Origin of the sequence: Aureimonas sp. N4, from assembly GCF_001463925.1 — a bacterium.
Classification (GTDB): domain Bacteria; phylum Pseudomonadota; class Alphaproteobacteria; order Rhizobiales; family Rhizobiaceae; genus Aureimonas; species Aureimonas ureilytica_A.
Map to the genome: position 1 here is coordinate 1 of NZ_BBWS01000030.1, position 57671 is coordinate 57671.

Annotated in this window: 45 protein-coding genes (1 of these 45 running past the window's edge); 23 read left to right on the forward strand and 22 right to left on the reverse strand. The window is 66.8% G+C overall.

Going from position 1 to position 57671, the window contains the following annotated elements; genetic code table 11:
• A partial coding sequence (locus AUL28_RS09250; RefSeq protein WP_156419944.1) for an aminotransferase family protein occupies positions 1 to 884 on the forward strand: 884 nt, incomplete at its 5' end.
• A 95-nt stretch (positions 885 to 979) separates the two neighbouring features.
• Positions 980 to 1864, forward strand: coding sequence for a 1-acyl-sn-glycerol-3-phosphate acyltransferase (locus AUL28_RS09255; RefSeq protein WP_244493467.1), 885 nt, complete (start codon positions 980 to 982; stop codon positions 1862 to 1864).
• 2 nt (positions 1865 to 1866) lie between these two features.
• On the opposite strand, the gene AUL28_RS09260 is transcribed toward AUL28_RS09255, so the two are convergent.
• The 3 genes from AUL28_RS09260 to uxuA form a co-directional block, all read right to left on the reverse strand.
• Entirely contained in the window at positions 1867 to 3297 is a 1431-nt protein-coding gene (locus AUL28_RS09260; RefSeq protein ID WP_058633360.1) for an aldehyde dehydrogenase family protein, read from the reverse strand.
• 40 nt (positions 3298 to 3337) lie between these two features.
• The gene (locus AUL28_RS09265; protein ID WP_058600102.1) at positions 3338 to 3874 is read right to left on the reverse strand and encodes a peroxiredoxin; all 537 of its coding nucleotides are present in this window, start codon (positions 3872 to 3874) and stop codon (positions 3338 to 3340) included.
• Positions 3875 to 4033: 159 nt separating this feature from the next.
• Entirely contained in the window at positions 4034 to 5224 is a 1191-nt protein-coding gene (uxuA, locus tag AUL28_RS09270) for a mannonate dehydratase (protein ID WP_062232034.1), read from the reverse strand.
• Between the two features lie 132 nt (positions 5225 to 5356).
• Here uxuA and AUL28_RS23525 point away from each other — a divergent pair, with 132 nt between their 5' ends.
• Positions 5357 to 6079, forward strand: coding sequence for a FadR/GntR family transcriptional regulator (locus AUL28_RS23525; RefSeq protein WP_062217785.1), 723 nt, complete (start codon positions 5357 to 5359; stop codon positions 6077 to 6079).
• Here the strand turns inward: AUL28_RS23525 and AUL28_RS09280 are convergent.
• Positions 6076 to 7257, reverse strand: a complete 1182-nt coding sequence (locus AUL28_RS09280; RefSeq protein WP_062231877.1) for an acyltransferase family protein — start codon at positions 7255 to 7257, stop codon at positions 6076 to 6078. The genes AUL28_RS23525 and AUL28_RS09280 overlap by 4 nt on opposite strands.
• Positions 7258 to 7515: 258 nt before the next feature.
• Between AUL28_RS09280 and AUL28_RS09285 the strand changes: the two genes are divergently transcribed.
• Together AUL28_RS09285 and AUL28_RS09290 are read left to right on the forward strand one after the other, a co-directional pair.
• Positions 7516 to 9570 (forward strand): hybrid sensor histidine kinase/response regulator, encoded by a 2055-nt coding sequence (locus tag AUL28_RS09285; RefSeq protein WP_062231878.1) that lies wholly within the window; start codon positions 7516 to 7518, stop codon positions 9568 to 9570.
• A 123-nt stretch (positions 9571 to 9693) separates the two neighbouring features.
• Complete coding sequence (locus AUL28_RS09290) at positions 9694 to 10563, forward strand: N-acetylmuramic acid 6-phosphate etherase (protein ID WP_062231880.1); 870 nt, start codon at positions 9694 to 9696, stop codon at positions 10561 to 10563.
• 130 nt (positions 10564 to 10693) lie between these two features.
• Here the strand turns inward: AUL28_RS09290 and AUL28_RS09295 are convergent, their stop codons facing one another.
• Positions 10694 to 11977: a GNAT family N-acetyltransferase gene (locus AUL28_RS09295; RefSeq protein ID WP_062231882.1), complete on the reverse strand. Its 1284-nt coding sequence runs from the start codon at positions 11975 to 11977 to the stop codon at positions 10694 to 10696.
• Between the two features lie 158 nt (positions 11978 to 12135).
• The gene (locus tag AUL28_RS09300) at positions 12136 to 12684 is read right to left on the reverse strand and encodes a DUF924 family protein (RefSeq protein ID WP_062232036.1); all 549 of its coding nucleotides are present in this window, start codon (positions 12682 to 12684) and stop codon (positions 12136 to 12138) included.
• Between the two features lie 91 nt (positions 12685 to 12775).
• Between AUL28_RS09300 and AUL28_RS09305 the strand changes: the two genes are divergently transcribed.
• Entirely contained in the window at positions 12776 to 13003 is a 228-nt protein-coding gene (locus tag AUL28_RS09305) for a sulfurtransferase TusA family protein (RefSeq protein WP_244493468.1), read from the forward strand.
• Here AUL28_RS09305 and AUL28_RS09310 read toward each other — a convergent pair.
• A complete protein-coding gene (locus AUL28_RS09310; protein ID WP_062231886.1) occupies positions 13000 to 14145 on the reverse strand; it encodes a CobW family GTP-binding protein in 1146 nt (381 codons plus the stop codon). The two genes, AUL28_RS09305 and AUL28_RS09310, sit on opposite strands and share 4 nt — an antisense overlap.
• Complete coding sequence (locus tag AUL28_RS09315) at positions 14142 to 15347, reverse strand: D-alanyl-D-alanine carboxypeptidase family protein (protein ID WP_062231888.1); 1206 nt, start codon at positions 15345 to 15347, stop codon at positions 14142 to 14144. The genes AUL28_RS09310 and AUL28_RS09315 overlap by 4 nt, the downstream gene beginning before the upstream one ends.
• 140 nt (positions 15348 to 15487) lie before the next feature.
• On the opposite strand from AUL28_RS09315, the gene AUL28_RS09320 reads away from it, so the two are divergent.
• Positions 15488 to 16654, forward strand: a complete 1167-nt coding sequence (locus AUL28_RS09320; RefSeq protein ID WP_062231890.1) for a M20 aminoacylase family protein — start codon at positions 15488 to 15490, stop codon at positions 16652 to 16654.
• Between the two features lie 82 nt (positions 16655 to 16736).
• On the opposite strand, the gene AUL28_RS09325 is transcribed toward AUL28_RS09320, so the two are convergent.
• Entirely contained in the window at positions 16737 to 17120 is a 384-nt protein-coding gene (locus AUL28_RS09325) for a helix-turn-helix domain-containing protein (RefSeq protein WP_192843428.1), read from the reverse strand.
• A 247-nt stretch (positions 17121 to 17367) separates the two neighbouring features.
• Positions 17368 to 18609: a putative DNA modification/repair radical SAM protein gene (locus AUL28_RS09330; protein ID WP_082640365.1), complete on the reverse strand. Its 1242-nt coding sequence runs from the start codon at positions 18607 to 18609 to the stop codon at positions 17368 to 17370.
• Between the two features lie 216 nt (positions 18610 to 18825).
• Here AUL28_RS09330 and AUL28_RS09335 point away from each other — a divergent pair, with 216 nt between their 5' ends.
• Both AUL28_RS09335 and AUL28_RS09340 read left to right on the forward strand, forming a co-directional pair.
• The gene (locus tag AUL28_RS09335; RefSeq protein WP_062217812.1) at positions 18826 to 19251 is read left to right on the forward strand and encodes a BA14K family protein; all 426 of its coding nucleotides are present in this window, start codon (positions 18826 to 18828) and stop codon (positions 19249 to 19251) included.
• Between the two features lie 201 nt (positions 19252 to 19452).
• Positions 19453 to 19968, forward strand: coding sequence for a BA14K family protein (locus AUL28_RS09340; RefSeq protein WP_062217815.1), 516 nt, complete (start codon positions 19453 to 19455; stop codon positions 19966 to 19968).
• Between the two features lie 71 nt (positions 19969 to 20039).
• Here AUL28_RS09340 and AUL28_RS09345 read toward each other — a convergent pair whose 3' ends face one another.
• From AUL28_RS09345 to AUL28_RS09355, 3 genes are all read right to left on the reverse strand, one after another.
• Complete coding sequence (locus tag AUL28_RS09345) at positions 20040 to 20840, reverse strand: FAD binding domain-containing protein (RefSeq protein ID WP_062217818.1); 801 nt, start codon at positions 20838 to 20840, stop codon at positions 20040 to 20042.
• 14 nt (positions 20841 to 20854) lie between these two features.
• Positions 20855 to 23209 (reverse strand): xanthine dehydrogenase family protein molybdopterin-binding subunit, encoded by a 2355-nt coding sequence (locus tag AUL28_RS09350; protein WP_058633368.1) that lies wholly within the window; start codon positions 23207 to 23209, stop codon positions 20855 to 20857.
• Between the two features lie 119 nt (positions 23210 to 23328).
• Complete coding sequence (locus tag AUL28_RS09355) at positions 23329 to 23829, reverse strand: (2Fe-2S)-binding protein (RefSeq protein ID WP_062231891.1); 501 nt, start codon at positions 23827 to 23829, stop codon at positions 23329 to 23331.
• Positions 23830 to 24294: 465 nt separating this feature from the next.
• On the opposite strand from AUL28_RS09355, the gene AUL28_RS09360 reads away from it, so the two are divergent.
• The 12 genes from AUL28_RS09360 (at position 24295) to AUL28_RS09415 (ending at position 45970) form a co-directional block, all read left to right on the forward strand.
• The gene (locus AUL28_RS09360; RefSeq protein WP_244493469.1) at positions 24295 to 26259 is read left to right on the forward strand and encodes an autotransporter assembly complex protein TamA; all 1965 of its coding nucleotides are present in this window, start codon (positions 24295 to 24297) and stop codon (positions 26257 to 26259) included.
• Between the two features lie 5 nt (positions 26260 to 26264).
• Positions 26265 to 31673 carry a translocation/assembly module TamB domain-containing protein gene (locus AUL28_RS09365; RefSeq protein ID WP_192843429.1) on the forward strand — a complete coding sequence of 1803 codons (5409 nt, stop codon included), beginning with the start codon at positions 26265 to 26267 and terminating at the stop codon, positions 31671 to 31673.
• A gap of 99 nt (positions 31674 to 31772) precedes the next feature.
• Positions 31773 to 32000: a hypothetical protein gene (locus AUL28_RS09370; protein WP_058633345.1), complete on the forward strand. Its 228-nt coding sequence runs from the start codon at positions 31773 to 31775 to the stop codon at positions 31998 to 32000.
• Positions 32001 to 32283: 283 nt separating this feature from the next.
• Positions 32284 to 33933, forward strand: a complete 1650-nt coding sequence (gene pgi / locus AUL28_RS09375) for a glucose-6-phosphate isomerase (RefSeq protein WP_082640373.1) — start codon at positions 32284 to 32286, stop codon at positions 33931 to 33933.
• Positions 33934 to 33937: 4 nt separating this feature from the next.
• Positions 33938 to 36421, forward strand: a complete 2484-nt coding sequence (locus AUL28_RS09380) for a glycogen/starch/alpha-glucan phosphorylase (protein ID WP_062231897.1) — start codon at positions 33938 to 33940, stop codon at positions 36419 to 36421.
• Between the two features lie 186 nt (positions 36422 to 36607).
• Positions 36608 to 37876, forward strand: coding sequence for a glucose-1-phosphate adenylyltransferase (gene glgC, locus AUL28_RS09385; RefSeq protein ID WP_058601543.1), 1269 nt, complete (start codon positions 36608 to 36610; stop codon positions 37874 to 37876).
• Complete coding sequence (gene glgA / locus AUL28_RS09390; RefSeq protein ID WP_062231898.1) at positions 37873 to 39321, forward strand: glycogen synthase GlgA; 1449 nt, start codon at positions 37873 to 37875, stop codon at positions 39319 to 39321. The genes glgC and glgA overlap by 4 nt, the downstream gene beginning before the upstream one ends.
• Positions 39318 to 40946 carry an alpha-D-glucose phosphate-specific phosphoglucomutase gene (locus tag AUL28_RS09395; RefSeq protein WP_062231901.1) on the forward strand — a complete coding sequence of 543 codons (1629 nt, stop codon included), beginning with the start codon at positions 39318 to 39320 and terminating at the stop codon, positions 40944 to 40946. The genes glgA and AUL28_RS09395 overlap by 4 nt, the downstream gene beginning before the upstream one ends.
• 41 nt (positions 40947 to 40987) lie before the next feature.
• Positions 40988 to 41542 (forward strand): DUF2585 domain-containing protein, encoded by a 555-nt coding sequence (locus tag AUL28_RS09400; protein ID WP_374701412.1) that lies wholly within the window; start codon positions 40988 to 40990, stop codon positions 41540 to 41542.
• A gap of 30 nt (positions 41543 to 41572) precedes the next feature.
• Positions 41573 to 43594 carry a glycogen debranching protein GlgX gene (glgX, locus tag AUL28_RS09405; RefSeq protein WP_062231903.1) on the forward strand — a complete coding sequence of 674 codons (2022 nt, stop codon included), beginning with the start codon at positions 41573 to 41575 and terminating at the stop codon, positions 43592 to 43594.
• A gap of 126 nt (positions 43595 to 43720) precedes the next feature.
• A complete protein-coding gene (mutL, locus tag AUL28_RS09410) occupies positions 43721 to 45673 on the forward strand; it encodes a DNA mismatch repair endonuclease MutL (protein ID WP_062231905.1) in 1953 nt (650 codons plus the stop codon).
• Between the two features lie 75 nt (positions 45674 to 45748).
• The gene (locus AUL28_RS09415; RefSeq protein WP_058601538.1) at positions 45749 to 45970 is read left to right on the forward strand and encodes a DUF2093 domain-containing protein; all 222 of its coding nucleotides are present in this window, start codon (positions 45749 to 45751) and stop codon (positions 45968 to 45970) included.
• A gap of 58 nt (positions 45971 to 46028) precedes the next feature.
• On the opposite strand, the gene lpxK is transcribed toward AUL28_RS09415, so the two are convergent.
• From lpxK to AUL28_RS09445, 6 genes are read right to left on the reverse strand one after another with little or no spacing between them, the layout of a single operon-like run.
• Complete coding sequence (gene lpxK / locus AUL28_RS09420; RefSeq protein WP_374701413.1) at positions 46029 to 47048, reverse strand: tetraacyldisaccharide 4'-kinase; 1020 nt, start codon at positions 47046 to 47048, stop codon at positions 46029 to 46031.
• Between the two features lie 7 nt (positions 47049 to 47055).
• Positions 47056 to 48369, reverse strand: a complete 1314-nt coding sequence (gene waaA / locus AUL28_RS09425) for a lipid IV(A) 3-deoxy-D-manno-octulosonic acid transferase (RefSeq protein WP_062231909.1) — start codon at positions 48367 to 48369, stop codon at positions 47056 to 47058.
• A complete protein-coding gene (locus tag AUL28_RS09430) occupies positions 48366 to 49172 on the reverse strand; it encodes a lysophospholipid acyltransferase family protein (protein WP_058601535.1) in 807 nt (268 codons plus the stop codon). Before AUL28_RS09430 ends, waaA begins: the two co-directional genes overlap by 4 nt.
• The gene (locus AUL28_RS09435; protein ID WP_058601534.1) at positions 49169 to 49405 is read right to left on the reverse strand and encodes a DUF4170 domain-containing protein; all 237 of its coding nucleotides are present in this window, start codon (positions 49403 to 49405) and stop codon (positions 49169 to 49171) included. The genes AUL28_RS09430 and AUL28_RS09435 overlap by 4 nt, the downstream gene beginning before the upstream one ends.
• Positions 49406 to 49450: 45 nt before the next feature.
• On the reverse strand, positions 49451 to 50233 hold the full coding sequence (locus AUL28_RS09440) for a 3'(2'),5'-bisphosphate nucleotidase CysQ (RefSeq protein WP_062231912.1): 783 nt from the start codon (positions 50231 to 50233) through the stop codon (positions 49451 to 49453).
• A gap of 2 nt (positions 50234 to 50235) precedes the next feature.
• Complete coding sequence (locus tag AUL28_RS09445; protein WP_062231913.1) at positions 50236 to 51573, reverse strand: TldD/PmbA family protein; 1338 nt, start codon at positions 51571 to 51573, stop codon at positions 50236 to 50238.
• A gap of 92 nt (positions 51574 to 51665) precedes the next feature.
• Between AUL28_RS09445 and AUL28_RS09450 the strand changes: the two genes are divergently transcribed.
• Positions 51666 to 53519 (forward strand): monovalent cation:proton antiporter-2 (CPA2) family protein, encoded by a 1854-nt coding sequence (locus AUL28_RS09450; RefSeq protein WP_062231915.1) that lies wholly within the window; start codon positions 51666 to 51668, stop codon positions 53517 to 53519.
• 30 nt (positions 53520 to 53549) lie between these two features.
• Here the strand turns inward: AUL28_RS09450 and AUL28_RS09455 are convergent, their stop codons facing one another.
• Entirely contained in the window at positions 53550 to 54650 is a 1101-nt protein-coding gene (locus AUL28_RS09455; protein ID WP_062231916.1) for an acyltransferase family protein, read from the reverse strand.
• Between the two features lie 199 nt (positions 54651 to 54849).
• Between AUL28_RS09455 and AUL28_RS09460 the strand changes: the two genes are divergently transcribed.
• The gene (locus AUL28_RS09460) at positions 54850 to 55920 is read left to right on the forward strand and encodes a DNA topoisomerase IB (RefSeq protein ID WP_062231918.1); all 1071 of its coding nucleotides are present in this window, start codon (positions 54850 to 54852) and stop codon (positions 55918 to 55920) included.
• Here the strand turns inward: AUL28_RS09460 and AUL28_RS09465 are convergent.
• Positions 55917 to 56795: a patatin-like phospholipase family protein gene (locus AUL28_RS09465; RefSeq protein WP_062231920.1), complete on the reverse strand. Its 879-nt coding sequence runs from the start codon at positions 56793 to 56795 to the stop codon at positions 55917 to 55919. The genes AUL28_RS09460 and AUL28_RS09465 overlap by 4 nt on opposite strands.
• Before the next feature lie 234 nt (positions 56796 to 57029).
• A protein-coding gene (locus tag AUL28_RS09475; RefSeq protein ID WP_062231924.1) for a M16 family metallopeptidase crosses the window boundary here: on the reverse strand, positions 57030 to 57671 show its final stretch. The gene runs 690 nt beyond the window's last position; 642 of the gene's 1332 nt are visible here — the last part of the coding sequence; its start codon lies off the right edge, out of view; its stop codon occupies positions 57030 to 57032.

The window sequence follows — 57671 nt, forward strand, 5'->3', positions numbered from 1 at the left end:
CAGGCCAGCTGCAGCGCGCCGCCATGTACGGACCGTACCCGGACGGCTTCGTCATGGTTCCGCACTGCCTGGAATACCGCAAGCAGTGGGATGTCGAGAACTATGGCGAGCGGGCGGCCGACGCCATCGAGGAGGTCATCCTGCGCGAAGGGCCGGACACGATCGGCCTTCTGTGCCTCGAACCCGTGACCGCCGGGGGCGGCGTCATCGTGCCGCCCGAGGGCTACTGGCCGCGCGTGCAGGAGATCTGCCGCAAGTACGACATCCTTCTCCATATCGACGAGGTGGTCTGTGGCCTCGGGCGCACGGGCACCTGGTTCGGCTACCAGAATTTTGGCGTCCAGCCCGATTTCGTGACCATGGCCAAGGGCGTCGCGTCCGGCTACGCGGCAATTTCCTGCACGGTGACGACCGAGGCCGTGTTCGAGAAGTTCAAGGACGACGCCGATCCGATGGCCCATTTCCGGGACATCTCGACCTTCGGGGGCTGCACGGCGGGTCCGACGGCGGCGCTGGAAAACATGCGCATCATCGAGGACGAGGGGCTGCTGGACAACTGCCTTGCCATGGGCGCGCGGCTGCGGGGCAATCTCGAAGCCTTGAAGGAGAAGCACGCTGTCATCGGCGACGTGCGCGGGCTCGGCCTGTTCCAGGGCGCGGAGCTGGTGAAGGATCGCGCGACCAAGGAGCCGGTGGACGAGAAGAGCGTGGCGCGCGTCATCGCGGAAGCGGGCGCGCGAGGCGTGATGATCGGCGCGTCGAACCGCTCGATCCCGGGCCTCAACAACACGCTCTGCCTCGCCCCGGCGCTGGTGGTCAGCGCCGCCGAGATCGATGCCATCACCGCCGCCATCGACGGCGCGCTCACAGCCGTGTTCGGCTGACGCTTCGAAAGGGCCGGCGAGCGGGAGCTCTTCCCCTCGCCGGCTCTGTCATCGGGCCGTCAGGCGGCAGGGCTAAATCGGGATTTCTCTTCCGGATGTCTCGTGGCCCGCCGATGCTGTTTCCCGAACTGAGCTATGCCCGCCCGCATGATCGCCTCGCTCGGCGTCTGGTGATCCGCTCCATGGAACAGGCGGCCGGGCGGCGGAAGCTGGCGCGGCTCTACGCGCTCTGGCGCGAGAGCGCCCGGCGCGAACCCGCCTCGCGCTTTCAGGCCATGCTGGCCCTCATGCGCATCCGCCTCGACATATCCGGGACCTGGCCGCCGGCCATCGCGCCCGGCGAGCCGCTCGTGATCCTCGCCAACCATCCCTTCGGCATCGGGGACGGCGCGGCGCTTCTGGCGCTGGCCGAACGGCTCGGCCGCCCGTTCCGCATCCTCGTCAGCAACGATCTCATGCGCATCGAGGAACTGGCCGAGTTCGGCCTTCCCATCTCCTTCGAGGAGACGCGCGAGGCGCAGGCGCTGAACCTCCAGACCCGGCGCGAGGCCATGCGCCTGCTCGGGCAAGGCGTCACGATCATCATCTTCCCGGCCGGCGGCGTCGCCACCGCGCCCAAGACCTTTGGTCGCGCCGAAGATCTGCCGTGGAAGCCCTTCGCCGCCCGGCTGGTGCGTATGGGCCGGGCCACCGTCCTGCCGGTTCATGTGGAAGGGCAGAACGGCCCCCTTTTCCACTTCGTCAGCCCGTTCTCGCAGACGCTGCGCTATGGCCTCCTGATCGGCGCGTTCCGCCGCCTTTATGGACGCGGCATCACCATGCGCGTCGGCGCGCCGATCCGCTTCGAGGCTGCGCCAGAGGGGCGCGAACTGACCGAGGTGCTGCGCCGCTCCGTCTTCCAGCTCGCGCCGACCGAGCCGAGCCGCCCGGCGGGTTTTCGCCGGGCGCTTGCCCTCGCGCTCAAGTGGCGCGCGGCCTGACCTCAAGCCGCGCCGTAGCCGACCACGCCCTTGATCTCCAGAAACTCCTCCAGCCCGAAATCGGCATATTCGCGCCCGTTGCCGGACTGTTTGTAGCCGCCGAAGGGCGCGCCGGGGTCCCAGGCGGGATAGTTCAGATAGACGCTGCCGGCCCGCATCCGCGAGGCGACGCGGCGCGCCCGCGCCGGATCGCCCGACTGGATATAGGCGGCGAGCCCATAGACCGTGTCGTTGGCGAGGCGGATCGCATCCTCCTCGCTCTCATAGGAGAGGATCGACAGGACCGGGCCGAAGATTTCCTCCCGCGCGATCGTCATGTCGGGCGTGACATGCGCAAAGACCGTGGGCTGGACGAAATAGCCCCGGTTCATGCCATCCGGCCGCCCGAGCCCGCCCGCGACGAGGCTGGCTCCCTCCGCGATGCCGGTCTCGATCAGGCGCTGGATCTTGTCATATTGCATCTGGCTGACGACCGGGCCGAGATGCACCCCGTCCGCATCCGCCGGGCCGGTCTTGAAGGCGGAGGCTGCGCGCGCGGCGATCTCGGCCGCTTCGTCATGCCGATCGGCGGGCACGAACATGCGCGTCGGCGCATTGCAGCTCTGGCCGGAGTTTCCGAAACAGCCCTGCACGCCCTTGGTCACCGCCGCTTCCAGATCGACATCCGGCAGAAGGATATTCGCGGACTTGCCGCCGAGTTCCTGATGCACGCGCTTGATCGTGTCGGCCGCGCCTTTGGCAACGAGAATGCCGGCGCGGGTCGAGCCGGTGAAGGACACCATGTCGATGCCCGGATGGCGCGAGATCGCCTCACCGACGCCAGGTCCGTCGCCATTGACGAGGTTGAACACACCCGCCGGCACACCGGCCTCGTCCATCATCTCGGCGAAGAGAATGGCACTCAGCGGCGCGATCTCGGAGGGTTTCAGGACCATGGTGCAACCTGTGGCGAGCGCCGGGGCGACCTTGGCCATGATCTGGTTCATCGGCCAGTTCCAGGGTGTGATCATGCCGACCACGCCGATCGGCTCCTTGAACACCATGGTCGTGCCGCGCGGTTCCTCGAAGCGGAACGTCTCCAGCGTCTCGATCGCCTTTTTGAGATGGCGCAGGCCGATGCCGGCCTGCCATTCCCGCGCGAAAGGGAGCGGCGCGCCCATCTCGCGGCTGATCACCGCGCCGAGTTCGTCCAGCCGCCGCTCGTAGATCGTCTGAAGCCGGCGCAGAAGCGCCAGCCTCTCCTCCCGGCTGGTGAGCGAGAAGCTTTCGAAGGCGCGCCGCGCGGCTGCTACCGCCTTGTCCACGTCCTCGGCCGAGCCGATCGCGATCTCGCCGCAAGGCTCCTCCGTCGAGGGATCGATGACGGCGAGGCGCTTCAGCTCAGCCGGGTCCACCCAGGCGCCGTCGATATAGAATTGCAAGGCGTGACTCACGGGCATTCTCCTGCCGATGCGATAGGGTCTGAAACAGAGGTCAGGCGGATGGACGCTGGCGCAGGAAGGCCAGCATGGTGCCGGCGTCCGAGACCTTGACGCCGACGCCCTCGGGCTCGTCGCGCACCCCCGGCTCGAGGAACATCTTCACGATCGCACCATCTTCCACGAGCATGGAATAGCGCCAACTGCGAAGGCCCATGCCGGTCTGTGTGCGCTGAACGAGAAGGCCCATGCGGCGCGTGAAATCGCCATTGCCATCGGGCAGCATGAAGACCTTCTCCACGCCGCTGGCCTTGGCCCACTGAAAGAGCACGAAAGCGTCGTTCACCGACAGGCAGACGACCTGATCGACGCCGAGCGCGCGAAACTCGTCATAATGCGCTTCGAAGCCCGGCAGATGGGTCTCCGAGCAAGCGGGCGTGAAGGCGCCGGGCACGGCAAACAGCACGATGCGCTTGCCCGAAAAGACATCGGCGCTCGTCAGCGACTTCCACTCGAACGGGTTCGGTCCGCCCAGCGCGTCGTTGCGCACGCGCGTGCGGAAGGTCACATCGGGAACACGGTCGGGCTGCATCGCCTCTCCCCTCGACTCGGAAGCGGTCAGTGCCCCCGAAGCGGATTCTGGGCCGGCGGACCGGGCGAGGCAAGGCTTGGCCGTGTTTCCCATCCCACGAAAAAGGCCCGCCGCGCGGCGGCGGCGAGCCTCGTTCCGTCAGCGTGTCCGGCGCAAGGATCAGGCGCGAAGGCGCCGCTCCGTCGCCACGCCCTGCATCACACCGCGAATCTCCGCAAGACCGCGCAGACGGCCGATAAGGGAATAGCCGGGGTTGATGCGTTCCTTGTCGAGATCGTCGGCCATGAGATGACCATGGTCGGGTCGCAACGGAATCTGCCAGTCGGCCCGCCCCTCGGCCACACGCCGCGCCTGCTCGTCCAGAAGCGCGATGATGACGGCCGGCATGTCGCTGGAGCCGCCGAGATGGTCGGCCTCATGGAAGGAGCCGTCCGGCTCGCGCGTGACATTGCGCAGATGCGCGAAATGGATGCGCGACCCGAACTCGCGCACCATGGCCGGCAGGTCGTTTTCCTCGCGCGTGCCATAGGAGCCGACGCAGAAGGTCAGCCCGTTCGCCTCATGGTCGGCGGCCGCGAGGATGTGGCGGGCATCGTTCGTGGTGGAGACGATGCGCGGCAGGCCGAAGAGCGAGAAGGCCGGGTCGTCCGGATGGATGCAGAGGCGCAGCCCGAATTCGGCCGCCACCGGCGTGATCTCGCGCAGGAAATGCGCAAGATGCTCGTGCAGATCGTCGGCCGTCAGGCCGTCATAGTCGGCCAGCGCCTTGAGGAGCAGCGCGCGGTCATACTGACGCTCGCTCGCGGGCAGGCCGGCGATCAGATTGCGCTCGATGCGCGCCGCGCGTTCCTCGGTCATGTCGGCCATGCGCGCCTCAGCCTCGCGCACGCGCTCGGGGGCGTAGTCGCCTTCCGCGCCCGGCCGCTTCAGGATGAAGACGTCATAGGCCGCGAAATCCACCGCGTCGAAGCGCAGCGCTAGCGCGCCGTTCGGCATGGGGTGTTTCAGCTCGGTGCGTGTCCAGTCGAGAACGGGCATGAAATTGTAGCAGACGGTAGAGACGCCGGCCCGCGCCACGGCCCGCAGCGAATCCTTGTACCAGCCGATATAGCGGTCGCGCTCGGGCGCGCCGATCTTGATCGAATTGTGGACGGGGATGCTTTCCACCACCGACCATTCCAGCCCGGCCGCCTCGATCGTGGCCTTATGCTTCAAGAGCGCGTCTTCGGGCCAGGGCGAGCCGTCATAGATGCCGTGCAGCGCCGAGACGATGCCCATCGCGCCGGCCTGCGCGATATGGGCGAGCGGCACGGGGTCCGACGGACCGTACCAGCGAAAACATTCCTTCATCATCGGCAACATGATCGAGCCCTCTCTTGACGCGCTATTTGTTGGACCAGATCATGCGCCCTGACAAGAGGTTGTCGTTTCGAAGCGAAGTGGACGTCCCTTTTTGCCATTGTGGACCAACAAGAGAACACCATGATCGATTCCAAATCCGAGACCAGCCCTTCGGAGGGTGAGCCGCGCCTCTCGGCGGTGGATCGGCTGGTGGAGGATTTGCGCGAGATGTTCGCGCGGCGCGGCCTGCGGGTCGGCGATGCGCTGCCGACCGAACGGGAACTCGGCGAGATGTTCGGGGCGTCGCGCAATACGGTGCGCGAAGCCCTGGTGGTGCTGCGCGCCTATGGTCTGGTGGAAACGCGGCCCAAGGTCGGCGCGGTTCTGGCCGGCGGCCATGGCGAGGCGCTGCGCCGGCTCTTCTCCTTCCATGACGGGATTTCGCCGGGCGAGTTCCGCGACGTGCAGGGCTTTCGCCGGCTGATCGAAATCGGGATCGGTGAGGAGATTCTGAAGCGCGCCGAGCCTGCGGATTTCGACGCGCTGGATCGCGTCAACGACCGGATTCTGAAGGCAGAGACCAGCACGGCGCGGGCGCAGGCGGACTATGCCTTTCACGAGGCGCTGATCGCGCTGGGGGCCAACCGTACGACGCTTGCCACCTTCCGCTTCCTGCGCCCTGTGATCGAAGACCTGATGCGGGTCGGCAAGGACGCGCGCCCGGTTCAGGCCAACACGCACGAGACCCATCGGGAGATCGTGGCGGCGCTGCGGGCCGGCGACCGCCTCGCCTATGCCTATCTCATGAGCCGCCATCTGGACTACGGGCTGCGCTTCGTGCCGGGGCCGCAAGAGACCGATTAGGCTCGGGCAGACCTCGCCTCGCGCGCGGGGCCGCCCGGCGCCAGAAGCCGTGCGACGCGCGAGCGGGCTGGCACTTCGATGAAGCGCCAGACCAGCGTTCCCAGAACGATGGACGTGAGGATCGAGGAGGCGAGAACGCCCCACTGGAACGGCGCGCTGGCGTGCGCGGCCGCCTCGCTCCAAAACAGGCGAGCCCCATACCAGACGAGCGGATAACCCAGCAGCATGACCAAGGCATGGGTCATATAAAGACTATAGGAAATCGAGCCGAGAAAGCGCGCCGGCGCGGAGCTGAGAGGGCCTTGCAGCACAGGGGCGTTGAGAACGGCGAGCGTCAGAAGCGGGATCAGTAAGACCACCACAGGCGCAAGATCAGGAACGTTCAGAAGGGCGAGAACGAGGCCAGCCAGCATCAAGGCCAACGCGGGATGGGCGAACCGTTCCCCAAAGGTTTGATGGAGGGGATAGAGCGCCATGCCCGCTAGAAACAGCGGCAGAACGCGCGCCAGGACCACCAGACCATTGGTCGGATAGCGATCCGGCGGCAGGTCGGCCCAATAGAGCGCGAACACGCCGCCGACGCAGAGCGCCACGAGGATCGTGAGCCACATCGCTTTCCTGCGCAGGACTGGCCCGACCAGAAACGGAAACAGCACATAGGCGTGCCATTCCGCCGAGATCGACCAGGAGGGGAAGTTCCAGCTTCGGTGATCGATCCAGGGCGAATGCAGCATCAGAAGCGAGGCGAGACCCGACTGCCAGGAAAACCGTCCCGCCTCGTCCATGACCTCGGGCGTGCCATAGAGCCGCGGGACGAAGACGATCGCCAGCACCAGCATGGCGGCGAGGTGGACGGGATAAAGCCGGGCGATGCGGGCGACGAAGAAGGCCCGGTACTCCGCCCACGTCACCTTCCGGGCGAAGGTAGAGCCATAGACATAGGCCATGACGAAGCCACTCATCACGAAGAACACGTCGACGGCGAACCAGCCCTCCCCCACGATCGGCAAGGCGCGGGTCAAAGGGCCGGATATGACCCCGAGCGGTTCCCGGAGATGATAGACGACGACGAACAGCGCCAGGATGCCTCGCAGACCGTCCAGTTCCTCCAGCCGGCGGCGCGGCGGATGGGCAAGCGCTGGAGGGCGGATGGGCAAGGCCGAACTCATCTCTGCCATGGCTTTCCTTCTCGCGCGCGGTGCAAGCGCTCAGACGTCGGGACGCAGCGCGCTAGCCCCCTCCGAGACTGGACGGGGCGTTGTTTCACCCACTCAACAGACAGAAGCGGGTGCAAGGGTCAAGCCGGGGGCGACGTGCACGACCCCGCCGCCTCTGCGCCACAAACTTGCTTTGATGCCCAACGCTCCTATTAAACATGTCAGACGGTCGCGCCACACGGAAAGGCTCGACAGGACACTCGACAGGACAATGGCACGATGAGCGTCCTTGATGGCGACGCGCGCGACAGGCGCCGCCTCGACACCAATCCCGGCGAAACCGAAGATGCCGAGCGCGTTCAGCTCGCGCTCGCGGCGGGTGCCATCATCGGCACATGGTTCTGGGATCTGCCGAGCGATCGCTTCACGATCGACGAGCAGTTCGCACAGGCCTTCGGCATAGACCCTTCGCGCGGACGTCAGGGCCTCAGCCTCCAGCAGGTCATCGAGACCGTTCATCCCGAGGACAAGCCGGGCCTGATCGTCGCGATCGAGGATGTGATCGCGCGCGGTGGGGCCTTTGCGCATCAATATCGCGTGCGCCGCATGGACGGCCGCTACTACTGGATCGAGGCGAACGGCCGGGTGGACCGGGCGCCCGACGGAACGCCGCTGCGCTTTCCCGGCGTGCTCCTCGACATCGAAGGACGCCGCGCGCTGGAGGCCGAGCGCGATCGCGCCACCGCGCTGCTGCGCAGCTTCATCGAAGCGGTGCCCGGCGTCGTCTATGCCAAGGATCGGGACGGCCGCATCCTGATGGCCAATCGCGGCACGACCGAACTGATCGGCAAAGCGCCGGACGCCTATCTCGGCCGCAACGAGTTCGAATATTTCGACGATCAGGCGATGGCCGCGCGCCTGCGCGCCACCGACCAGGGCGTGATGGAGCGGGGCGAGCGCGAGGAAACCGAAGAAGAGATCCGCCGGCCGGACGGGACGCCCAGTGTCTGGCTCTCCACCAAGGCCCCCCTGCGCGACGAGATGGGCGCGGTTGTCGGCCTCGTCAGCACGGCCCTCGACATCACCGAGCGCAAGGCGGTGGAACGCCAGAACCAGGCGCTGAACGAGCTTCTCGAAACCCGCATGGCCGATGCCATCGCCGAGCGCGAACGGGCCGAGGATGCTTTGCGCCAGTCCCACAAGATGGAGGCAGTCGGTCAGCTCACAGGCGGGCTCGCCCACGATTTCAACAATCTCCTGGCCGGCATCACGGGCTCGCTGGAAATGCTTCAGACGCGTGTGGCGCAAGGGCGACTGAACGATCTGGAGCGCTACATCACGGGCGCGCAAGGGGCGGCCAAGCGCGCCGCCGCGTTGACGCATCGCCTGCTCGCATTCTCCCGGCGCCAGACGCTCGACCCCAAGCCGACCGACGTTAACCGTCTGGTCAGCGACATGGAAGAGTTGATCCGCCGCACGGTAGGTCCCCATATCCGCGTGGCCACCGAGGCGCAGGCCGATCTCTGGCCGACCTTCGTGGATTCCAACCAGCTCGAAAATGCCCTCCTGAACCTGTGCATCAACGCGCGGGATGCCATGCCCGATGGCGGGCAGATCACGATCGAGACCGACAATTGCCATATGGACGAGCGGGCCGCGCGCGAGCGCGATCTGGAGCCCGGCGAATATGTCTCGCTTTGCGTGTCCGACACCGGCACGGGCATGACGGCCGACGTGATCGAGCGGGCCTTCGATCCGTTCTTCACCACCAAACCGATCGGCGTCGGCACGGGGCTCGGCCTCTCGATGATCTACGGGTTCGCGCGTCAATCCGGCGGGCAGGTGCGGATCGATTCGGTGCCGGGCCAAGGGACGCGCGTCTGCATCCATCTGCCACGTCACGATGCCGACGCCGCGCAGCCTGAAGCCAATGTCCAACTCGAGACCACCGGCCGGGCGGAAGCCGGCACGACGGTTCTCGTGATTGACGACGAGCCCATCGTGCGGATGCTGGTGGTCGATGTTCTGGAGGATCTCGGCTACACCACGATCGAAGCGGGCGACGGGCCGCAGGGCATGAAGGTGATCGCGTCCGACGCGCGCATCGACCTTCTGATCACCGATGTCGGCCTGCCCAACGGCATGAACGGTCGGCAGGTGGCGGACGCCGCCAGAGCGCTGCGCCCCCAGCTCAAGGTTCTCTTCGTCACCGGCTATGCCGAAAGCGCGGTTCTGAGCCACGGCCACCTCGAGCCGGGGATGCAGGTCGTCACCAAGCCGTTCGACATCGCCGTTCTGACGAACCGGATCGAACGCATGATCGCGGACGGCTGACGGAGCGGGTCTCCCCGCGCCCGCTCCACAAGCGCGATGCTTTGCGACGGGTCGGGCGCGGGGAACTCTTTCCCCTCGTTCGGCGATTTACCGGCAGGATATCTGGACCAGCCGGATGAGGTCATGACGCTGCCTGCCACGCCCCCGCTTTCCGATCCCTCGCTTCCCGAAACGGAGCGTGCGGACCCCCGCTTTCGCGATCTCGAAACGCGCCCGACATCGGCGCTCTTGGACGTCTTGCTGGGTGGCCACGCGAAAGCTCTCGCTTCGGTCGAGGCCGCGCTACCCGACATCGAGCGGGCTGCCGATGCCGTCGCCGCGCGGCTTGGCCGAGACCGCGAGTCCCGCCTCGTCTATTGCGGCGCAGGCACGTCCGGCCGTCTGGCCCTGCAGGACGGCGTGGAGCTTGGCCCGACCTTCGATTGGCCGCCGGAGCGCGCGGTGTTTCTTCTGGCGGGCGGCGTCACCAGCCTTGCGCTGGCGCGAGAAGGCGCGGAGGACGACGAAGCGTCCGCTGCCGCGATGATCGCGGAGGCCGGGCTTTGTGGGCGCGACGTGGTGATCGGCGTCGCCGCCAGCGGGCGCACGCCCTTTACCTTGGCCTGTATCGCCAAGGCGCGCGAGCGCGGTGCTCTGACCATCGCCTTCGCCAACGAGCCGAGCGGCCCGCTCCTGCGGGCGGCCGAGATCGGTATTCTTCTGCGCACCGGGCCGGAGGTGCTGGCCGGCTCCACCCGCATGGCGGCCGGCACCGCGCAGAAGATCGCGCTCAATCTCCTGTCGACGGCGGTGATGATCCGCCTCGGCAAGGTGTTTCGCGGCCGAATGGTGGAGATGCGCCCGACCAACGACAAGCTGCGCGCGCGGGCCGAGCGCATGGTGGCCGATGTCGCAGGCTGCGGCCTCGATCGCGCGCGCGAAGCGCTGGACGCCACGGGCGGGCGCATTCGCGAGGCGATCCTGCGGGCCGAGGCCGACAATTTGCAGGAATAGACCTCTCAAACCGCCGAGGTCGCGAGGGGCGGCACGGTTCGCCCGACCCGCCCCTAGCGACTCAATCATCCGATCGGTTGGAAGGGAGAGGCCAAGCGGCGGCTGTCAGGGCCTGCCCCATCGGCAGGCGTCAATCCGGCATGAGGCGACGCATCAGCGCCTGCATTCGGGAGCGCCGCTTCCACTGCCCTTCGAGCGCGCGGCGTCGGCGGTCGATATCCTCCACGATCAGAGGCACATCGCCATTGGCGGCGCGGTCCAGAGCGACGACCATGGTTCCGAGCTCCATGCGACCAGTCCACAGCGCGTTCAGGATGGCGTGGTCGGGCACGGCGCAACTGTCCACGAAGCGGATCGCGGGGTCGTCGATCATTGCCTCGGTCGCGAGCGCAGCCACGAGCGCGCCGGGGCGCAGGGAAGCCAATCGCTCGTCATAGGCGGTCTTCCAGGCAACGCCCGCCCCGTTCGACAGGAGAACCACGAAGCTCGCCACGACTTCGCCGGCCTGCCGCAGCGCGTAGATGCGCGCATCGCCCTGCGCCGACAGACTGCTCATCGCCTCGCGCGCGAAGGCCGCGCGGTGCCGATCCTGCAACAGGGCGCTGCCGGCGCGGCCCTTCCAGCCGGCCGCTTCCAGGTAAAGGAAGTCTTCGAAGGCATTGCGGAGATCGCCGTCGCTTCGCGCGACTTCGAACTGCACGCTCCCCGCCTGTTCCAGAAGGCGCAGGCGGCGACGGTGATCGCGAAACCGCTTGCCGCCGAGCGCGAGGCGCAGGGCGCCGGCGGCATCGCCCGTCGACGCGTCGAGACAGGCGCGGTGGGTTCGATCCGCCCAGCCGACCGAAAGCCCGCGTTCACGGGCCGCGTGCATCAGAACCGCCGTCAGCGGCCCGTCGAGCGGCAAGTCCGGCAGGACGAGAATGGGCGGCAGCCCCCGCACGCTCGTCTGCAGCGCGTCGAACAGGCTGGCGGCGGTCGCGGCCGGATCGTCGGTATCCAGCGGCAGGGTGCCGAGCCGGCCGAAAGGGTGCGTCCAGGCGCGCACAGCCTTGCGGCGGGCAAGAGGTGCCGTCACCTCCACCGAGAAAGGCATGAAGAAGCGCAGACGGCTGCGCCCTTCCGCCTCGTCCCGCGCCACCAGAAGGCGGACCGACTTGTCCTCCAGCCGGGGCATGGCCGGGATCAGGAAGCGCGGATCGAAAAACACATTGGGCTCGATCGCGCGGCGGCTCAGATGCTGCAGCTCGTCCAGCAGAGAAAAGGCGGCATGGGGTTCGTAGATGGAAATCCAACGAGAGCCATCAAGACGAACGGGATCGCCCTCCGCCGGCCTCGTGCGCGAGAACCAGTTCGGCCGTTTCAGGCTCCGTGTCGCAAGTTCCGCTCCGGAGGCGAAGGACGATGATGTTTCCAAGTCGCGTCAACCCAACCTGGGCAGGAAGCGTTCGCCCTAGCGCACGTCGCCCCTGCCGAAAGGGAATGTTGCGTCCCAGCCTAAGCCGCCAATATTAAAGTGACCTTTATCAAATCCCGTTTGCAACAAAACGCAATAGATAGCGAGCCAAACAAAATCTAATCGGAGAAGCCGCCGCCTTCCAGAAACGCCTGTTCTTCCGATGTCGTCGCACGACCCAGAATGGTATTACGATGCGGGAAACGTCCAAAGCGCGCAACGATGTCCCGATGCTCCTCGGCATAGGGCACGTTCTCTTCCCCGATTTCCCCCATCCAGCGCACGCAGGCCTCCTGATCCTCCAGATTCTCCGAATGCATGAGCGGCAAGGCGAAGAACTGATTCACATCCTCGCCCACATGATAGTGATCGCCCCGCGCGAGCGCGGCCTTGGCCAGTTGCAGGGCCTTGGCATCCGTCTCGAAGGCGCGCGGCGTGCCGCGAAACATGTTGCGCGGGAATTGATCCAAGATCAGAACGAGGGCGAGCGCGCCGTTCGGCTCATCGGCCCAGCTGTCCAGCTCACCCGCGGCGGCGCGCTCATAGACATCGCCGAAGCGCTGGGCGATCGTCGCGTCCAGCTCGTCGTCGCGCGCGAACCAGCGCTCGGGGCCGAGGTCGCGCCAGAAATCGACGATGGTCTGCGGGTCGATCGAATAATCGCTCATCAAGATCGCTTCGGAGGTTGAGGGGAAGATGCCGTCGTCACGCTTAGATAGGAACGCTGCCTCGCCGAACAACGAGGGAATGGCCGAGGAGATGCTCGATCTTCGCGGCCTCAAATGCCCCCTGCCCGTCTTGCGCAGCCGCAAGGCGCTGGCCGCGCTACGGCCCGGCGCGACGCTCATCGTCTTGGCCGACGATCCGCTGGCCCCGCTCGATCTGGCGCATCTTTGCCGGAGCGAAGACCATGAAGGCGCGTCGCCAGAGCCCCTTGCCGGCGGCGGCTGGCGCTTTCATATCCGCAAGAGTGCCGCGCCCGCCTAGCGGTAGGAGCCCGGCCCGAGAGACAGCGGGTTGTCCAGAAGCGCGGCGCGGTCCGGCGCGTCGACGCGCGGCGCACCCGAGAAGGCCGCGAAGAGATCGCGCACCAGCCGCTCGTCCAGCCCATCCCCGATCAGGACGAGGCGCGAGCGCGGCGGCTCGCCGTCCGGCCAGGCCGGCAGACGCACGGGCGGATGAAGATAGGTCCGCACGCCATGCAGCACGAGCGGGCGCGCTTCGTCCTCGCGTAGGCGAACCACCGCCTTCATGCGCAGGAGCTTGTCGCCCTGGCGCATGAAGAGAAGGTCGAGAAAGGCTTCGAGATCGGAGGAGGCGATCGGCGCGTCATGCGTCAGCGAGAAGGAGGCGACACCGCCATGGGCATGGGGCCGGGCGTGGCTCGGATGGTCGCAAGGACCGCCATGCGCGTGGCCACATTCGTGATCATGATGATGGTCGCCGTGATGATGATCGTGCTCGCCCTCGCCCATCCAGCGGGCCAGATCGGCCTTGCGCGTCTCGGGGTCGATCAAGCCACACCCGAAGGCTTCCCCCACGCTCGAAAGAGCCGCGTCGCGGATCGGCGCGCGCGGGTTCAGCGCCCGAAGCTCCGCCTCAAGGCCCGCCCAGTCGGGCACCAGATCGGTCTTAGTGACGAGAAGGCGGTCGGCGCAGGCGACTTGGCGGCGCGCTTCCACGCGCTCGGCCAGAGAGGCCCGCCCGGTCACGGCGTCCACCATCGTCACCACGCCGTCCAGCGCGAAATGCTGGAGCAGAACGGGGTGGGCCATGAGCATGGCGAGGATCGGCGTCGGGTCGGCGAGCCCCGTCGTCTCGATGACGATGCGGCGGAAGGGGGCAAGGCGTCCCGTCTGAACCCTGTCCACCAGCTCGGCCAGCGTGTCCACCAGATCGCCGCGCACGGTGCAGCAGATGCAGCCATCGGCCAGCTCGATCACGCCGTCGCGCGCTGTCTCGACCAGAAGATGGTCGATACCGACTTCGCCGAACTCGTTGACGATCACGGCCGTATCGCGCGCTTCCGGCGCGCGCAGCAGGCGGTTCAGGAAGCTGGTCTTGCCCGCGCCCAGAAACCCCGTCAGCACCGTGACGGGAACGGGGGCCGAGGGTGAGAAGGCGCTCATCGGGTGCGCTCCGCCGTCACGCGATCTCCGAGGATGTCGGCGCCCGGCCGTGCCTCCGCCCGGCGCGCATCGAGCGCGCGCGTTTCGTCGGTTCCCGCCGCTTCGCTCGCCTGTGTCGGGCGCGGCGTCGGAATTGGGATGCCATAGGCCGCGATCATCGAGATGCCGGCGTCGAAGCCACGCCCCGCCGCTGCGCCGCCGAGCGCGACCGGCACGGTGGCCGGCGGCCGTGTCATTTCGGTCATATAGGGCGAGCCGAAGGTCTCGGTCCGCGTTTCCTCGCTTTCGCGCTCGTTGGCGCGCTGCGTGCGACCGGCGGCCGAGCAGACGGCGGCGCTGATGTCGGCCGGCGGCCCGTCGGAATGCGGCAGATCCTCCACCGTCTCGCGGATGGAGCGCGGATTGGTGTTGAAGCCGTTCTCGATCACCTCGGCGGCGAGCCGCTCGCGCACGATCGGGCCTTCCGCGCCCACGACGACGGCGACGATGGTGCGGTTGTCGCGCGTGGCGGAGGCGACGAGATTGAAGCCGGACGCGCAGATGTAGCCGGTCTTCATGCCGTCCGCGCCCTTGTAACGTCCCAGAAGCCCGTTGCCGTTCTTGATCAGAGCCTGGCCGGACGAGATGGCTTCGGTCGAGAAATAGTCCGTGAAGGCGGGAAACTGCCGGCGGATCGCAACGCCCAGAATGCCTAGATCCTTGGCGCTGGAATATTGACCGTCGCCCGGCAGGCCGTTGGGGTTGATGAAATGCGTGTCCTGCATCCCAAGGTCGGCGGCGGCGCGGTTCATCGCGCCCACGAACACTTCGGCCGAGCCGCCACCCAAGGATTGGGCGATCGCATAGGCCACGTCATTGGCCGACTTCACCAGCATCATGCGCAGCGCGGTGTCGAGGCGCATGACGGAGCCCGGCGGGAAACCCATCTTCGACGGAGCCTGGCGCGCGGCGTCGCGCGTCATCACAATGGGCGTGTCGAGCTGGACGGTGCCCTCTTCCAGCGCCTTCAGCGCGACATAGGCCGTCATCAGCTTGGTGGTGGAGGCCGGATACCAACGCTGCGTGGCATTGCTCTGCGACAGAACCTTGCCCGTCGCCACGTCGATGGCGATTGAATTGGCGGCCTCAACTGCCCCGGCAAGCGGCGCGGCCGCCATCAGGGCGGCCAGAACGAAACTCCGCAGCTGAGCCTTGGCCCGCATCCTCGTCCTCTCTTTCCGCTGAACCTGCGAAACGGAGCCTTCGAACCCCTTCGCACCTGCACCCGACTCATGGCAGGATAGGTCGAACGTTTTAAGAAGGTTCATTTGTCGCCATTCTATGGCATCCCCCGGAACTTCCCATGCCCGTTTCGCAGAGCCTCCGCCACGCCGCCTCCGATCTCGCCATCTGGCGGCAGACGCTCCACGCCATGCCCGAACTTCTCTACGAGGTCCATGACACGGCCGCCTTCGTGGCGCAGAAACTGCGCGAATTCGGCTGCGACGAGGTGGTGACGGGCATCGGGCGCACCGGCGTCGTCGGCATCGCGCATGGCAGCGCGCCGGGCCGCACCATTGCGCTGCGCGCCGACATGGACGCGCTGCCCATCGTGGAGGAAAGCGGCGTTCCCTACGCCTCGGTGCGCGCGGGCGCCATGCATGCCTGCGGCCATGACGGGCATATGACCATGCTGCTCGGCGCGGCGCGCGAACTATGCGCCGCGCGGCGCTTCGCCGGCACGGTCGTCTTCGTGTTTCAGCCGGCCGAGGAAGGCGGCGCGGGCGCGCGCGCCATGATCGAGGACGGGCTTCTGGAGCGCTTCGCGATCGACGAGGTCTACGGGATGCACAATCTGCCGGGCCTGCCGGTCGGGCAGTTCGCCATGCGTCCCGGCCCGATCATGGCGGCGACCGACGAATTCTGCGTCAAGCTCCACGGGCGGGGCGGCCACGCCGCCATTCCGCACCAGACCCTCGATCCGATCCTCGCCGGCTCGGCTCTGGTCCAGGCCCTGCAGCAGATCGTCTCGCGCAACACCGACCCCCTCGATTCGCTGGTCGTGTCGGTAACGCAGTTCCACGCGGGCTTCGCGCACAACGTCATTCCCGAAAGCGCCAGCGTCTCGGGCACGGTGCGCTCGCTGATGACGGCCACGCGCGATTTCGCCTGGGCCCGCATTCGCGAGATCGCGGACGGCATCGCCATGGCCCATGGCCTCACGGCGGAAAACATCTACTCGCCGAACTATCCGGTGACCGTGAACGACTTCGCCAAGGCGGCGTTCTGCGGCGACGTGGCCGCCGAACTGGTGGGAGAAGCAGCGGTCAATCGGGCTGTCGCGCCGCTGATGGGGGGCGAGGACTTTTCCTTCATGCTGGAACAGCGGCCGGGCGCTTTCGTCTTCATCGGCAATGGGCCAAGCGCCGGGCTGCATCATCCCCGCTACGATTTCGCAGACGCGGCCCTGCCCTTCGGCGCGGCCTATTGGGTGGCGCTCACGCAGAAGGCGCTACCGCTCCCGGCCTGACGCCGTGCCGACGAGAGATGCGCCCACGAAAAAGCCGGCTCTAGAGCCGGCTTTTTGATGAATGAAGGGAGCGTTCAGGCGATCAGCGACCGCCTTCGGGGTCCAGCGCCTCGATCAGCGCGCGCAGACGATGGCGCACTTCGATATCCGGGATACGGCCGAGCGCGATGGAGGATTGCAGCGTCTCACGGCTGGCCACGGGGCGCGAGACCTCGGTCTCGTCCAAGCCTTCGAAGAAGAACATCGGGCTGGTCTCGAAGGCCTTGGCGATGCGGTAGAGCGTGCTCGCGCTGATGCGGTTGGCGCCGGTCTCATATTTCTGGATCTGTTGATAGGTGACGCCGATGCGTCGGCCCAGCTCTTCCAGCGAGACGCGACGCGACGTCCGAATCAACCGGAGGCGCGCTCCCACTTGCACATCGATCGGATCGCGTTCGGCCTTCAACTCGGTAACTCCAGATTGCATATCGACCATCATTTTACTCCAACCTCGAACGCCTTGCACGATATGCGGGCAGCCTGCTGGTCAGAGGACAGAGACGGCATTCCACTCCCCTATGCCGTATTTGCCTTCCCACGTCGAATCTACCCAACCCATTCGTCCCGTAAGCTTGACGAATTTGTGATCAAAACCGAGGATTTTGCAACCCTTGCGCGCCAAAACGACTGCCGTAGCGTAAAGATACTTAATCGCTTCGTGATAACCGGAAGCTTCAAAAAAGCGAGAGTTGTCGTGGCAAGGGCGATGTGGTCATACGGCTACGGAGTTTGTCGTCATCGAGGCGTCCGCCAGGATGCCAGTCGAGCGCCGACACGAAGGGGCGGAACTTCGCGACCGAGCGTGACAACCGCGCGAGGTCATCCAGCCGAAGTTGCCGGTGGCGGCGCGAGGAGATGATCGCATCGACCGAGCGTGTTCCAAGACCGGGCACGCGCAGCAGCATCTCCCGCTCGGCCCGGTTGACATCCACCGGGAAACGGTCGCGGTTCTTGAGCGCCCAAGCCAACTTGGGGTCGATCTGGAGATCGAGCATACCGCCCTCGCCGCCCGAGACGATCTCGTCCCGCTCGAACCCATAGAAGCGCATCAGCCAGTCGGCCTGATAAAGGCGATGCTCCCGCATCAAAGGTGGCTTGCTCAAAGGCAAGCGGCTGGACGAATCGGGGATCGGTGAGAAAGCGGAGTAATAGACACGGCGCAGCCGATAGTTCCCGTAGAGATTTTCCGAGCGCGTCAGGATCGCCTCGTCATCCGCCCCATCGGCGCCGACGATCATCTGCGTCGATTGGCCGCCCGGCGCGAAACGAGGCGGTTTGATCCGGTCGCCCTTCTCGCCCTTGGCCTCGTCGATCTTCAGCCGGAGTTGGCCCATGGAGCGACGGATGTCGCGCGGCTTCTTTTCGGGCGCGAAGCTCTCTAGGGCCACATCGGTTGGCAGTTCGATATTGATCGACAGGCGGTCGGCGAAGAGGCCGGCCTCTTCGATCAGCTTGGGAGACGCGTCCGGGATGGTCTTCAGATGGATATAGCCTGCGAAATTCTCCTCCATGCGCAGCTTGCGTGCGATGCGCACCATCTCCTCCATCGTGTGGTCGGAGTTGCGGATGATGCCGGAGGAGAGAAACAGGCCCTCGATATAGTTGCGCCGATAGAAGGACATGGTGAGGCTGACCACCTCCTCCACCGTGAAGCGCGCGCGCGCGACATTGGAGGACGAGCGGTTCACGCAGTAGACGCAGTCGTAGATGCAAAAATTCGTCATGAGGATTTTCAGGAGCGAGATGCATCGCCCATCCGGAGCGTAGGCGTGACAGATGCCCGAGCCCTCGGTCGAGCCGATCCCGCCGGATTTCAGCGAGTCGCGCCGGGTCGAACCGCTGGACGCGCAGGATGCATCGTATTTCGCCGCGTCACTGAGGATCGCGAGCTTGTCCATCACACTCATCTTGGCCATTGAAACGATATAGCGTTCCTGCTCTGTTCCAGCCAGCCGATCTTCCGACTTTCCACCGCGGCGCGCTGTGACGCGGGGTCGCAGACCGTTCAGACGAGGTTCATAACCGTAAGTCTAACTTTCATTTCACCGCCCGCTGGAACGGTTGTTTCGCATCAGGCGTTCGCCCGATCTGACCCGCCGTTCGGCTGGCATGTTTCATGGGAGATTTTTCGTATGCGTCGATTCGCACAGGCCCTGATGGCCGTCGTGGTTCTGGGAACCGGAAGTGTGACATTCTCCGCCCCCGCCGAGGCTCAGAGCTTCCGCGAGCGCCAGCGCTTCGTCGAGCGCTTCTGCGCCCGCAACCCTGGCGCCCGCGATTGCCGGGAATACCGCCGCGATTACCGCCGCTGGGATGATCGTCGCTACAATCGCTGGTACCGTGACAATTACCGCGACCGTCGCGACAACACGGCCGCTGCCATCTTCGGCTTCGCGGCGGGCGCGGCGGCCGGTGCCGCCGCCGGCAGCGCCACTCGCGGCGCTGTGGTCACGCGCGATCAGGTTGCCCGTTGCGCCGCGCGCTACAAGACCTACGATCCGCGCACCAACACCTATGTCGCCAACAGCGCGGGCGAGCGCCGTATCTGCCGCCTCTGAGCGAATGAAATCTTGGACAGGAAGGGGCCGGCGCGCGCTGGCCCCTTTTCTTTTGCCAGGACGCGAACAAATGAAAAAGTGATATTCAGCCGTCGTTCAGGATGAGGACGCTACACAGGATGGCAAGACAGCCGCTTCGCCATCCCGGAGACTCCGGGGAGCCTGAAGGGCGGCGCATCCGTCGCTCTGGAGTTCGCCATTATGCGCATTCTTCTTGCCGTTCTTACTGCCTGCACCTTGGCCACCAGCCTCGGCACCGCGCAGGCCCAAGCTTGGGACAACGGGCCGGGCTATATTGGGGCGCCGCCTCCTCCCCCGCCGCCGCCCGGCTACTATCCCGCGCCGCGCCGCCACCATCATGACCGGATCAATGCCGGCGACGCGCTTCTGGGCGGTGCCATCGGTCTGGCAGCCGGCGCGCTTCTGGGCTCGGCCCTGTCGCAGCCGCAGGCAGCGCCTCAGCCTCGCTACTATGCGCCGCAGCAGCCGACCTATTCCGGGCCGGCCTATGGCGTGGCCCCGCCGAGCTACGAAGACACGGTGCCCGCCCGCCCCGTGTATCGCGGCCCACGCCAGGCCCGCTATTACGACGATTACGGCACCAATACGCGCCAGGCCCATGTGGATGCCTGTTTCGATCGATATCGCTCCTACGACGCGCGCACCGACACCTATATCGGCAATGACGGATACCGCCATCGCTGCAACATCTGGTAGCCGCATCCCTCATGCTCAAAGCGCCCGGCTCATCACCGGGCGCTTTCTATTACGTCCCTCGCTCGACGGCTTCAGCGCGCCTTGCGCACCGCCCGCTTGGTGACGACGGGCACCAGCGCCGCACGGTATTCCGACGAGCCGTGCAGATCGCCGATCATGTCGCCCTCCGGCATGCTCAAGCCATCCAGCGCTTCCGGCTCGAAACGGGCCGACAGGGCCGCTTCCGCTTCGTGCCAGCGGAAGGCCCCGTTGGAGCCCGCGCCGGTCACCGCGACGCGAACATCGCCGCCGCGCTTGGCGACATAGACGCCGCACATGGCATAGCGCGAGGCCGGGTTGCGGAACTTCTCGTAGGCCGAGGCATCCGGCGCTTCGAACCGCACGCCCTTGACGATCTCGCCGTCACCCAGCGCCGTCTCGAACAGGCCGAGGAAGAAGTCGTCGGCGGCATATTTGCCCCGATCGGTTTCGATCGTGCCGTTCAGCGCGAGAAGCGCGGCGGGATAATCGGCCGCCGGGTCGAAATTGGCGCAGACGCCGCCGATCGTGCCCATATGGCGCACGGCCGGGTCGCCGATCAGTTGCGCGAGTTCCGTGAAACCGGGTGCCACGGCCTCGATCGCGGCCGAGTTCGCCACCTCGAAATGCGTGACGCCGCCGCCGATGCGCACGCTTCGGCCCTCGACCGTGATGCCTTTCATCTCCGGAACATGGCGCAGGTCGATCAGGGCTGAGGGCGCGGCGAGCCGCGCCTTCATGGTCGGGATCAGCGTCATGCCACCGCCGAGGAATTTCGCCTCCTCGCCGGATTGCGAGAGAAGCTGAGCGGCTTCGCTGAGCGAGGTCGCGCGATGATACTGGGTCTCGTACATGGCTCTTCCTCCCTTCAGTTCGCCGCCTGGGCCGAGCGCAGCGCGCGCCAGACCTTCTCGGGCGTTGCGGGCATCGACAGATCATTGGTGCCGATCGCGTCGGTGATGGCGTTGATGACGGCCGGCGGCGAGCCGATCGCCCCCGCCTCGCCGCACCCCTTGATCCCCAGCGGATTGGTGGTGCAGGGCGTTTCGTTGGTCAGCACCTCGAACATGGGCAGATCCCAGGCGCGGGGCATGGCGTAGTCATTGTAGCTGGCGGTCACGAGCTGGCCGGATTCGTCATAGTGAACCCCTTCCAGAAGCGCCTGCCCGATGCCCTGCGCCAAGCCGCCATGCACCTGCCCCTCGACGATCATCGGGTTGACGATGCGCCCGAAATCGTCGGCGGCCACGAATTGCACGATCTCAACCTTGCCGGTCTCGGCATCCACCTCGACTTCGCAGATGTAGCAGCCGGCCGGGAAGGTGAAGTTCTGCGGATCGTAAAAGGCCCCTTCCTTCAATCCCGGCTCCATTCCGTCCGGTAGGTTGTGGCCGGTATAGGCACCGAGCGCGACCTCGTGCCAGGCGAGCTTGCGATCGGTGCCCGCGACCTTCACCTCGCCATTCTCGATCACGATGTCGTCGTCGGAGGCTTCGAGAAGATGGGCCGCGATGCGCTTGGCCTTGACCTCCACCTTGTCCAGCGCCTTGGCAATGGCCGACATGCCGACCGCGCCGGACCGCGAGCCGTAGGTGCCCATGCCGAACTGCACCTTGTCGGTGTCGCCATGGATGACCTGCACATTGTCCACCGGCAGACCGAAACGCTCGGCGACAAGCTGCGCGAAGGTGGTCTCATGGCCCTGGCCGTGGCTGTGCGAGCCCGTCAGGATTTCGATCGTGCCGACCGGATTGACGCGCACCTCGGCGGATTCCCACAGGCCGACGCCCGCGCCGAGCGAGCCGACCGCCTTGGACGGCGCGATACCGCAGGCCTCGATATAGCAGCTATAGCCGAGCCCGCGCAGCTTGCCCTGCGTCTTGGCCTCGGCGCGCCGGGCCTCGAAACCGGCCACGTCCGCCGCCTTCATCGCGGCGTCCAGCGTCGCGGGAAAGTCGCCGGTGTCGTAGTTCATGATGACGGGCGTTTGATGCGGGAAGGACTGGATGAAGTTCTTCCGGCGGAAGGCGTCCGGCGAGAGGCCCAGCTCGCGAGCGGCCGTCTCCATGGTGCGCTCGATCACATAGGTCGCCTCCGGCCGCCCCGCCCCGCGATAGGCATCGACCGGCACGGTGTTGGTGTAGACCGCCTTCACATTCGCGTAGATCGCGGGGATGTCGTACTGGCCCGAGAGAAGCGTCGCGTAGAGATAGGTCGGAGTCGCCGACGAGAAGAGCGACATGTAGGCGCCGAGATTGGCCACCGTCTCGACCCGCAGGCCCAGAATCTTGTGGTCGGCATCCAGCGCCATTTCGACATGGGTGTGATGGTCGCGCCCATGCGCGTCGGTCAGGAAGGCTTCGGAGCGATCGGACGTCCATTTCACCGGAACGCCGGTGCGCTTCGAGGCCCAGAGACAGACGATCTCTTCGGGGTAGATATAGATCTTGGAGCCGAAACCGCCGCCGACATCGGGCGCGATGACGCGCAGCTTGTGCTCGGGCGCGACATTGTAGAAGGCGCTCATCACGAGCCGCGCCACATGCGGGTTCTGCGAGGTCGTCCAGACCGTGTAGTGATCATCCGCCGGATCGTAGACGCCGAGTGCCGCGCGCGGCTCCATCGCGTTCGGCACGAGACGGTTGTTCACGATGTCGAGCCGCGTCACATGGGCGGCGCGCGAGAAGGCTTCGTCGGTCGCGCGCGCGTCGCCCAACTCCCAGTCGAAGCAGAGATTGCCGGGGGCTTCGGGATGGATTTCGGGCGCGCCGGCTTCCAGCGCCGCCGGGCCTTCCACCACGGCGTCGAGCAGTTCGTAATCGACCTCGACGGCTTCCGCCGCGTCGCGCGCCTGAAGCTTGGAGTCGGCGACGACCACCGCCACCGCCTGCCCGACATGGCGCACGGTCCCGACCGCCAGCGCCGGCCATTCGCCCATCTTCATGGGCGAACCGTCCTTGGACGTGACGGCCCATCCGCAGATGAGATTGCCGATCCCGTCGGCCTTCAGCTGGTCGCCCGACAGGATGTCGATCACGCCGGGCATCTCGCGCGCGGCGGACGCGTCGATCCCCTTGATGCGCGCGTGGGCATGGGGCGAGCGCACAAAAGCGGCGAATTTCATGCCGGGCACCACCATGTCGTCGGTGTAGCGCCCGCGCCCGGTGATGAAGCGTCGGTCCTCCTTGCGCAGAACCCGCGCGCCGAAACCTTCGATACCCATGGAATCCATCCTCCCGAATTGCCTCGGGGCCGGCGGGCTGCGCGTCAGCGCGGCGCATCGCGGGCGCCCGTAAAATGCTTGGCTCTGTATGGCGGCGGCCCCGGCCGGGGCCGGGCGGCCTATTCGGCGGCGACGCGCCGATCGGCAGCGGGCGCGCGCATGGCCTCGGCCGCCGAAAGGATCGCCTTCACGATATTGTGGTAGCCGGTGCAGCGGCAGATATTGCCGTCCAGCTCGTCGCGCACCGTCTTCTCGTCGAGAACGCCGTCATGACGACGGATCATGTCCACGGCGGTCATGATCATTCCGGGCGTGCAATAGCCACACTGGAGCCCGTGATGCTCGCGGAAGGCGGCCTGGACGGGATGCAGGTCCTGTCCGCTGGCGATGCCCTCGATCGTCGTGATCGTGCTGCCGTTGGCTTGCGCGGCCAGCATGGTGCAGGACTTCACGGCCTGCCCGTCCACATGCACGACGCAAGCGCCGCATTGCGACGTGTCGCAGCCGACATGGGTGCCCGTGAGCCCGACCGTCTCGCGCAGGAACTGCACGAGAAGCACACGCCCCTCCGCCTGCCCGCTCACCTTGCGACCATTCACCACGACAGAAATTTCGGCCATTCGTTCCTCCCGAAACCATCACCCGAAACGAAGCGCAGCAGCCTCTGCGCAGCCGGCGCGCGTTCGATCTCCTCGTGAGGTTTCGTCGCGCTGTTCTCGGCCTCTCGGCTGAGCGGAGACTGCTACGGCGCGGCGCGGTCGGCAAGCGATTTCTGGAACCATTCCAGAGGCATTCTCCGCCTCATGCGACGATCGGCCTCACTGTCGGACGAGGTGTTAAGGCGCGTGAGTTCAAGGCGTTAAGAATGTGTGGCGCAAGTCCCACAAAAGCTTCGGGGAATCTCCCGCGCTCGCCCGCTCGCGGTTGTTATTTCCGGCGAGACCGGCATTTTGAAGAGCAAGCTCGGGGGAGCGCAGGCCTAGCCAGGGCCTGCGCGGCGATCATGACTGCGACGGCGCTCCGCGCCCTCTCGGCCATTCGGCTCCCGATACCGAGACGTCCGGCCAAGAGAGCGTTCCGCGTTGATGTCAGGATTGAAGCGTTGGGCCGGTACGGCCTTCGGCCTGCCCGCTCTGGCCCTCGGCCTCGGCCTGACCGGGCTGGAGCCCGCCCAAGCGCTGCCGAAATTTCTCGATCCGTTCAACCTCTTCGGCAGCCGGGACGAGGAAGACACGAGCGACCTCCCCGACCCCGTGCGCTACACCGCGACGCTGACGGTCACGCCCGATGCCGATGATCTGCAAAAGGTGTTGACCAAAGCCTCCTCGCTGGTCGCCGACGAAAAGGAAGCCGTGTCGGGCTCGCTCGGGCTGCTCGCCAAGGCGCGCAACGACCGCCGCCGGCTGGTCGCGACGCTCTACGAGAACTCGCGCTATGACGGGCTCGTCACGATCCGCATCGAGGGGCGCGACATCGCGACCCTCGCGCCCGACGCGAGTTTCGACACGTCCAAACCTGTCCCGGTCGAGATCACTGTTCAACCCGGCCCTCTCTTCACGCTCGGCACCGTGCGCATCACCGCCAATGGCGTGCCGGTGGACCCCGCGCCCTATGATCTGACGGCCGGAGCCTCGGCCGATTCGACCCGCATTCTGGCGTCCGAAGCGCGGCTTCTGGAAGATTTGCGTAACGAGGGCCGGCCCTTCGTCGCGGTGACCAACCGCAATATCGTCGCCGACAGCGCCACCGATCGCATCGATATCGACCTGACCGTCTCGCCCGGCCCGCCGGTTCCCTTCGGCCAGACCTATGTCACCGGCACGGATCGCATGGAGCCGGGCTTCGTGGCTTTCATGGCCGGCATCGAGCCGGGCTCGACCTTTTCCACCAAGACGCTGGAGAAGGCGCGCAAGCGTCTGGTCGATCTCGGCGTCTTCTCCACTGCCTCGGTGAAGGCCGGGGACGCGCAGGTCGCGGACGGCACGCTGCCCGTTCAGGTGACGGTGGCCGAGCGCAAGCGCCATGTCTTCGGCGCGGGGGCCACCTTCTCCAACACCGAAGGCGGCGGCGCGAACGTCTATTGGGAAGACCGCAACCTGTTCGGCCGGGCCGAAAGCCTGCGCCTCGAAGGCGCGGTCTCGCGCATCGGCGCGGAGACGATCAGCACCACGGGCCGCGAACTCGACGGGTTCGACTACAAGGCCTCGGCGACCTTCAAGAAGCCCGGCGTTCTCGGTCCCGACTCCGTCTATATCGGCTCGCTCACGGCGCTGACCGAGCAGCCGCTCGCCTATGACCGCACCTCCGTCGCCGTGTCGAACGGGGTCGAATATTCGATCGACGATCAGCAGCGCCTCAGCGTCGCGGTGACGGCCGAGTACGAGACGATCACCGACTATCTGCGAACCGACGACGAGTTCATCCTCGCCTCCGTGCCCGTGACCTATACGTTCGACGGGCGCGACAACAAGCTGAACCCGACCAAGGGCTTCTACGCCTCGCTCATGGCCGAGCCGACCTATGAGTTCAACAATTCGGTGCCCTTCGTAAAGGCGCGCGCCGACGCCTCGGCCTATCTGTCCTTCGACGAGGAAAGCCGCTTCGTGCTCGCCGGGCGCGTGGGCTACGGCATCGTGGCGGGCGCCGATCTTCAGGACGTGCCGAACGACCGGCGCTTCTATGCCGGCGGCGGCGGCTCGGTGCGCGGCTATGTGTTTCAGTCCATTGGCCCCTATTATCCGAGCTTCGCGCTTCCCGGCACCAATCGGCGCTTCGTGGACACGCCGATCGGTGGGCTCTCGGTGTTCGAGGCGTCAGCCGAGCTGCGCTTCAAGGTGACGGACAATATCCAGATCGTGCCCTTCGTGGATGTCGGCACGGTGGGCGACGATTTCGCGCCTGACTTCAGCAATCTCAAGATCGGTGCGGGCGTCGGCGCGCGCTACATGACGAGCTTCGGCCCGATCCGCGTCGATGTCGGCGTGCCGCTCGACCCCGGCCGGCGCGATAGCGACTTCCAGATCTATGCCGGCATCGGGCAGGCCTTCTGATGGTGATGATGCGCTTTTTTCTCGGCCGTGTGCTTCGCCTGCGCGCGATGGTCCGCCTGCGCGCTGGGCTCATGCTGCTGGCCTGCGTTCTCGCCTCGCTCGCCGCCACCCAGCCGGCCCGCGCGCAGTTTCTCGCCGGCCAGCTGGAAAACCTGCTTTCCACCGAAGATCGACAGGTCAAGATCGAGGGTCTGTCCGGCGCGCTGAGCGGCAATGTCCGCATCGAAACCGTGACGGTGGCCGACCGGGACGGCGTCTGGCTCACGGCGCGCGACCTCGCGCTCGACTGGTCGCCGCTGGCGCTGATCCGCAAGAACGTCCAGATCCAGAATCTCTCGGCCGCCTCGATCACGCTGGCCCGTCTGCCCCGCGCCTCGACGCAGACCGAGGACACGTCGTCGGGCGGCTTTTCGCTGCCCGACATCACGGCGGATGTGAAGCGCATCGCCATCAACGAATTCATTCTGGATCAGGCCGTCGCCGGCGTCGCCGCGCGCCTGTCGGCCGAAGGTGCATTGACGCTCGCCGCAGACCCGACCCAGCTCGACGCGCAACTCGCGATCCGCCGGCTGGATCAGGGCGGCGAGATCAATCTTAAGCTCGGCTTCCAGCCGAACGCCAACCGGCTGGAATTGAATGTCGCGGCCAGCGAACCGGCGGGCGGCCTCGTCGCCAATCTCCTGAAACTGCCGGGCGCGCCGCCCGTCAACCTGACGATCCAGGGCTCCGGCCCCTTCGACAATTTCAGCGCCAGCGGCGCGCTGGACCTGGGCTCGGAGCGTGCCGCGACGCTGAATGCGGCGACGCAGAATTCGGCAGAGGGACGGCGCGTCATGGCTGAACTGACCGCGCTGACCCAGCCCTTCGTGCCCGAAGCCTATCTCGGCTCGGTCGGCGAAAACCTCTCGCTGAACGCCAATGTGTTTCTGCGCAGCGACGGCGTGATCCGCATCGACAGCGGCCGGCTGCAATCGGGCCCGCTCGATCTCACCGCCGCCGGCACGCTCGACCGCAGCGGCTCGACCAACGATCTGACGGTCGCGCTGCGCACCGGCTCGGGCGACCCGATCCCGCTGGCCTTCGGGTCGCAGGGCTCGCGCACGGCGCTCGAAATCACCTCGCTCGACGCCAAGCTGACGGGCGCTTTCGCCTCGGCCGGACTGGACGTGGCGGCCAAGGCCCGCACCGCCGGCTTCGAAGGCTATGTCCTCAACGAAGTGGAAGCGACGGCACGCTCGCCCGGCTTCGATCTCAACAATCTCGTCGGCCCCGTCGCACTGAACGCCAAGGCGCGCAACGCGACCGTGTCGGGCACAAGCACCTCGCAGGTCGCCCTCACCGCCTCGCGCGTTCTGGAGGGGCCGATCGCGCTCGACGCCGATGGCGCGTTGACAAGCGACGGTCTCACCTTCAACCGCGCCACGCTGACGACAGGCGCGGCCGATCTGACGCTGAGCGGGCAAGCCGCGCTCAACTTCTCGACCTTCCTGCTCAACATCCAGTCGAGCTTCCAAACGGTGGCGCTGTCGCCCGAGGCCGTGCCCTATGTCGGGCAGCGCGTGGCGATCAACGGCCAGGCCCGGCGCGCGGCCGATGGCAGCCTCGGCGTCAGCGATCTCGTGGTGGATGGCGACGCGCTGGAGATTTCTGGTTCCGCCAGCCTGACGGGCGAGACCCTCGCCGCCGCCATCACCGGCCGGCTGGATCAAACCGCGATCGCCAATTCCGCCCTCAAGGGCAAGGCGAACTTTACCCTGAACGCCGCAGGCACGCTCAGCGCGCCTCAGGTGAACCTGACGGCCAGCGCGCAGGAGCTGGAGGTCGCCGGCCGCCGGCTGGAAACGTTGGACGCGCGCATCGCCGGCACCTTCGCGCCCGATGCGCCCAACGGCACGATTGCGGTCAACGGCACCTATAATGGCGCGCCGCTGGCGCTGACGGCCGATCTCGCCAGCGAAGGCGACGTGCGCTCGTTGCGCAATCTCCTCTTGCGTCAGGGCCGCAACTCCGTGTCCGGCACGCTGGCTCTCGACAGCGGGAACCGCCCGTCGGGCAATCTCGCGCTCGACATCCCGGACGCATCCACGCTTCTGGCGCTGGCTGGGCAGTCCGGCTCGGGCGATCTCAAGGGCAGTCTTGCCTTTGCCATCGGCAATGGCGGAACGCCGGTGGCGGATGTGGACCTCACATCCGGCGGCGTGACGCTCGGCCAGAACCAGCTGCGCAACGCGCGGATCGACCTGCGCGTCCAGAACTTCGTGCAAGCCCCGCTCGCCTCTGGCACGGTGCGCGCGGAGCGTCTGGAGGCCGGCGGGCAGCGCATCCAGCGCCTCGATGCGGCGCTCGAAACAATCAACAACGCCACGGCCATTAACGCCAGCGCCGCGCTCAACGACGTGCCGACACGGCTGTCGGGCGATGTCGCCTTCACCGATGCCGGCACCGTGGTGCAGCTGCGCACGCTGACAGCCGATATTCCGAACGCGCGCCTGTCGCTGGCCGAGCCCGCCACTGTCACGCTTGGCTCGGTTCGCACCACGCTGGGCACGCTGCGCTTCGATGTCGGCTCCGGTTCGCTCACGGCGTCGGGTTCGCTGGCCGATCGCCTGGACCTGAATCTCGCCCTGGAGCGTCTGCCGCTGGCCGTCGCCAATCCCTTCGTGCAAGGGCTCGACGCCTCGGGCACGCTGACCGGCACGGTTCGCGCCGGAGGTCTCGCCTCCGCGCCCGATCTCGACTTCGACCTCAGCGCCACTGACGTGCGCACCAGCCAGACCCGCGCCGCCAAGCTCGACGGTGTCGATGCGGCGCTCACCGGCCAGTATCGCGACGGAACCGCGACGCTGCGAACGGCCCGCGTCGATCTCGGGCAGGGCTCGATCGCCGCCACCGGCACGGTCGGCCAATCACTGGCACTCGATCTGAACCTGACCGACATTCCCGTCGCGCTCGCCAATGGCTTCGTGTCGGGGCTGGATGCCGAAGGCTTGTTGAACGGCACGGCGAAGGCGACGGGCTCCCTGCAGAACCCGGCCGTGACCTTCGACATCGCGGGTTCGGGCATCAGCGCGGCCGAGGTGCGACGTGCGGGCGTCCAGCCGCTCTCGCTGGATGTGTCCGGCACCTATCGCGCCGCGACCGTGCGGCTGGACACGGCTCGTGTCGACGTCGGCACGGGTCGGCTGGAAGCCACGGGCAGCGTCGGGCGCGACCTGAACCTGCAGATGCAGATCGTCGATCTGCCGGCCGCGCTCGCAAACGGCGTGCGTCCCGGTCTCGGCGCCTCGGGCACACTCAACGGCTCGGCGACGGCAACCGGCTCGATCAGCAATCCCAACGCGCAGTTCGCGCTGACGGGGCGCGACCTGACCACCGCGCCGCTGCGCCAGTCCGGCCTTCGCCCGGTCGCGCTCGATGTCGCCGGCACTTATGCGGACGGCACGGCGCGCTTCGAGCGGGCGCGGGTGAATGTCGGGGATGGTTCGCTCGACCTCTCCGGCACACTGGGCCGCCAGCTTGACCTCTCGGTGACGCTGGACCGCCTGCCGCTCGCGCTGGCCAATGCCGTGCGCGAGGACCTTGGCGCGCGCGGCACGCTGTCGGGCACCGCGCGGGCCACCGGCTCGCTCTCCGCCCCCTCGGCCGAGTTCGACCTTCGCGCCGAGAATGTCTCGGTGGCGCAGACGCGCCAGGCCGGCGCGCCGGAGATCGACGCCGTCGCGGCCGGGACCTTCGCCAATGGCAGCGCCACGCTGCGCACCGCCCGAATCGATCTGGGCTCTGGCTCGTTGACCGCGACCGGCACGGTCGGCGAACGGCTCGATCTCGACGTCGCCCTGAACAACATCCCCGCATCGATCGCGGCGGCCGCCGCCCCGGACCTCGCCCCTCAGGGCACGCTGAACGGGCGCGTTCGCGCCGGCGGCACGATCGCCGCGCCCGATGTGCAGTACGATCTCTCGCTGGCTGGCTTCTCGGTGCAGCCGACGCGCGATGCCGGCGTCGGCGCGCTCGCCATCGCCGCCAATGGCCGGTTCGCCGACAATCAGGTGACCCTCAATTCCACACTCTCGGGCTCCGGTCTCCAGTTCGCGGCCAATGGCTCGGTGAATGTCGCGGGCACGCCGAGCTTCGACCTACGCCTCGACGGCACCGCGCCGCTCTCGCTCGCCAACCGGATTCTCGCCGAGAACGGCCGCTCGGTGAACGGCACGGCGCGCATCAACGCAAGCGTCACCGGCACCGCCGCCAATCCGAACGTGGTCGGCACGGTCTCGACGGCGGGGGCGAGCTTCGTGGATACGGGCGCCAATCTGGCCGTCAACAATATCAACGCCACGGTGGCGCTGAACGGGCAGACGGCGACGCTCCAGGGCGTGACTGCCCAGCTCGGCGGCGGCGGTACGGTGTCGGTTTCCGGCACGATCGGGCTCGGCTCCGGCTTCCCGGCCGATCTCGCAATCCGCGTGCAGGACGGGCGCTATAGCGACGGCGAACTCGTCACCATCCGCCTCAATGCGGGGCTGACCCTCACCGGCCCCTTGACCGGCGCGGCGGTTCTGGCGGGCACGATCAACGCCTCCGAAATCGCGATCCTCGTGCCGGACAATCTGCCGACCTCGATCTCGCGCATCGATCTGGAGCGGCGCAATACACCGCCGGCCGTGCTCAAGCAGCTGCGCGAGATCAACCCCAATAGCGGATCAAGCGGCACGTCGGGTTCGGGCGGCATCAGCCTGAACATCACGCTCAACGCGCCCAACCGCGTTTATGTCCGCGGTCGCGGTCTCGATCTGGAACTCGGCGGGACGATCCGCATCACCGGACCGGTCTCCAATCTCGGCATCGACGGCGGCTTCGACCTTCGGCGCGGACGCTTCCAGCTTCTATCGCGGCGGCTCAACTTCGAGCGCGCCACGCTGACCTTCGATGGCAATCTCGTGCCGACGCTGGATCTCCTGGCATCCTCCGACACGGGCGAGGCGACGGTCTATGTCGCCATCACCGGGCCGGCGGCGAGCCCGAGCTTCTCCTTCACCTCCTCCCCTGCCCTGCCGCAGGACGAGGTTTTGGCGCGGCTCATCTTCGGTCAGGGCACCTCGGACCTGTCCCCGGTGCAGATCGCGCAGCTCGCCAGCGCGGCGGCGCAGCTGGCCGGCGTCGGCGGCTCGACAGGGCTTCTCGACAATCTGCGCTCGCAACTGGGCGTCGACGATCTCGACATCCGCACCACGGCCGATGGGCAGGCGGCGGTGGGCGTCGGCCGCTATCTCAACGAGAACACCTATGTCGGCGTCGATTCGACCGGGCGTGTCTCGATCGATCTCGACCTTGGCGCCAACGTGAAGGCTCGTGGCGCGGTGACGGCCAATGGCGGCGGCGAAGTCGGCATTTTCTACGAAAAGGAATATTGATCGGGCGTTGCAACATTTAGCGCGGCCGATCATTTTATGGCTAAACACGGACGGTCGGCCCATGGAGCCGGCCGCCCGCTCACAAGAGGAGCGAAGGCCATGAGCACGGAATCCCTGAAATACGCCAAGTTCGACCATGACGACGGCAAGAGCTACGCCTCCCCCATGGACGTGATCCATGACGACGGCCTGCCCCATGGCCAGAAGAAATCGATCCTCGAAGAATGGAAGCGCCGGGTCGCCGCGCACAACCGTGCCGACGGCATCCAGACGATGGATCACGAGTTGGATCGCGCCATCGAGCGTTTGGCAGGCCTGGGCACGTAAGCCCGGTCTCCGCTTTCACGCCAAAGTCTGATCGCATCGGACAAGCCGCCCCCCGGGCGGCTTTTTTCGTTTGCGCTTCGTCCACCATGCCGCCTGGACGCTCGATTTTGATGTAAATTCGAAAGACTCAGATGTTAGACATGCATCTAACGCATGGATGCCCTGGGACTTGACCCGGATGGAGCGGGCCGGTTTGCTTCGCATCCGTTTGGTCTATCTCCCGACAGACCTTGAGACCTGCCGGCCTCGTTCGCGAAGTCGGCCCAGCGACGGATCGATCAGCGTGACCAGCCAGCCCAATGCCGACATCACTCTCGACCAGCTTCAGGCGCGGGGCGCGCAAGCCCTGAAAACCGGCATCCGGGCGCTCTTTGCCGCCGATCCCGATCGTTTCGCCCATCTCTCCTTCCGACACGACGATCTTCTGCTCGACCTGTCGAAATGCGCCCTTTCGCAGGACGATCTTTCCGCGCTTCTGGCCTATGCCGGGACGGTCGGTGTCGAGGCGCGGCGCGATGCCATGTTCGATGGCGCGCGCATCAACACGACCGAGAACCGCTCGGTGCTGCATGTCGCGCTGCGTGCCCATGCCGAAGACGGGTTCAAGGCCGATGGCGAGCCGGTGGGCGAGGCCGTCGAAAGCGTGCTCCAGGCCATGTCGCGCTTTGCGAGCGGCATCCGCGACGGATCGATCGCCGGCGCGACGGGTGCGCGGATCACCGATATCGTCAATATCGGCATTGGCGGCTCCGATCTCGGCCCGGTCATGGCGGCGATCGCGCTGAGCCCCTATCACGATGGGCCGCGCACGCATTTCGTGTCCAATATCGACGGCGCGCATATGGCGGACACGCTGAAGCTCGTCGATCCCGCGACGACGCTCTTCATCGTGGCGTCCAAGACCTTTACCACGATCGAGACCATGACCAACGCGCAGACGGCGCGGCGCTTCATCGCGGGGGCGCTGGGCGAGGCGGCGGTCGGCGCGCATTTCTGCGCCGTCTCGACCGCGCTCGATAAGGTCTCGGCCTTCGGCATCGGCGAAGACCGCACCTTCGGCTTTTGGGATTGGGTGGGCGGTCGGTATTCCGTCTGGTCCGCGATCGGCCTCCCCTTGATGATCGCCATCGGCCCGCAGAATTTCCGCGCCTTTCTCGACGGCGCGCGCGATCTCGACCGGCATTTCAAGTCGGCCCCGGCGCGCGAAAACCTGCCGATCCTGCTCGGCCTGGCCGGCTGGTGGCACCGTGTGGCGCAGAACCACCCGTCCCGCGCCATCATCCCCTACGACCAGCGCCTCGCCCGCCTGCCCGCCTATCTCCAGCAGCTGGACATGGAATCCAACGGCAAGCATGTCGGTCTCGACGGCTTGAAGACGCCGACGGCGACCGGCCCCGTCGTCTGGGGCGAGCCCGGCACCAACGGCCAGCACGCCTTCTTCCAGCTGCTGCACCAAGGCACGGACATCGTGCCGGTCGAATTCATCGTCGGCGCCAATCCGCATGAGAGCGACCCCGAGCTGCGCATCCATCAGGATCTGCTTCTCGCCAATTGCCTCGCTCAGTCGGAAGCCCTGATGAAGGGCCGCACGCTGGAGGAAGCGCGCGAGCAGTTGCTGAAAGCGGGCCGTTCACCGGAAGAGGCCGAGCAGATCGCGCCGCATCGCGAGTTCTCGGGCGACCGCCCGTCCATCACCCTTCTCTACGACAAGCTGACGCCTTTCGCCTTCGGCCGCCTCGTGGCGCTCTACGAGCACCGGGTCTTCGTCGAGGCGCAGCTTTTCGGGATCAACGCTTTCGACCAATGGGGCGTGGAACTCGGCAAGGAACTGGCCACCGGCCTCCTTCCGGTGATCCAGGGCACCCAGTCCCCTCAATCGCGCGATTCCTCCACCGCCGGCCTCGTGGCCGCGATCGCCGAACTCCGGAGCTGAACTGATGACGTCTGCCAGCAGCCTCGCCCGCTCCACCACCGTGGAGAAACCCGAGCCCCGCCTCAACGACGCGGACACGATCGCCACCGAGATCGTGGAGAAGCTCACCTACTCGATCGGCAAGACCGTGAAGGCCGCGCGCATTCACGACTGGCTGGAAGCCACGACCCTCGTCGTGCGCGACCGCATCATCGACAATTGGTTCGAATCGACCATCAAGACCTACGAGCGGCAGGACAAGCGCGTCTGCTATCTTTCGATGGAATTTCTGATCGGCCGCCTCCTGCGCGATGCGATCAGCAATCTCGGCCTGACCGAGACCGTGCGCGAGGCGCTGGCTCGCTATGATGTCGATCTCAACCTCGTGGAGCTTCTGGAGCCGGATGCGGCGCTCGGCAATGGCGGTCTCGGCCGCCTCGCCGCCTGCTTCATGGAATCCATGGCCACGACCGGCGTTCCGGGCTTTGGCTACGGCATCCGCTATGTCCACGGTTTCTTCCGCCAGGAAGTGGTGGATGGCGCGCAGGTCGAGCTGCCCGAAACCTGGCTGAAGCACGGCAACCCTTGGGAGTTCGAGCGCCGCGAAAGCTCCTACGAGATCGGCTTCGGCGGCAAGGTCTCGGCCATCGAGGAAAACGGCAAGCTGCGCTCCGTCTGGCGCCCGGGCGAGCGCGTGCTCGCCGTCGCCTACGACACGCCGGTCGTCGGCTGGCGCGGCCAGCACGTCAACACGCTGCGTCTGTGGAGCGCGCAGTCGCTCGATCCGATCCTGCTCGACGCCTTCAACGCGGGCGACCATATCGGCGCGCTTCTGGAATCCAACAAGGCTGAGGCGATCACCCGCGTCCTCTATCCCGCCGACTCGCATCAGGCCGGCCAGGAACTGCGCCTGCGGCAGGAGTATTTCTTCTCCTCCGCCTCGCTGCAGGACATCATCCGCCGCCATCTGGCGCAGCATGACGACCTGACGAATCTGGCCGACAAGGTCGCGATCCAGCTGAACGACACGCATCCGGCCGTCTCGGTCGCCGAGCTGATGCGTCTTCTCGTGGACGTGCACGGGATGGAATGGGACGCCGCCTGGAAGGTCACGCGCGACACATTCTCCTACACCAACCATACGCTTCTGCCGGAAGCTCTCGAAACCTGGCCGATCCATCTGTTCGAGCGCCTGCTCCCGCGCCAGATGCAGATCATCTACCAGATCAACGCCGAGGTTCTGCGCGAGGCGACCGCTAGCAAGCAGCTCGACGACGGCACCATCTCGGCGATCTCCCTGATCGACGAGAACAACGGTCGGCGTGTGCGCATGGGCCAGCTCGCCTTCGTGGGCAGCCATGCCGTCAACGGCGTGTCGGCGCTGCACACCGAGCTGATGAAGGAAACCGTGTTCCACGACCTGCACAAGGTCTTCCCGACGCGCATCGAGAACAAGACCAACGGTGTGACGCCGCGCCGCTGGCTGTTCCAGGCCAATCCCGGCCTGACCCAGCTGATCGAAGAGGCGATCGGCCCCGGCTTCAAGGACGACATCACCCAGCTCGCCAAGCTCGACCCCCATGCCGAGGACGCGGGCTTCCGTGAGAAGTTCGTCGCCATCAAGCGGCAGAACAAGCAGCGCCTCGCTCATCTCGTGGAAGAGCGCCTCGCGATCCATCTCGATCCGAACGCGATCTTCGACATTCAGGTCAAGCGCATCCACGAGTACAAGCGCCAGCTCCTGAACATTCTGGAGACGGTCGCCCTCTATGAGCAGATCCGCTCCCTGCCCCATCTCGACTGGACGCCGCGGGTCAAGGTCTTCGCCGGCAAGGCGGCTCCCTCCTATGTCCAGGCGAAGGAGATTATCCATCTCGCCGGCGACGTGGCGCGGGTCATCAACTCCGACCCGACGGTGCGCGGCCTCCTCAAGGTCGTGTTCATCCCGAACTACAATGTGAGCCTCGCCGAGATCATCATGCCGGCCGCCGATGTGTCGGAGCAGATCTCGACCGCCGGCCTTGAAGCTTCCGGCACGGGCAACATGAAGTTCGCCCTCAACGGTGCGCTGACGATCGGCACGCTCGACGGCGCCAATGTCGAGATGCTGGAGCACCTGGGCGAAGAGAACATCTTCATCTTCGGCCTGAAGGCCGACGAGGTCGCGCGCAAGCGCGCCGAGGGCCATCGCGGACAGGGTGTCATCGATCAGCAGCCCATGCTGCGCTCGGCGATCGACTCGATCTCGGCGGGCGTCTTCAGCCAGGACGATCCGAACCGTTACGCCAATCTCATGAACTCGATCCGCGACCGCGACTGGTGGATGATCGCCGCCGACTTCCGCGCCTATTGGGACACGCAGCGCCAGCTCGACGTTCTCTGGAAAGACCGCGCGAAGTGGGATGCGATTGCAGTGCGCAACACGGCCCGGATGAGCTGGTTCTCCTCCGACCGCTCGATCGACGAATACGCGCACGACATCTGGCACGCCGGCCCCAAGGGCCGGTAATTCCCCCTTGGCCCAAAATTCTTTCGCCGCGACTAGTTCGCGGCGAAAAAACGTGTGGGCATGGCCTTCCCCTCGCTGGAAGGTCTACCCGCTCACGCTATCTTGACGAGATAGAAACGCATCAAGACACTAGGGGGGATCGCGGGCCAAGCCGGTCGAGCAGCGATCTCTGGGGGGAGAAACGGGATGGCCGATAGCCGGCGACTGGCACCGATTGCGCGCGACACCATGGCTTATGTTCTAGCCGGTGGTCGCGGTTCGCGTCTGATGGAACTGACCGACGACCGGGCCAAGCCCGCCGTCTATTTCGGCGGCAAGTCGCGCATCATCGACTTCGCCCTGTCGAACGCGGTCAATTCGGGCATCCGCCGAATCGGCGTCGCGACGCAGTACAAAGCCCATTCGCTGATCCGCCACCTGCATCGGGGCTGGAACTTCCTGCGCCCCGGCCGCAACGAGAGCTTCGACGTTCTTCCCGCCTCGCAGCGCGTATCGGAAGACCAATGGTATGCCGGCACGGCCGATGCCGTGTATCAGAACATCGACATCATCGAGGCCTACGCCCCCAAATACATCATCATTCTGGCGGGCGACCACATCTACAAGATGGACTACGAGATCATGCTCCAGCAGCATGTGGACACGGGGGCCGACGTGACCGTCGGCTGTCTCGAAGTCCCGCGCATGGAAGCGGTCGGTTTCGGCGTCATGCATGTGGACGAGAAGGGCCAGATCACCGACTTCATCGAGAAGCCCGCCGATCCGCCGTCGATCCCCGGCCGGCCGGACACGGCGCTGGCCTCCATGGGCATCTATGTCTTCAACACGGCCTTCCTCGCCGACCAGCTGCGCCGTGACGCGGCCGATCCGAAGTCGAGCCGCGACTTCGGCAAGGACATCATTCCCCATATCGTCAAACACGGCACGGCCTGGGCGCATTCGTTCAACACGTCCGTCGTGCGCTCGGCCGCCGAATACGGCGCTTACTGGCGCGACGTCGGCACGGTGGACGCTTATTGGCAGGCCAATATCGACCTGACCGATGTCGTGCCGCAGCTCGACATCTACGACCGCGACTGGCCGATCTGGACCTATGCCGACGTGACGCCGCCCGCCAAGTTCGTGCATGACGAGGACGGACGTCGGGGCATGGCGATCTCCTCGCTCGTTTCGGGCGACTGCATCATCTCCGGCGGCACGCTGCATCGCTCGCTTCTGTTCACGGGCGTTCGTCAGAACTCCTATTCCAAGCTGGACGAAGCGGTGATCCTGCCGGGCTGCCATATCGGGCGCGGGGCGCGCATCACCCGCGCCGTGGTGGATCGCGGCGTCCACATCCCGGATGGTCTCGTGATCGGCGAGGACCCGGAACTCGACGCCCAGCGCTTCCGACGCACGTCGAGCGGCGTCTGCCTCGTCACCAAGCCGATGATCGACCGGCTCAACTACAGATGACATCGGTCCTTTCCGTTGCATCGGAAGTCTTCCCGCTGGTGAAGACGGGCGGCCTCGCGGACGTGACGGGCGCTTTGCCTCTCGCGCTCGAGCCGCTCGGTGTCTCGGTGCGCACGCTGATGCCCGCCTATCCCAGCGTGATGGCGGAACTCGGCGACGCCGAGCCCGTCGCCGCGCTCCCCGATCTGTTCGGCGGCCCTGCGCGCATCCTGTCGGTGCGCCACGCCGGGCTCGATCTGTTGCTGCTGGACGCGCCTCATCTTTTCGATCGGCCGGGCGGCCCCTATGTCGGGCCGAACGGATACGACCATCCCGACAACTGGGCGCGCTTTGCCGCGCTCGGCAAGGCCGCGGCCGAGATCGGCCTTGGGCTGATCGAGGGCTACAGGCCCGACATCGTTCATGCTCATGACTGGCAGGCAGCGCTCGCGCCCGTCTATCTCGACGCGGCCGGCGGCGAGCGACCGCGCAGCATCATCACCATCCACAATCTCGCCTTTCAGGGCGCCTTTCCGCAGACGATCTTTCCCGAACTCGGCCTGCCGGAGAACTTCTGGGGCATCGACGGGGTGGAGTATTATGGCTCGGTCGGCTTCCTCAAAGGCGGCCTGCGCGCGGCGGATCGGATCACCACGGTCAGCCCCAACTATGCCGGCGAAATCCTTCAACCCGCCGGTGGCATGGGCCTCGACGGGTTGCTGCGTGGCCGGGCCGACCGGCTGGTCGGCATCGTCAACGGCATCGACACATCCGTTTGGGACCCCGCCATCGATCCGCATATCGCGGCGAGTTTCACGCGCGACGATCTGTTCCGCCGCAGCCTGAACAAGCGGGCGCTGGAGGCGGAGTTCTCGCTGGAGGAAGACGAGTCGCCGCTTCTGGCCGTCGTCAGCCGCCTGACCTGGCAAAAGGGCCTCGACATCCTAGCCGACTGCGTGGACGACGTGGTGGCCGCCGGCTGCCGGCTTGTCGTCGTCGGCTCGGGCGACCGGCTTCTGGAGGGCGCTTTCCTGTCCGGCGCGGCGCGCCATTCCGGGCGCGTGGGTGTGCGCATCGGCTATGACGAGCTTCTGTCGCACCGGGTGCAGGCGGGCGCCGACGCCCTGCTCGTGCCCTCGCGCTTCGAGCCCTGCGGCCTGACGCAGCTCTACGCGCTTCGCTATGGCTGCCTGCCTGTGGTCAGCCGCGTCGGCGGATTGGCCGACACGGTGATCGACGCGAATTTCGCAGCCCTTGCCGCGAGCGCCGCCACCGGCATCGTCTTTGCGCCCGTGACGCGCGAGGCGCTTCTCGACGGACTGACCCGCCTCACCCGCCTTTATGCCGACGCGCCGACCTGGCGCGACATTCAGCGCTCCGCCATGTCGAGCGACGTGTCCTGGACCGCCAGCGCGCGCCGTTACGCCGACCTCTACTCGAGCCTTTCCGAGGAAAGCACCCGATGATCCGCACCGTCGCGACGACGCCCTTTTCCGACCAGAAGCCCGGCACATCGGGCCTGCGCAAGAAGGTTCCGCATTTCAGCCAGCACAACTATGCCGAGAACTTCCTTCAGGCGATCTTCGACGCCACGGAGCGCCAGGCCGGCTCGTCGCTGGTGATCGGTGGCGACGGCCGCTTCCTCAACGCCGAGGTCATCCGCAAGGCGATCCGCATGGCCGCCGCCAACGGCGTCGCCAAGGTCATCGTCGGCCAGAACGGCCTTCTCTCGACGCCGGCCGCCTCCAACCTCATCCGCCAGCGCAAGGCGGCGGGCGGCATCATTCTCTCGGCCTCGCACAATCCCGGCGGGCCGGACGGGGATTTCGGCATCAAGTACAACATCTCGAACGGCGGCCCGGCTCCCGAAGGCGTGACCGACGCGATCTACAAGCGCACGCGCGAGATCAGCGAATACAAGATCGTGGAGGAGGACGCGCCGGACCTCTCGGTCATCGGCACCTCGCGCCTCGGCGAGACGGAAGTCGAGATCGTTGATCCCGTGGCCGACTATGCCACGCTGATGGAAGACCTGTTCGACTTCGCGGCGATCCGCGAGGCGATCCAGGGCGGTCTGACGCTGCGCTTCGACGCGATGCACGCCGTCACCGGCCCCTATGCCAAGGAAATCCTGGAGAAGCGTCTGGGCGCGCCTGACGGCACCGTTCTGAACGGCGTGCCCTCGGAGGATTTCGGCGGCGGCCATCCCGATCCCAACGTCGTCTGGGCCGCGCCGCTGGTCGATCTTCTGCTCGGCCCCACCGCGCCCGATTTCGGCGCGGCGTCGGATGGCGACGGCGACCGCAACATGATCCTCGGGCGCGGCATCGTGGTGACGCCCTCCGATTCGCTTGCGGTTCTGGCCGCCAATGCGCATCTGGCGCCGGGCTACAAGCGCGGCATCGCCGGCATCGCCCGCTCCATGCCGACCAGCGGCGCGGCGGATCGCGTGGCGCAGAAGCGGGGCATTGGCATCTACGAGACGCCGACCGGCTGGAAATTCTTCGGCAATCTTCTGGACGCCGGCAAGGTGACGATCTGCGGCGAGGAAAGCGCGGGCACGGGCTCGGACCATGTGCGCGAGAAGGATGGTCTCTGGGCCGTTCTGCTCTGGCTGAACATCCTCGCCGTGCGCAAGGAGTCGGTCGCCGAGATCGTGAAGTCGCACTGGGCCGAGTTCGGGCGCAACTACTACCAGCGCCACGACTATGAGGAAGTGGACAAGGCGGCGGCCGAAGGACTGATGGAAAGCCTGCGCGATCGTCTGGCCTCCATGGCGGGCCAGCGCTTCGGCACGCTCGTGGTCTCGGAAGCCGACGACTTTTCCTACAAGGACCCGATCGACGGTTCGGTCTCGACCAGCCAGGGCGTGCGCATCGTCTTCTCCGGCGGCTCGCGCATCGTCTTCCGCCTGTCGGGCACGGGCACGGTCGGCGCGACGCTGCGCGTCTATATCGAGCGCTTCGAGCCGGACCCGGCCAAGCACGATCTCTCGATCGAAGAGGCGCTGGGCGAACTCGTGCGCACAGCCGACGCGATCGGCGAGATCACCAAGCGCACGGGCCGCGCGGAGCCCGACGTTCGCACGTGAGCGCTCTGGACCGATCGCCCGTCGCCGCGCGGCTGCGGGCGATCCGCCCCCTTCATTGGGGTCTGACCTTCGGGGTCGTGGCGCTCGCGGCCGCGACCCTCCTTCTGATGGGCCGCGTGCCGATCTGCGAATGCGGATATGTCAAACTCTGGCACGGCGCGGTGCAGAGTTCGGAGAATTCGCAGCATATCGCCGACTGGTACTCCCCCTCCCATCTCATCCACGGCTTCCTCTTCTATGGGGCGCTCTGGCTCGTGGCTCGCAGCCGGCCGATGGGGCTGCGGCTGGTGCTGGCAACGCTCATCGAAGCCGCCTGGGAGATCGTCGAGAACAGCGATGCGGTGATCCGCCATTATCGCGAGACGACCATCTCGCTCGATTATTTCGGCGACAGCGTTCTCAATTCCGTCTCCGATATCGGCTTCATGATCCTGGGCTTTCTTCTGGCCGCGCGCTTGCCCGTCTGGCTCACTCTCGTGATCGCGCTCGGCTTCGAGATTCTCACCGGCTGGCTGATCCGCGATAACCTCACCTTGAACGTCCTCATGCTTCTTTATCCGCTGGACGCCGTGAAGGCGTGGCAGGGCGGCGCCTGATCGGCGCTCCGGGATCGGGAGACGACGGGCTTGTTCAGCATCACCAGGGAGCGCGGCGCGCCCATCCGGCTCGGCGCCAGCGTCGAGGCGGACGGCGTGCACTTCGCCGTCTTTTCCGCCCATGCGGATCGGATCGAGCTATGCCTGTTCGACCCGGGCGGCATCCAGGAAAGCCAGCGACTTCCCTTGCCCGGCCGCACGGAAGGCAGCGTGCATTTCGGCTTCGTGCCGGGCCTTGCCCCCGGCGCGCTCTACGGCCTGCGCGCGCACGGGCCGTTCGCCCCTCACGAAGGCCATCGCTTCGACGCCTCGAAGCTCTTGGTCGACCCCTATGCAACGCGGCTCGACCGTCCCTTCCTCTACCATCCCTGGCTCGCCGCACCGCCCGAACGCCGGATCGATACCGCCCCACTCGTGCCTCGCGCACTGGTGGAGGATCTCAGCCGCGACGCACGCCCCCTCCCCTTCGCCAAGCCGGGCTTCACCTATGAACTGCCCGTGCGCGCCTTTTCGCAGATGCGCCCCGATCTGCCCCAGCGCCTTCGTGGCACGCTGGCGGCGCTGGCCGAGCCCGCCTCGCTCGACCATCTGACGCGGCTTGGCGTCGAGACGGTGGAACTCATGCCGCTGGCCGCCGCAATCGACGAGCGGCACCTGTCGGCACTCGGCCTCACCAATGCCTGGGGCTACAACCCCATTCCCCACGGCGCGCCCGATCCGCGCCTTGTGCCCGGCGGCTGGCCGGAGGTGCGCCGCGTGGTGGACGCGCTTCACGCGCGCGGCATCCGCGTTCTCCTGGACGTGGTGCTGAACCATTCGGGCGAAAGCGACCGCTATGGTCCGACGCTGTCCTATCGCGGGCTGGACAACAAGACCTACTATGCCGCCTCGCCGGATGATCCGGACGCTCTGGTGAACGACACCGGCACCGGCAACACGTTCGCGCTCTGGCGCGAGCCGGTCGCCAGAATGGCGCTGGACGCGCTCAAGAACTGGGTGGAAATCGGCGGCATAGACGGGTTTCGCTATGATCTCGGCACCGTCCTCGGCCGCACGCCGGACGGCTTCCGCCCCGACGCTCCGCTTCTACAGATGATCGCCGCAGACTTGAGCCTGAAGGATCGCGTTCACGTCGCCGAGCCCTGGGACATCGGCCCCGGCGGCTATCAGGTCGGCGCCTTTCCCAAGCCCTTTCTGGAATGGCAGGACCGGTTCCGGGACGATATCCGGCGCTTCTGGCGGGGCGATGCCGGCACGGTCTCGGCGCTGGCGACGCGCCTGTCGGGCTCGCCCGATCTGTTCGACCCGAAAACGCGCGTGCCGTCCGACGGCGTCAATTTCATCGATGCCCATGACGGGTTCACGCTGCGCGATCTCGTCAGCTACGAGACCAAGCACAATGGCGCCAATGGCGAAGGCAATCGCGATGGCCATGGCGACAATCATTCCTGGAACAATGGCGCGGAAGGGCTGACGCGCGATCCCGGCATTCTGGAGCGCCGCCGACGCGATGTGCGCGCGCTTCTGGCGACGCTGTTCGTCGCGCGCGGCAATCCGATGATCGTGGCGGGCGACGAGCTGGGCCGCACGCAAGGGGGCAACAACAATGCCTATGCCCAGGACAACGAGACCTTCTGGATCGACTGGCCGGCTGCCGACGACGAGCTGATCGCCTTCACCGCGCGGCTCCAGCGCCTGCGCCGTGCCCTGCCCCCCCTTTCGCTCGACCGCTTTCTGACGGGCGAGACGGTCGAGGGCGAGACGGACGTCGTCTGGCTGGGTGCCGATGGCGGCGAGATGCGGCCGGAAGACTGGGCGGACGGGAACCGCGCGTTGCTCGGCCTGCGGCTGGCGGGCGGGAGCGAGGCGGCGCTCGTTTATTTCAATCGCGGCTGGCAGCCCCTCGACATCCGTGTGCCCGAGCCGGCATCCGGACGTAGCGTCTGGCTGGAGCTTCTGTCGGACCGCCCCGAGGCCGAGCCACGCCCGTTCGACCTCAGTCAGGTTTTGACGCTTGGCGCGCGCTCCGTCGCGATCCTGCGCGAGGGATAAGTCGGCGCGGCCACGACCTCGACGAACGACACGGCAAGGGGAAGCAGGGGATAGGCGGCCGGCCCCCTTTGCACGCTCGGGCGCGAGACCTTAAATCCAGGGGGTTGCCGCATCGGATACCCCTTCATGCCCATTCAGCTTTTGCCCGAAAACCTGATCGATCAGATCGCCGCCGGCGAAGTGGTCGAGCGGCCGGCAAGCGTGGTGAAGGAACTTCTGGAAAACGCGCTCGACGCCGGCTCGCGCCGCGTCGAGATCGTCACTGCGGGTGGCGGCAAGAGCCTGCTGCGCATCAGCGACGATGGCTGCGGCATTCCCGTGAGCGAACTGCCGCTTGCCATCCGCCGCCATTGTACGTCCAAGATGGCCGGCGGGTTGGAGGCGATCGACACGCTCGGCTTTCGCGGCGAAGCCCTGCCCTCGATCGGCTCGGTGGCGCGGCTGACCCTGCGCTCACGGGCGCGCGGTGCGGACGGGGCGCATGAGATTCGGGTGGACAACGGCGTGCAGGACGGGCCTCGCCCGGCGCCGCTCTCGGCCGGCACGATGGTGGAGGTGCGCGATCTCTTCCACTGCGTGCCCGCCCGGCTGAAATTTCTGAAAAGCGATCGCGCGGAAAGCGCGGCCATCACCGAGACGGTCAAGCGCATCGCCATCGCCTTTCCCGCCGTGCGCTTCGAACTCGCCGGCGAGGACCGAACCGAGACCGTGCTGGCAGCCGGCAGCCCGGAGGCGCGCATCGCGCAGATCGTCGGCGCGGAGTTCATCGACAACGCGGTGGAGCTGGATGCCCTGCGCGAAGGGGTACGGCTCACCGGATGGGCGGGCCTGCCGACCTATCATCGCGGCAATGCGCAGCATCAATATGCCTATGTGAACGGGCGGCCGGTGCGCGACAAGATGATCCTTTCGGCCATTCGCGGGGCCTATGTCGATTTCGTACCGCGCGACCGCTATCCGGTCTGCGTGCTCTTCTTCGACGTGGACCCGCGCGATGTGGATGTGAACGTGCATCCCGCCAAGGCCGATGTGCGCTTTCGCGACCCCGCTCTGGTGCGCGGCCTCATCGTCGGCGCGATCCGGCAGGCGCTGGGTGGCATGAGTCTGCGCGCTTCGACCGAAGGAGCGGACGGGCTGATGGCGCGCTTTCGCCCCGGCGGCATGAGTGGCGGCATGGCGGAAGCGCCCTCCCGCGAATCGCACGCGGCGGATCTCCACGCGGCGAGACCGGGCGCGGCGAGCCCGCAAGCTCCTTCTACCACCCGACCCGCACCCGCCATGCCCCCCGGTATCGGCGCGCGGGCCGCCTCCGCTGTGCTCGGCCGGCGCGCGGGCGGGTTTCGCGAGCGGGGAGAGACGCCGTTCGACGCCGAGACCAGCTTCTTCCGACCGCTGGAAACGCCCCCCGGTCCGCGCGAGCCCGCACCGCGCATGAGCGGCTTCGAGCCGCAAGCCCGCCCGGTTCGCGACAACGAGCAAGCGCCCGCGCCCGCCAGCGCGGAGTTTCCGCTTGGCGCGGCGCGGGCGCAGATCGACAAGGCCTTCATCGTCGCCGAGACGAGCGACAGTCTGGTGATCGTCGATCAGCACGCCGCGCATGAGCGGCTGGTCTATGAGGCGCTGAAAGAGGCGCTTCATGCGGACGCCATCCCGGCGCAGATGCTGCTCATTCCCGATGTCGTGGACTGCTCGGAAAGCGAGGCCGAGCGGCTGACTGACGAAGCCGAGACGCTGTCGCGCTTCGGCCTTGTGATCGAACGCTTCGGCCCCGGCGCAATCATGGTGCGCGGGACGCCGTCAATTCTGGGCGAAGTGGACGCCAAGGCGCTGGTGCGCGATCTCGCGGACGAGCTGTTCGAAGGCGGGCAAGTGGGCCTCAAGGCGCGGATCGACCATGTGGCCGCGACCATGGCCTGCCATGGCTCGGTGCGCTCGGGGCGACGGCTTCAGCCGGCCGAGATGAACGCGCTGCTGCGCCAGATGGAACGGACCCCCGGCTCGGGCCAGTGCAACCATGGGCGGCCGACCTTCATCGAACTGAAGCTCGTGGATATCGAGCGCCTGTTCGGCCGGCGTTGACAAGTTCCCCCTTGGAGCCGAACAGAGACGCATGACACCGGCGCGCGGCGACCGGCCCAATACAAGAGAAAACGGATGATGAACCGGATGGATAGCGGCGGCGAGGCCAAGCTGCAGTATGGCGATGGCGATTTCGAGGTCATCCGCCCGGGCGCCTATGTGCGCTGCGCCGTGACGGGCGAGCCCATCGCGCTCGACCTCCTGCGCTACTGGAACGTGGAGCGGCAGGAGCCCTATCGCGACGCCGAAGCTTCGCTTCGGCGCGAGTTGGAACTGGCGCCCGCGCGCAAGCGCTGACGCGTCATCAAGCGCTGATGCTTCGCCAAGCGCGGGTGCTCTAACAAGCGCTGACGTCTCAGCGCGCGGAAAAGCGCGCGAACGCCTGCCGCAAGAGAGCTTCGGCGGTCTCTGCCTCGATCCACTGAACCTCGACATCGAGCACGCGAGCGAGGCGGTTGAGACCGCGCATCGGCCCATCCTGCCGTCCTTGGAAGCGCGCGCGGTCCTTGGCCGTGGTGACGAGATCGAGGCCGAGACTGTCGGCCTCGGCCAGCAGCTCGCGCGCGTCGTCCGGCTTGAACATATGATGGTCGGGAAAGCTGCGGGTCGCCACGATCTCGGCCCCGGCAGCCTTCAAGGACGCATAGAACTTTTCCGGGTCCGCGATGCCGGCAAAGGCGAGGACGCGGCGGCCGGCGAAATCGCCGGCATTGGGAGAGCCAAGCGTGGCGCGATGAACCGGCAGGCCGGCATCTCGCAATTGATGCGCCAAAGCCTCGCCCGGCGCGCCCTCTCCGATCAGAAGCGCGGCATCGGCATGGGCCAGCTGCGACCCCAGCGGCGCGCGCAAGGGGCCGGCCGGCAACACGCGCCCATTGCCGAGGCCCCGGCGCGCATCGGCCACGAGAAGCGCGACATCGACATGCAGCCGCGCGCTCTGGAACCCGTCATCCATGATGACGAGATCGCAGCCGGCTTGGCGCAGAAGCTCGACCCCCTTGGCGCGGTCGGGGGCAATGGCGGTCGGCGCGACTCCAGCCAGAAGCAGGGGCTCGTCGCCGACGAGATCCGCCCCATGCTGCGAGGGATCGACCAGAAGCGGGCTGCGCGCCGCCCCTCCATGACCTCGCGACAGGAAACCCGGACGATGGCCCATCGCGAGCGCGGCACGGCCCAGCGCCTGCGCGGTCGGCGTCTTGCCGCCGCCCCCGACCGTCCAGTTGCCGACGCAGAGCACGGGCAGCGGCACGCGCACCCGCGCGCCGCGCTCCAGATTGCGCCGTGCGACCCAGCCATAGGCGAGCGAAGGCGCGGCCAGTGCGCGGGCGGCCAAGCCCGGCTCACGCCACCAGAAGCCGGGGGCGGTACCCAGCAGCGCCATGTCAGTTGCCCCAGTCCATCCGGCAGGACAGGCGCAGCGGCAGGAGGAACGGATCGAGCGCGGCCATGGTGCGCTTGAGCGCGCCGCCCATATCGGCCACGCTGTCGCGCGCGGCGTCCATCATCTGCCGGCGCGCGGCGGGGCGGTCGAACAGTTCCGACACGGCTGCGCCGAGTTCGGCTTCGTCCTGCACGATCCAGGCCGCGCCCCGCTCGATCAGGCGGTGATAGACCTCGCGGAAATTCTGGACATAACGACCCGACAGGATGGCAGTGCCGAGCATGGCCGCTTCCAGCGGGTTCTGCCCGCCCTCGCCCCGGATTGATTTGCCGATGAAGGCGACCTCGGTGAGCCGGAGGTAGAAGCCCATGTCGCCCATCGTGTCGCCGAGGAAAATGTCGGTCGTGGGTGTCGGCAACTCGCCCCGGCTCCAGCGCGCCACCTGAAGCCCCTTGGCTTCGAAATCGCGCTGGATGGCGTCCGCCCGTTCCACGTGGCGCGGCACGATGATGGTCAGAACGCGCCCGCGCTCCTCCATGAGGCGCAGATGTATGTTGGCGGCCATCTCCTCCTCGCCCTCGTGCGTGGACAAGGCGGCCCAGACGGGACGCATCCCGATGCCCTGGCGCGCGGCTTCGAGGTCGAGAAGATGGGCCGGCGGCGCTTCCACATCGGCCTTCAGATTGCCGGCGACGCTGACAGCCCGCGCGCCGAGCAGATGATAGCGCTCGCCGTCGATCTCGGACTGCGCCACGACATGAGCCAGCTTCGACAGGAGGGCTTCGGCGACGCCCGGCGCGGATTTCCAGCGCTTGAAGGAGCGGTCGGACAGGCGGGCGTTGACCAGAACCTGCGGGATGCGGCGCGAGGCCAGCTCCGACATGGTGGTCGGCCAGATCTCGCTTTCCGCCACGATGGCGAGCTCCGGCTGCCAATGGTCGAGAAAACGCGACACGCAAGGCTTGAGATCGAGCGGCACATATTGATGGATCACGCGGTCGCCGAGCCGCTCGGCGACGGTCGCGGCCGAGGTGACCGTGCCCGTCGTCATCACGATGGTGATGCCGTCGGCCGCGATTTCGGAGACGAGCGGCGAGACGGCCGCGCTCTCCCCCATCGAGGCCGCATGGACCCAGACGAGCGGGACGCCGGGCGGGCGGATCTCGCTCGGGATACCGTAGCGCTCGCGTCGGCGCTCCTTGTCTTCCTTGCCCTTCGAGGCCCGCCAGCTCACATAGGAGCCGACCGCCGGATAGGCGAGAGAGCCGGCGACGCGATAGGCGGTCAAGGCCGCCTTGGCCCATCTGTCGTTCAATGGCTTGTCTTTCGGTCCGCCAGGTCCGCGGCCCGCCGGTTCGCCCGTTCGATGGCGAGGGTCAGGCGGGCGCGAATCTCTTCCAGCTCGTCCGCGCTCGCGTGAGGCGGAACGAAGATCGGTTCCTCCATGATCACGGCAATGCGGCCGAAGGGCAGCGGGAGGGTGGTTTTGTCCCAGGTTTTTTCCAGAACCCGTCTGCGACTCGTGATCGCGGCGCTCGGCACGATGGGCCGACCCGACAGGCGCGCGAGCGTGACGATGCCGAGACCCGCCTCGCGCGGCACGCCCTTGGGCACATCCGCGATCATGCAGATGCCGAACCCATCGTCCAGCGCCCGCTTCATGCGGATCAGCGCGCGCACGCCGCCCTTCTGCGAGGCGGCCTCGCGCACGCGCCCGCCCGAGCCGCGCACCGTCTCGATCCCGAAGCGCTCCACCACGGCGGCGTTGATCTCCGCATCGGCGCTGCGCGACAGGAGCGCGAGATAGGGCAGATCGCGGGGCCGGAAGAAGGGCGCAAGCAGATGCTGCCCATGCCACAGCGCCACGATGGCCGGATGGTGCTCATGCAGAATCGCATTGTAGTCGCTGGAGCCCGCCGCCTCGCGCTGCGAGGCGCGGATGGCGCGCAGGCCCTCGAAGATCAGCCGGCCGACCACGCGCACGGCGCCGGGCGAGCGCGAAGCCGCCTTGAGGCGTCGTTTCAGACGCACCCGCCATTTGCGGCGTTTGGGCCGCGCGGCGGGCTCGGCGATCTGCTGGCTGTCGTCCGGCGAGCCCGGCCCTTCGGCCTTGCTCACTGGCCCTGCGGGTCGAGGAGCCGGTGCATGTGGACGATGAAGTAGCGCATGGCCGCATTGTCGACCGTCGCCTGCGCCTTGCCGCGCCACGCCGTCAGGGCCGAGGCGTAATCGGGAAAGATGCCGACGATGTCGAGCTGCGACAGATCGCGGAAATCGACATGATCGAGGCTGGTCAGCTCGCCGCCGAACACGAGATGAAGCAGCTGCTTGGGCTTTTCTTCGCTGACCATAGGAACGATCTCCAGACTGAAACCAAAAGCGGGGCGGACAACGGCTCAGACGGCCTCGGCGCCATAGTCGAGCAGGCGGCGCACGGTGCCTTGCGCCCCCGCCACGAGGACGCCATGCCTTTCCGGCGCGGGATTGTAAAGGTGGGACGACCCATCGGCGCGCACGAGCTGCCCGCCCGCGCGCTCCAGAATGAGATCGCCGGCCGCGATGTCCCAGTCATTGGCGCGTGCGCCCACCAGCGTTCCGTCGAGCCGTCCGCTCGCCACCATGGCGAGGCGATAGGCGAGCGATGGCACGTTGGGCGCAAAATCGATCCGCTCGCCATGCCGGCGCTCCAGCTTGCGGCGCATGGAATCGGGCATCGAGAGGAGCAGCTTGCGCTTGTTCTCATGAGCGGAAACGGCGATCGGCGCGCCGTTCATCCGGGCCGGGCCATCGGCCGTCGCGGTGAACACTTCGCCGAGCGCCGGCGCGTCGAGCACGCCCGCCACGGGCCGCCCCGCGGCGATCACGGCGACCGAGATGCACCAGGTCGTCTCGCCGCGCAGAAAGGCGCGCGTGCCGTCGATCGGGTCCACCACGAAGAAGCGCTGCTCACCGGCGTCGGCGGCCTGCGCGGCCGTCTCCTCCGAAATCCAGCCATAATGCGGGCGCGCGTCCAGAAGCACGCGGCGCAGATGCGCGTCGGAGGCGAAGTCCGCCTCCGAGACCGGGGACGAGCCCTTCCACCAGACTTCGGGCTCGCGCTTCCAGAAGCCGAGCGCGATGCGCCCGGCCTCGGCGGCCGCCTGCCTGATCAACGCGAGGTCTTCGTCCGGCGTGTGCATCCCTAGCGGCCCGCCACCGTCATCTCGCCGATGCGCAGGGTCGGCACCACCAGCGAGAAGCGGGCGTCTCCGTCATTGGCCGGCTCGACCGCCATGAACATGTCGGTGAGATGGCCGGCGATGGTGAACTCCGACACGGGGCCGGCGAGCTGGCCGTTCTCGATCAGGAAACCCGACGCGCCGCAGCTGTAATCGCCGGTCACGAGATTGGCGCCATGGCCAATCGTCTCGGTAACATAGATGCCCTGATGCGTGTCCGCGATCAGCTCTGTCGCCGAGCGCGCGCCGTGGGTCATCGTCACATTGGTCGAGGTCGGCGACACGCCGCCCGAGGAGCGCGCGGCGCGCCCGTTGGACGGGAGGCCGAGTTCGCGCGCCGTGGCGCTGTCCAGCGTCCAATGACGCAGGATGCCGTTCTCGACCAGCATCAGCTTTTCGCCGCGCACGCCTTCGCCGTCGAAGGGGCGCGAGCCCGCGCGGCGCGGCAGCTGCGGATCATCGATGAGGTCGATGCCCTCGGGCAGCACCTGCTCGTTCATGCGGTCCTTGATGAAGCTCGTGCGCCGCGCGATGGCAGCGCCGTTGAGCGCGCCGATCAACCCACCGATCAGCCCGCGCGACACGCGGGGATCGAGCACGATCGCATAGCGACCGGTCGCGACCTTGGCCGGGTTGAGACGGCGCACCGCGCGCTCGCCAGCGCGACGGCCGATGGCCTCGGCCGCGTCGAGATCGCCGGCATGGATGCGCGAATCGAAATCATAATCGCGCTCCATGCCCGTCCCCTCGCCCGCCAGAACGCTGACGGAGCGCGAGAAGCCCGAGCGCCGACGCTGGCCGGCAAAGCCTGTCGAGGTGACGAGAACGAGGCCCGTCGTGCCGAAGCCGGCCGTGGCGCCGCTGGAATTCGACACGCCGGACACGCCGAGCGCGGCCGCTTCCAGAGCCTTGGCCTCCTCCACCAGCGCCTCGCCCTCCGGCTCGGTCGGGTCGTAGAGGTCGAGCCCGTCCGCGCCGTCCGACAGGAGCGCGGCGTCGGCGAGACCGGCATAGGGGTCGACCGGGGACACGCGCGCCATGGCGACGGCTCGCTCCGCCAGCCGCGCGGGATCGGAGCGCAGATCGGAGGAGACGGTCGCCACGCGCCCGCCGACGAAGACCCGCAGCGAGACCTCGTCGCTTTCGCTCGATTCCAGTTCCTCGACGCGGCCCATGCGCACCTGCGCCGAGCGCGAGCGCGAGCTGACCACCGCCGCGTCGCACGCATCCGCGCCGGCGCGCCGGGCGGCGTCCACCAGCCGTCCGCCGAGTTCGAGAAGGCGCGGGAAATCGTCATTCATGGGAAAACCGCCGAAACTTTTGCACTCGCACCATCTATTATGCCATTCGCTGCCTTCAAGCCGACTTTATCCGCCCGCCCCGGAGGAATCCCGTGGAAGAGACCGTTCCGCTGTTCCTGGAAATTCTCCTGATCCTGGGTGGAGGGATCGTCGCCGGCACGCTGTTCAAGCGCATCGGCCTCGGTACGGTGCTCGGCTATCTGTTCGCCGGGATCGTGCTCGGTCCGGTTTTTCGCGTGGTGGAGAGCGGGCAGAGCGAAATCCTGCATATCGGCGAACTCGGCGTCGTCTTCCTTTTGTTCATCATCGGGCTGGAACTCAAGCCCTCCCGCCTCTGGGCGCTGCGTCGGCAGATCTTCGGCCTCGGCCTCGCGCAGGTCGTGCTGACCGGCGCGGCGCTGTCGCTCGCCCTCTCCTTCCTGCCGCTCGGCTGGCGGGCGGCGACGGTGATCGGCTTCGGCTTCGCCCTGTCCTCCACCGCCTTCGCGCTTCAGCTTCTGGAGGAAGCGGGCGAACTCAACACGCGCTTCGGCAAGACCTCCTTCTCCGTTCTCCTGTTTCAGGATCTCGCCATCGTGCCGCTTCTGGCCGCGCTGCCGCTTCTGGCGCCGGGCGGAAGCGAAGGCACGGGGATCGACGTGCGCGAGGTCGCCATGAGCTTCGCCGCGCTCGGCGCGCTCGTGCTTTCGGGCCGCTATCTCCTGAACCCGCTGTTTCGAATCCTCGCCAATGCCGGCGCGCGTGAGGTGATGATCGCGGCCGCGCTTTTCGTGGTGCTCGCCTCGGCGCTGCTCATGGCGCTGGCCGGCTTCTCCATGGCCATGGGCGCTTTCATCGCGGGCGTGCTTCTGGCCGAATCCAACTACCGGCATGAGCTGGAAGCCAATATCGACCCGTTCCGCGGCCTGCTTCTCGGCCTGTTCTTCATCGCGGTCGGTCTGTCGCTCGACATCAACGTGATCGCCGCGAACTGGTGGATCATTCTTCTGGCCGCGCCCGCGCTGCTTCTGATCAAGGCGGCGATCCTGTTTCCGCTGTGCCTTCTCTTCGGCGAAAGCCGGCAGACGGCGCTGCGCACGGCGCTGATCCTGCCGCAGGGGGGCGAGTTCGCCTTCGTGCTCTTCTCGGCGGCCTCCTCGGCCGCGATCTTCGATGGGCAGATCGGCTCGCTTCTCGTGTCGGTCGTTACGCTCTCCATGGCCCTGACGCCGCTGGCCGACTATCTTGGCCGCCGCCTGTCGGGTGAGGACGCGGAACTGGAAGAGCTGGAGGAGGACTTTGCGGGCGCGGGCGCCGATATCCTGATGATCGGCTTTTCGCGCTTCGGGCAGATGGCGGCGCAGGTGCTGCTTTCCAGCGGCCACGACATGACGATCATCGATTCCTCGGCCGAACGCATCAAATCGGCCGGGCGCTTCGGCTTCCGCATCTATTTCGGCTCGGGGCTACGGCGCGACGTGCTTCTGGCGGCGGGCGTCCGGCAGGCCAAGGTCGTCCTGGTCTGCACCAACAAGCCGGAGGTGACGAACGGGATCGTCGATCTCATCCGCTCGGAATTTCCCGAGACGCGGCTCTATGTGCGCTCCTACGACCGCAACCACTCGCTCACTCTGCGCGAGCGCGGCGTGACCTTCGAGCTGCGCGAGACCCTGGAATCGGCGCTGCGCTTCGGCGGCGAGACGCTGCGCGAATTGGGTCTCGAGCCCTCCCGCATCGCCGAGATCGTGGACGATGTGCGCCAGCGCGACGCCGAGCGGCTGGCGCTGCAGCAGGCGCGGGGCGCGGGCGTCGGCGGCAGCGTGCTCGCCCCTTCGCGCGTCACGCCCGAACCCCTGTCGCGGCCCCAGCGTGGCGATGGCACGGAGCGCCAACCCCGTGGCGCCCCGCCGCGCTATCTACGGGAGGCGATCTCCTCCAGCGGCGAAACAGCGGCGCCGCCCTCTTGAGTGGGCAGTATCGTCCTAGCTCGGTTCCACCTATCCGACGGTTCGATCGCGCGCCGGCTCGAGGGGGCCAAGGACGTCCAGGCTGGACATGGAGGTGAGGCCGATGTCTTGCGGAGCTTGGGATTTTCTCCCCCGCAGGAGATGGCGGGCCGGCATTTCGACCGTGTGGTACACAAGCGCGGCGAGCGCCAGCGCCGTCACGACCGAAAGCACCATCCCGGACGCGCTCGAAAGATTGATCTCGAAACGATGCGCGGCTTTCTTGAGAATTTCGCGCCATGGCGAATGCACCATGTAGAGCGAATAGCTGATCTCCCCCAAATACAGGGCCACTGGACCGCTCAGGACACGGGCAAGATCGTCGCGGGGATTGACCAGCGCGACAAGAAGAGCGGCGAAGCAGAAGCCCAGCGGCACGATCAGGACCGGCTGGAACACACCCAGCATCAGCAGCGTCGCGGCGAAGACGGCCGCTCCCAGCCAGCGGAACTCCTGCAAGCGGTGACGAAGCCGGAGCGCCGCCTCATAGGCAAAGGCACCGAGGGCAAATTCCGGAACGACACGCAGAAGCGGATTCTGCTGCCAGAACAGCTGGAGGATCAGCAAAAGCCCGCAGAGGACAGCGATCCGAACGGCGACCGGGAGCCGGCAGGACAGGACCAGCGCGCCGGGATACACGAGATAGACAAACCATTCCGCCGACACCGACCAGGCCACGCCATTCGGCGCCGCGATCCCGAACCAGCCTTGCACAAGGGCCAGAGCGGCGAGAATGGCGCCGGGAGAATAATCCGCGGGCAGACCGCCCCCCGAATGGGCGGAGGCCAGCATCTGAAAGAACACAAGTACCAGAAGCATCGCAACGTGAACCGGGTAGATGCGGGCCAGCCGGTAGCGAAGGAATGTCGCGTAGCGCGCCGCGATTCGACCTTCGGCGAATTGCGCGCGATAGACATGGTGAATGATGAACCCGCTCAGGACGAAGAACAGATCAACGCCGAGATAACCGTTTAGCAATATTCGGTTGACGGCAGCGCCAGGGTCACCAACATGAATCGAATAATGGAAGCAGACGACCAAAAGCGCGGCGACAGCCCGCAGGCCCGTATGCGCCGGAAGAAGAAAGGGCATGGGACCTCGCGCGGCAATAGCGCGAATTGAGAGCATCTTCCCCTCCGAAATGCAAGCAAGAGTTGCGGAATGTCAGACTCATCGCGAAGCCGAGGGGTGGCTTGGACATGCGGCTTCGTGTTGGGGCAGTTCCCAGGGCGGAACCGGCGAAATCAGAGCGAGTTCTCTGATAGATTCCCGTTGGGGCCTACGTAATTCAATGAACAAGCGCCTTCAGTTCCACGCCGATCGTCTCGGCCTCGTCATGGTCGATCCCGCCAGCTTCGAAGTGGAGCAGCGCAAGCATGGCAAGGGGCGGCGCATCTGCTTCTCGTCCGGCGAGGCGATCACCGACAAGCGGCTGAAGGCAAGGGTCAAGGCACTGGTGCTGCCGCCGGCCTGGACGAATGTGCGCATTTGCGTGGAAGAGAACGGCCATATCCAGGCGGTCGGGCGCGACGAGAAGGGCCGCATCCAGTATCGCTACCATGATGACTGGGTGAACGTTCGCAATGCGGTGAAGACGGAGCGGCTCCTGCGCTTCGGCCGCGCCCTGCCCAAGCTGCGCGGACGCATCGAAAAGGATCTGCGCCGCAAGGCGCTGGACCGGCGCACGACCTCGGCCGTCGCAGCCCGGCTGATCGACGTCTCCGCCATGCGGCCGGGCCACGAGAAATATGCCGAGGATGGGGGGCGCGGCGTCGCTTCGCTGCGCAAGGGCAATCTGACGCTGAAGAAAAGCCGAGCCGTCCTGAAATTCATCGGCAAGTCGCGCAAGCTGAACACGGTCGAGATCGAAGATCGCAATCTCGTACGCTCGCTCGAAAAGATGCGCGCGCAGCGCGGCAAGCGCCTGTTCCGCTTTCAGGGCGAGGATGCGCGCCCGCGCGACCTCACCGCGACGCTGCTCAACGACTATCTGAAAGATGCCGCCCACGCGAAAATCTCGGCCAAGGATTTCCGCACCTTCCACGGCTCGGCCGAGGCGCTGCGCTTCCTCGTGGAGGAGGTGACGCCGGCCGAGGCCGATACGGATGCCAAGCGCCGCCGCGTGATCGCCAAGGCCATGCGGGCGGTCAGCGAGGTGCTGCGCAACACGCCGGCCGTCGCCCGCGCGTCTTACGTCCATCCCGAGATCGTCTCAGCTTTCGAAGCCGACAAGCTGCCACGCGATCTCCTGAAGGGGCGCTGCCGCGAGGGGCTGACCAAGGCCGAAAGCGGGCTCATGCGCTTTCTGGAAGAAAACGCCACGCACCCACCGAAGCCCGGCGATGCGCCCAAGCCTGCCTAACCCGCCAGCCGCAGCCGCGCCTCCAGCGCCTCGCCGATCCGGCGCTTGGCGTCTTCCCGCACCATTGCGGTCTCTTCGATGATCACGCGCGCGCGCATGAAGTCGAGCACCTTGTAGATCGAAACCTCGGGCTGGATCAGCACATCGGGCGACACGCAGGCGAGCTTGGCGCGGATGATGGCGTGCATCATCAGCTGCGACGCGCCGAACATGGCCTCCATCGGTGACGGCAGAAGTGTGCCCGTATTGACCGGGCCGCCGGTCACGTCGGAGGCGACCACGAAATCCGTATCCTGCGACACGATATCGAACGGCATGGGATTGCTGATGCCACCGTCGATCAGCACCTCCTCGTCCCGCCGCACGGGGCGGAACACCGCCGGCAGGGCGACGGACGCGCCCACAGCGCTCGCCAGATCGCCCTCGCGCAAAGGGCGCTCGCAGCCGGCAAAGAAGCTCGTCGCCATGACGGTCAGTGGAATGCGAAGCTCCGCAAAACTCTTCGGCACGGCGTCCGGAAGGAAGACGGCCACGACCTTTTCGGCGTTCAACTGCCCGAAGCGGAAGCCGCCGTCGGCCAGGAACTCGCTGATATTGGCCGGGCGCGTGCGCCAGAGCTTGCCCATCACGAGCCGGCGATGGGCGAGCGACTGGAGAACGTGGTCCTCGATTTCGAGCCCGGTGAGCCCCGCCGCATAGGCCGCGCCCATCAGCGCGCCGATCGAGGTGCCCGCGATATGGGACGGGCGCAGGCCCAGTTCGTCCAGCGCCCTCAGGACATGGATATGCGCAATGCCCCGCGCCCCTCCCCCGCCGAGCGCCAGCCCGAGGCGCGGCTCGGCGGGAACGGCGGACGGGATCGTATGCTGGTTCATGGCTGACGGTGCCTCGCTCGGGTTCGGCGCACTCAAGATGGAACGCCGCGCCCGGTTCGCCAAGACCTGGATTTGGAGCCGGGGACAGAACCCTGAGGCAGAAAGCCGGCGAGGGACTTGCGTTCCCGACGAGGCGCCGAGCGCAGACGATGCAGCGCAGGGCCAAGCATCGGCAACGATGATCGAGGGCGGAAGGACCCGGCGGATCGACCCGCAGGGTTTTGGCCCCGGCTCTTAGCTACCGGCCTGACCGACCGTCACGAAACTCGGGTCGGTGGCGAGCAACTGCTTGGCGACACGCTTGGTGTCGTCCAGGGTTACGGCGTCGATCAGACCCTGGCGCTTCTGGATATAGTCGATGCCGAGGTCTTCCAGCTGGATGCCGACCAGTGTCGAAGCGATGGAAAGCGAGGACGAAAGGTTCTGAACGGCATAGGAGCCCTTCACATAGGCTTTCGCCTTGGCCAGCTCGTCCGCTGTCGGCCCGTTCTCGGCCATGCGCTTCAACTCGGCGCGGATGATCGAGACGCTTTCCTTGGCCTTGTCGGCGCGCGTCGCGGTGGAGCCCGCCAGCATGGCCGCATGGTCGAAGCTCGAAAGCCCGGTGCCCACACCATAGGCCAGACCCCGCTTCTCGCGGATTTCCTGATAGAGGCGCGAGGAGAACGTGCCTCCGCCCAGAACATGGTTCACCAGATAGGCGGCGAAGAAGTCGGGGTCCTTGCGCTTCACGCCCGGCAACGCAAACTGAATCTGCGTCTGCGGCACGTCGAGGGCGACAGCCTCGACCTTGCCGGTCACCGGCTGGATATCGGGGATGGCCGTGAGTTCGGCCTTGTCGCGCAAGGGGCCGAAGGTTTCGTCCAGCCGCCGCTT

Bases quoted from the DNA above. Each gene is read 5' to 3' on its own strand.
- AUL28_RS23525 (WP_062217785.1), top strand. From the start codon at position 5,357: ATGATCGATTCCAAATCCGAGACCAGCCCTTCGGAGGGTGAGCCGCGC.
- glgA (WP_062231898.1), top strand. From the start codon at position 37,873: ATGACATCGGTCCTTTCCGTTGCATCGGAAGTCTTCCCGCTGGTGAAG.
- AUL28_RS09345 (WP_062217818.1), bottom strand. From the start codon at position 20,840: ATGTACGAGACCCAGTATCATCGCGCGACCTCGCTCAGCGAAGCCGCT.
- AUL28_RS09360 (WP_244493469.1), top strand. From the start codon at position 24,295: ATGTCAGGATTGAAGCGTTGGGCCGGTACGGCCTTCGGCCTGCCCGCT.
- AUL28_RS09310 (WP_062231886.1), bottom strand. From the start codon at position 14,145: ATGAGCGCCTTCTCACCCTCGGCCCCCGTTCCCGTCACGGTGCTGACG.
- AUL28_RS09395 (WP_062231901.1), top strand. From the start codon at position 39,318: ATGATCCGCACCGTCGCGACGACGCCCTTTTCCGACCAGAAGCCCGGC.
- AUL28_RS09315 (WP_062231888.1), bottom strand. From the start codon at position 15,347: ATGCGGGCCAAGGCTCAGCTGCGGAGTTTCGTTCTGGCCGCCCTGATG.
- AUL28_RS09355 (WP_062231891.1), bottom strand. From the start codon at position 23,829: ATGGCCGAAATTTCTGTCGTGGTGAATGGTCGCAAGGTGAGCGGGCAG.
- AUL28_RS09415 (WP_058601538.1), top strand. From the start codon at position 45,749: ATGATGAACCGGATGGATAGCGGCGGCGAGGCCAAGCTGCAGTATGGC.
- AUL28_RS09305 (WP_244493468.1), top strand. From the start codon at position 12,776: ATGCTCGATCTTCGCGGCCTCAAATGCCCCCTGCCCGTCTTGCGCAGC.
- mutL (WP_062231905.1), top strand. From the start codon at position 43,721: ATGCCCATTCAGCTTTTGCCCGAAAACCTGATCGATCAGATCGCCGCC.
- AUL28_RS09370 (WP_058633345.1), top strand. From the start codon at position 31,773: ATGAGCACGGAATCCCTGAAATACGCCAAGTTCGACCATGACGACGGC.
- AUL28_RS09320 (WP_062231890.1), top strand. From the start codon at position 15,488: ATGCCCGTTTCGCAGAGCCTCCGCCACGCCGCCTCCGATCTCGCCATC.
- AUL28_RS09465 (WP_062231920.1), bottom strand. From the start codon at position 56,795: ATGAACCAGCATACGATCCCGTCCGCCGTTCCCGCCGAGCCGCGCCTC.
- glgC (WP_058601543.1), top strand. From the start codon at position 36,608: ATGGCCGATAGCCGGCGACTGGCACCGATTGCGCGCGACACCATGGCT.
- AUL28_RS09255 (WP_244493467.1), top strand. From the start codon at position 980: ATGTCTCGTGGCCCGCCGATGCTGTTTCCCGAACTGAGCTATGCCCGC.
- AUL28_RS09445 (WP_062231913.1), bottom strand. From the start codon at position 51,573: ATGAATGACGATTTCCCGCGCCTTCTCGAACTCGGCGGACGGCTGGTG.
- AUL28_RS09435 (WP_058601534.1), bottom strand. From the start codon at position 49,405: ATGGTCAGCGAAGAAAAGCCCAAGCAGCTGCTTCATCTCGTGTTCGGC.
- AUL28_RS09325 (WP_192843428.1), bottom strand. From the start codon at position 17,120: ATGCAATCTGGAGTTACCGAGTTGAAGGCCGAACGCGATCCGATCGAT.
- AUL28_RS09455 (WP_062231916.1), bottom strand. From the start codon at position 54,650: ATGCCCTTTCTTCTTCCGGCGCATACGGGCCTGCGGGCTGTCGCCGCG.
- AUL28_RS09460 (WP_062231918.1), top strand. From the start codon at position 54,850: ATGAACAAGCGCCTTCAGTTCCACGCCGATCGTCTCGGCCTCGTCATG.
- AUL28_RS09285 (WP_062231878.1), top strand. From the start codon at position 7,516: ATGAGCGTCCTTGATGGCGACGCGCGCGACAGGCGCCGCCTCGACACC.
- AUL28_RS09380 (WP_062231897.1), top strand. From the start codon at position 33,938: ATGACGTCTGCCAGCAGCCTCGCCCGCTCCACCACCGTGGAGAAACCC.
- AUL28_RS09280 (WP_062231877.1), bottom strand. From the start codon at position 7,257: ATGGCAGAGATGAGTTCGGCCTTGCCCATCCGCCCTCCAGCGCTTGCC.
- AUL28_RS09350 (WP_058633368.1), bottom strand. From the start codon at position 23,209: ATGGGTATCGAAGGTTTCGGCGCGCGGGTTCTGCGCAAGGAGGACCGA.
- uxuA (WP_062232034.1), bottom strand. From the start codon at position 5,224: ATGAAGGAATGTTTTCGCTGGTACGGTCCGTCGGACCCCGTGCCGCTC.
- AUL28_RS09440 (WP_062231912.1), bottom strand. From the start codon at position 50,233: ATGCACACGCCGGACGAAGACCTCGCGTTGATCAGGCAGGCGGCCGCC.
- AUL28_RS09265 (WP_058600102.1), bottom strand. From the start codon at position 3,874: ATGCAGCCCGACCGTGTTCCCGATGTGACCTTCCGCACGCGCGTGCGC.
- AUL28_RS09340 (WP_062217815.1), top strand. From the start codon at position 19,453: ATGCGCATTCTTCTTGCCGTTCTTACTGCCTGCACCTTGGCCACCAGC.
- AUL28_RS09300 (WP_062232036.1), bottom strand. From the start codon at position 12,684: ATGAGCGATTATTCGATCGACCCGCAGACCATCGTCGATTTCTGGCGC.
- AUL28_RS09365 (WP_192843429.1), top strand. From the start codon at position 26,265: ATGATGCGCTTTTTTCTCGGCCGTGTGCTTCGCCTGCGCGCGATGGTC.
- AUL28_RS09330 (WP_082640365.1), bottom strand. From the start codon at position 18,609: ATGGCCAAGATGAGTGTGATGGACAAGCTCGCGATCCTCAGTGACGCG.
- AUL28_RS09290 (WP_062231880.1), top strand. From the start codon at position 9,694: ATGACGCTGCCTGCCACGCCCCCGCTTTCCGATCCCTCGCTTCCCGAA.
- AUL28_RS09335 (WP_062217812.1), top strand. From the start codon at position 18,826: ATGCGTCGATTCGCACAGGCCCTGATGGCCGTCGTGGTTCTGGGAACC.